Origin of the sequence: Paracoccus sp. SSJ (genome assembly GCF_030234105.1) — a bacterium.
GTDB lineage: Bacteria > Pseudomonadota > Alphaproteobacteria > Rhodobacterales > Rhodobacteraceae > Paracoccus > Paracoccus denitrificans.
In genome coordinates, this window is the sequence record NZ_JASSPE010000006.1 from 165,759 (window position 1) to 221,151 (window position 55,393).

Consider the following 55,393-nt stretch of genomic DNA (forward strand, 5'->3'; position numbering starts at 1 on the left):
AGCGCCCCGGCAAAACCCTGGCGCAGGTCGAGGATCTCTGCGGGCCAGTCGGCATCCGCAAGCGGCGGGCAGGAAGAGGTCATGAAAAGCTCCGGTCAGGGGAAATATTTCGCATAGATCTCGGGCGCACGATCGGCCCAGATGCCGGTGAAGCCGCGATAGCGGGCGATCTGCGCCAGGTCGATCTCGACCCGCAGCACGTCCTCGCCATCATGGTCCAGCGCACCCAGCACGGCGCCGTCGGGCGCCAGCGCGCAGGAGCGCCCGAAAAAGCGCTGCCCGCCATGGCTGCCGCTGCGGTTGCAGCTGAGGAAGAATACGCCGTTCTCGGTCGCGCGCGTATAGGCGCGGTGCAGGAACAGCGCCTCGTCGGGGACCGGCACATCCTCGGCGCCGAACGAGGCCCAGACCGAGGTCACGATCCCCGCGCCCTGCATGGCCATGATGCGGGTGATCTCGGGAAAGCGGATGTCGTAGCAGATCTGCATCCCCAGCCGCGTCTCGCCGAAGGCAAAGCTCTCGATCCGGTCGCCGCGGGTGAAATACAGCTTTTCGTTCTGCCATTGGTGGATCTTGGCATAGCAGCCCAGAACCCCCTGCGGACCGATCAGCAGCGAGCAGTTGCGCATCACGCCCTCGCGCAGCGGATCGCGCAGGCCCATGCCGATGACGACATGGGTGCCGTGCCGCTGCGCCGCCTCGGCCAGCGCGGCGATCTCAGGCCCGTCCGGCGCGGCGCAGGCGCGATGCAGCGCGCCGGCATAATCCGCCGGCGGCAGGGTCATCGCCCCGCCGGGGACCAGCGGCTCGACATAGCCGGTATTGGCGAGTTCGGGAAACAGGATCAACTGCGCGCCGCGTCCCGCCTCGGCGGCGATATGGTCGTGGATGCGGCGCAGGTTCCGGGCGGGGTCCAGCGCCGCCACGTCCATCTGGACCAGGCTCGCGGCGATCATGCCGGCACCTCCAGCCGCCGGCCGGAGGCGAAGTCCCAGTCGCGGCCGGGTGCGGCGGCGATCAGCGCGCGGGTATAGTCGTGGCGCGGATGGGCCAGCACCTCGGCCGCCGGGCCATGCTCGACCACCGAACCGCGCCGCATCACCATCACCTCGTCGCAGATCTGGGCGGCGACGCGCAGGTCGTGGGTGATGAACAGGATGGCCAGATCGCGCTTGGCCTGCAATTCGGCCAGCAGGTCCAGCACCTGCGCCTGAACCGAGACGTCCAGAGCCGAGACCGCCTCGTCCGCCACGATCACCTCGGGGTCCATCATCAGCGCGCGGGCGATGGCGATGCGCTGGCGCTGCCCGCCCGAGAACTGGTGCGGAAAGCGCCGCAGGCTGGCGCGCGGCAAGCCGACGACCTCGATCAGCTCGCCCGCGCGTTCCAGCGCCGAGGCTCGGCTTTCGCCCATGTTCAGCGGCCCCTCGATCATGCTTTCGGCAATGCGCAGCCGCGGGTTCAGCGAGCGGTTGGGGTCCTGGAACACCATCTGCACCCGACGCCGCGCCGGGGCCAGCGCCCTGGCGCCTCGCAAGCGGGCGATGTCCTGGCCGCCGACGCGGATCTCGCCGCCGCTGGGATCCTCCAGCCGCAGCACGCAACGCGCCACCGTGGACTTGCCCGAGCCGCTTTCGCCGACGATGCCCAGCGTGCGGCCCTGCGCCAGCCGAAAGCTGACCCGGTCCACCGCATGGACGCGATGCGGCGCTCGGCCCAGCAATTGCGCCGGCAGCGAGCCGATCTGGAAGACCTTCTCAAGCGCGCTGACCTCGATGGCGGGCGGCCCGGCCGCCTCGGGACGCGGCGCGCGCGGGACCAGCGAGGGCACGGCGCGCAGCAGCGCCTGGGTATAGGGCTGGGTGGGGCGGCTCAGCACCTGCCCGACCGGGCCGGCCTCGACCATCTCGCCATGGCGCATGACGCAGACGCGGTCTGCGATATCGGCCACCACCCCCATGTCGTGGGTGATGAACAGCACGGCGGTATTCTGCTGCTCCTGCAATTCGCGGATCAGGCTCAGGATCTGCTTCTGGGTGGTCACGTCCAGCGCGGTCGTCGGCTCGTCGGCGATCAGCAGCCGGGGCTTCAGCGCCAGCGCCATGGCGATCATCACCCGCTGGCGCTGGCCGCCGGACAGCTGGTGCGGATAGCTGTCATAGATGCGCGGCGGATCGGGCAGGTGCACCGAGGCAAAGACCTCCAGCGCCGCCTGCCGCCGCTCGGCCGGGCTCATCCGGCGGTGAGCGCGATAGACCTCGTCCATCTGCAGGCCGATCTTCAGCACCGGGTTCAGCGCGGTCATCGGCTCCTGAAAGATCATCGCCATGTCCGAGCCGCGCAGCGTCTTGGTCCGCGCCAGCGTCGCGGTCAGGATCTCTTCTCCGTTCAGCCTGACCGAGCCGGCGGTCGCGCGCAGCTCGCCCTGAGGCAGCAGGTCCATCGTCACCAGCGAGGTCACGGACTTGCCCGAGCCGGATTCGCCGACCAGGCAGACCGTCTCGCCCGGCGCGATGTCGAAGCCGATGCCCTTGAGGATCTCGACCGGCTCGCGGCCGCAGGTCGAGACGCGCAGGTCGCGGATCGACAGCACCGGCTGGGCGGCATTGGCGTGATCGGCCATCAATCGGCCCTCCCCTTCATCTTCGGGTCCAGGCGGTCGCGCAGCGCGTCGCCCAGAAGGTTGATCGACAGGATGCACAGCGACAGCACGATGGCCGGCCAGAACACCAGCCAGGGCCGCATGGCGAAGTAAAGCCGCCCCTCGGCCATGATGTTGCCCCAGGTCGGGATCTCGGTGCCGATGCCGACCCCCAGGAAGGACAGCGCCGCCTCGGTCAGGATGGCGGAGGCGTAGATATAGGTCGCCTGCACGATCAGCGGCGCGATGGTCGCCGGCAGCAGGTGGCGCAGGATCAGCCGGGGCGCGGGCGTGCCCAGCAGCTGGGCTGCCTCGACATAGGGTTCGGCCCGCGCCGCCAGCACGCGCGAGCGCACCAGCCGCACCACCTGCGGGATCTCGGGGATCATGATGGCGATGATGACCGTGACCAGCCCCGCCTTGTTCAGTGCGACGATGGCGATGGCCAGCAGGATGCCGGGAATGGCCATCATCCCGTCCATCAGCCGCATCAGCACCGCGTCGAGGCCGCGGAACCAGCCGGCCAGCAGGCCCAGCGGCAGGCCGATCAGGATCGCGCCCGCCGCCACGCCAGCCCCCACCACCAGCGAGACGCGGGCGCCATGGATGATGCGGGAATAAAGGTCGCGGCCGAAGCTGTCGGTGCCCAGCCAATAGGTCTCGGATGCGGGTTGCAGCCGCATGGCGGCATTGATCCGCGTCGGCTCGAAATTCGCCAGCTGCGGGGCAAGGATCGCCATGACAAGGGCGGCGGCAAGGATCGCCAGCGACAGGATGACGGTCCAATGCGGCAGGTTGCCTGCCAGCCGGCGGCGCGGCAGCGCGGGATTCAGGGGCGTCGTCATTGGTAGCGTATCCTCGGATCGGTCAGCGCATAGGAGATGTCGATCAGCAGGTTGATCACGACATAGGTGCCGGCGGTCAGCAGGATGATCGCCTGGATCAGCGGATAATCCCGCGCCAGAACCGCATCGACCACCAGCCGGCCAAGGCCGGGGACGTTGAACACCGTCTCTGTCACCACCACGCCCGAGATCATCATGGCAAAGCCGGTGCCGACCACGGTCAGGATCGGGATGGCGGCATTGCGCAGCGCGTGGCGGAACAGGATCACCCGCTCGGACAGGCCCTTGGCGCGGGCGGTGCGGATGTAATCCTCGCGCAGCACCTCGAGCATGGCGGCCCGCGTCATGCGCGAGACCAGTGCGATATAGATCGAGGAAAGCGCAAGCCCGGGCAGGAAGATGCGGTGCAGGAAGGGCCAGAACCCCTCGGCCAGCGGCCTGTAGCCCTGCACGGGGAACCATTTCAGATGCACGGCGAAGATGCCGATCAGCACATAGCCGATGACGAAGATCGGCACCGAAAAGCCCAGCACCGACAGCGACATGACCAGCCGGTCCACCAGCCCGCCATGGCGGCGCGCGGCGACGACGCCCAGCGGCAGCGAGATCACCACGGTCAGCACCATGGCGACCGTCGCCAGCGCCAGCGTCGGGCCGATGCGCTGGCCGATCATCTCCAGCACCGGGCGCTGCGAGATCAGCGAATGGCCGAAATCGCCGCGCAGCATGTTGCCGATCCAGGTTGTGAACTGCGTGGCCAGCGGCGCATCGAGGCCAAGGCTGTCGCGGATCGCGGCGATCTGCTCGGGGCTGGCCTGATCGCCGGCGATGGCCTGCGCCGGATCGCCCGGCGTCAGCCGCAACAGCATGAACACGATCAGCGCGATCAGGAACATGACGGGCACCGCCATCAGCAGGCGGCGCAGCAGGTAATAGAGCATGGCGACCTCTCGTGAAGCGTCGGGGCGCGGGCAAGGCCCGCGCGCCCGGACCTGCTTAATCGGGCTTCTTCACGCCCCAGAACAGGGTGATCGGACCGGGTTGCAGCTCGGTGATCCCGTCCCGCCAGGCGGCGACCGACTGGAACTCGCCGGCATTGTAGTAGAAGCCCTGGTCATAGGCGATCTGCTGGATCTCGGCGGCGATGCGCTTTTGCTCGTCCAGGTCGGTGGCGACCAGATACTGCTCGCGCAGCGCCTCGATCTCGGGGCTGGCCGGCCAGCCGGACCAGGCGTTGTCGCTGCCCGAGCCATCCAGCAGCGCATGGACCAGCGGGTTCCAGATCCCGGTCACGCCCCAATAGGTAAAGAGCATGTTCCAGCCGCCCTCGGCCACCGGCTGCCAGCCGTTCTTGCGCGATTGCAGCGTGGCCCAGTCCATCGAGGCGACCTCGACCGCAAAGCCGGCCTCGCGCAGCCGCTCGGCGGCGACGATGGGCTGGGTGGACAGGATGGTCAGGTCGGTCGGCTGCATCATCAGCACCGGGGTTCCGTCATAGCCTGCGGCCTTCAGGATCTCCTGCGCCTTGGCCATGCGCTCCTCGGCGCTGCCGGCCAGGTATTCCGAGCCGGCATCCGATGCCAGCGGCACCTCGCAGCCGTAATCCGAGGCGCAGAGCGTGTAGTATTCCGGGTCGCCGATGGCGGTCTGCATCAACTGCTCCTGATCCAGCGCATACATGGCGGCGCGGCGGATCTCGGCATCGTCAAAGGGCGGCAGTCGGTGGTTGAAGCGCCCCGTGACCTGGCTGCCCAGCGGGTTGATGACGCCGTATTCCACCTCGTCGTTCATTTGCAGCAGGGGCAGTAGGTCGATGGTCACCTGCTCGATCAGATCCACATCGCCCGATTGCAGCGCGTTGATCGAGGTCTGCATGTCCGGCATCGCCTTCCACACAACCTTGTCGACATTCACCACCTTGCCGCCGGCGGTCCAGCTGGCCGGCTCGGGGCGCGGCTGGTAATCCTCGTTCCTGACATAGACCGCCTGATCGCCGGGCCGGTATTCCTCGGCGACGAACTTGAACGGGCCCGAGCCGACCATCTCGGCCACCTGCTCGCCCGAGGGCGTCTCGGCCAGGCGCTTGGGCATCATGAAGGGCGGCACCGGCGAGGGCTTGGCCAGCAGGTCCAGCACATGGCCGAAGGGACGGGCCAGCGTCAGCACCAGCACCTTGTCCGAGGTCGTCTCGATCGAGGCGACATATTCCATCATCTTGCGCCCGGCCGGATCGTTCTCGGCCCAGCGTTTCAGCGAGGCGACGCAATCCTCGGCCGTGACCGAGCTGCCGTCATGCCATGTCAGCCCGTCGCGCAGCGTGAAAGTATAGGTCAGCCCGTCGTCCGAAACCTGGTAATCCGCCATCTGCGGCTGCGGCTTGTAATCCGCATCCATGCCCAGAAGCGTGTCGAAGACCATGAAACCATGCGTCCGCACGATCTGCGCCGTGCTCAGATGCGGGTCCAGCGTGCGCAGCGGCGCCTGCATCACCACGTTCAGCACCGTCTCGGCCGAAGCCGGCCCGGCCTGCAGCAAACCCGCCGCCATGGCGGCCCATCCAAGGGCGCGAAGTCCCGAAATCGTCATCATACCTCTCCTGTTTCTGGTTCTTTTGTGATTTCCGGCAGTTCGCACCACGGCCATGCCCGGGTGACGTCCAGCCGGCGATAGGGGATCAGCCGCACATCCGCAGGGCCGAGGTCGGGGGTGTCGACCACGAGGATGCGTTCGGCCAATGGTTCGTAGAAGTCGCGGAAATGCGTCTTGGAGCGCAGCAGGATCACGTCGTAATCCTGCGCCCGCTCGCCGAAGATGGTGAAGGGATCGCCATCCACGGCAAAGGCGAAATGCGACACCACCGAGACCCGGACCCGCCCGATCCGCAACAGCGCCGTCAGCCCCAGGTCGACAAAGCTGCCCTGCTGGTAGCGGCCCGAGACGGTAAAGGATTTCGCTCCGGTCCAGAGCACTTCGGCCGCGGCCTCGACCGGACCGCCGGTTTCGGGCGCGCTCTTGCCGCCCAGCCTGACGGCGATGCGCGCGCCCGCGCCCGCCGCATGGGCCTGCGCCGCCGTCTGCGGGTCCAGCAGAAAGGGCACCATGACCCTGCCCACATCCCGGCCCAGCAATGCGCGCAGCAGATGCGTGGAATCGTTCATCCGGTCGGCATGTTCCAGCAGCACCACCGGCCTGCCCGTCGCGGGATGCGCGGCCAGGTCGGCCATCGCCTGATCGACCGGCATGACCGGCACCGCCCCGGACAGGTCGCGCCGCAGCCCGTGCAGGCGGCGGGCGAAATGCTGCGCCCGCGCCTCGGCCGCCGCCTGTCCCTGCCAGTCGAGGCAGATCACCGACATGCCGGTATTGGCGGCATCGGCATAGGAAAACCCGGCCATGACCGAGATGTCGCAATCGCCCTGCGCCTCGGCGGCCCGCGCTTCGGCCATGACCGTCGCCAGCGGCTGCAACGAGGTGGCCGACATGATCGAGGGGATCACGATCCCCGGCCGCGCCACCGCAAGGCCGGGCCGTCGCCCTTCGCGGATCATGCGCAACAGGGCGCGGGTGGCGCGCTGGCCGGTCTCGCCCATGTCGATATGCGGCGAATGGCGATAGGCGACGGCGATATCGGCACCGCGCAGCATCCGCGCATCGACATTGCCGTGATAATCCAGCGCCACCGCGATGGGCAGATGGGGTTGGGCAGCGCGCAGGCTGTCGATGACATGGCGCTCGACATCCGCATGGCCCTCGGCCCAGCAGGCGCCGTGCAGGAACAGGACGATCCCGTCCAGCCGCCCGGCATCCGCCACGCCCTCCAGCAACTCGCGCGTGTAATGCGCCACCGCCTCGTCGCTGGCGGGGCCGAGCGCGCCCAGCAGCGTATGGAACAGCGGCACGAATTCCGCGCCCTCGGCCTCGCAGATCGCGATGCTGCCGCCGGGCACGGTATTGGTGCCGCGAAACCGCGCCGGGATCTGGGCGCCGCGGGTGCAGACGCGCTGGAACTCGGCCAGCTCGACCCGTTGCGGGACGGCGCTGACCGATTCCAGGTTGAATCCGGCAAAGGCGATGCGCGGCGCCATGGCGGCCCTACCCCGCCGTCGCGGCGGCGATGGCGCCGGCAAGACGGTCGACGATCTGGTCGATTTCCTCGGGCTGGATGATATAGGGCGGCGCCAGCAGGACATGGTCGCCGCGCACCCCGTCGATGGTCCCGCCCATCGGATAGCACAGCAGGCCGCGCGCCATCGCCTCTTTCTTGACGCGCGCATGGATGCGGCGGGCGGGATCGAAGGGCGCCTTGTCGTCCTTGTCGGCGACAAGCTCGATGCCCCGGAACAACCCCCTGCCCCGAATGTCGCCGACATGGGGCGATTGCCCCAGCGCAGCGTCGAGGTCGGATTGCAGGCGCTCTCCCATGGCCTGCACATGCTCCATCATCCCGGGGCGCGACAGGATCTCGACCACCTTGTCGGCGGCAGCGGCAGCGACCGGATGGCCGATATAGGTATGGCCGTGCTGGAACAGGCCGGACCCGTCGGCAAAGGCGCGATAGATGCGCTCGGACAGCATCACCGCGCCGATGGGCTGGTATCCGCCCCCCAGGCCCTTGGCGATGGTGACCAGGTCGGGACGCACGCCCTCGGCCGCGCAGGCGAAGATCGAGCCGGTGCGCCCCATGCCGCACATCACCTCGTCCAGGATCAGCAGCACGCCATGGCGGTCGCAAACCTCGCGGATGCGGCGGAAATAGCCCGACACCGCCGGCACCGCGCCCATCGTGGCGCCGACCACCGGCTCGGCCACGAAAGCGATCACCTGATCCGGGCCGAGCTCGATGATCCTGGCCTCCAGCTCCGCGGCCAGCCGCGCGGCGTAATCCTCGGCCGTCTCGTCCGGGCGCTGGTCGCGATAGGCATAGCAGGGCGAGACGTGATGCGTCTTGGGCAGGATCGGCTGGAACTGCGCGCGGCGCCAGGCATTGCCGCCCGCGGCCAGCGCGCCGATGGTATTGCCGTGATAGCTCTGCCGCCGGGCGATGATATGGCGCCGCTGCGGCTGGCCGATCTCGACGAAATACTGCCGCGCCATCTTCAGCGCCGCCTCGACCGCCTCGGAACCGCCCGAGACCGGATAGACATAGTCCAGCCCCTCGGGGGCCAGCCGCACCAGCCGCTCGGCCAGCGATTCCGCGGCATCGGTGGTGAAGAACGAGGTATGGGCATAGGCGATGCGATCCATCTGGGCGCGCATCGCCTCCAGCACCTCGGCATTGCCGTGGCCCAGGCAACTGACCGCCGCACCCCCCGAGCCGTCGATATAGCTGCGCCCCTCGGCATCGCCGATATGGACGCCCTGCCCCGAGACCGCGCGCGGCAATGCCGCTGCAATCGAGCGGTGAAGAATCCTGGTCATTCGTCTGTCCCGTATCTGCAAGGGAATCGCGGCAATGCCGCCCTGGACGATTCGTGCCAGAATCGATTCCACATTGCAACGATTGTTTTACGAATTCAGTATTCGATACATTCGGATTGTCATTTTGCCGGAAACCCGTTGCTTTCCCGCGATGTTCAGGCAATTTGGTGGCCCAGGAAGCAAAGGTTTGAAACATATGTCTCAGGGCGACGCATTGCGTGACCGGATCATCGGCACCTTCGAGTCCATGCCGCCGCAGTTGCAGCAGGCCGCGCGCCACATACTGGAACATCCCGACGAGGTGGCTCTGGTCTCGATGCGGGAACTGGCGCGCAATGCGGGCGTGCAGCCCTCGACCATGACGCGGCTGGCCAAGTTCCTCGGCTTCGCCGGCTACGAGGATATCCGCGCCCATCACGCCCAGGCGATCCGGTTGCGGGTCGACGGCTTCGCCGCCCAGCAGGAACGGGCCAGCACCAGCGACGAGGGGCTGGCCCAGCAGATGCTGCACAGCCTGTCCCTGCAGATCGCACGGCTTGGCGAGCCCGCCTCGATCGCCCGGCTGGAGGCTGCGGCCGAACGGCTGGCGCGGGCGCGGCGGATCTATGTGCTGGGCCTGCGGTCATGCCATCTGGTGGCCTGGCATTTCCACTATGTCATGACGCTGCTGGGCGAGCGGACCGAGCATCTGGACGGGCCGGCCGGCACGGTGGGCGACGGGCTGATGCGCGCGGGGGCCGAGGATGTGCTGCTGGCGATCTCGATCAACCCCTATGCGCGGCACAGCCTGGAACTGGCCCAGCTCGCGCGGGAAAAGGGCATGGGCGTCGTCGCCATCACCGACAGCGAGGTCTCGCCGCTGAACGGCGTCGCCGACGAGGTGATTCTTTGCGCGACGGAAAGCCCGACCTTCTTTCACACCCTCGCGCCGGCGCTGGCGGTGTCCGAGGTGCTGTGCGGATTGCTGGCGAACCGCGACCGTGCCGCCGCGCTCGAAGCCCTGCAAAAGGCCGACCGCCACCTGCTGGCCCTGAATACCTATTCCAGCGCGATTCCCAGGCGACAATGATCGTGCCGGGGCGGGTCGCACCGCCCGGTCGGCGCTGCCTGGACCCGGAACTGGAAAGGCCCGCCAAAGCGGCGGGCCTTGTTCTTTTACGCTCCGGCTGGCGGACGATCCGCCCCACCAAGAGCGAAGGTCACTCCATGAAGAAGGCGAAGCGGATGACGAACAGCGCGGCGACGATCCAGGTCGCGGCATGCACCTCGCGCGCGCGGCCGGTCGCCAGCTTGATCGCGGCATAGCTGACAAAGCCGAAGGCCAGGCCGTTGGCGATGGAATAGGTAAAGGGCATCATCAGCGCGGTCAGGACCGCCGGCGCGCTTTCGGTGACGTCGCTCCACTGGATTTCCTCGAATTCGCGCACCATCAGGCAGGCGACGTAAAGCAGCGCCGGCGCGGTGGCATAGGCCGGAACCGAGCCCGCCAGCGGCGCGAAGAACACCGCCAGCAGGAACAGCCCCGCGACGACCAGCGCGGTCAGCCCGGTGCGCCCGCCCGCCTGCACGCCCGAGGCGCTTTCGACATAGGCGGTGGTCGAGCTGGTGCCCAGCATCGAGCCTGCCAGGATCGCCGTCGAATCCGCCATCAGCGCCCGGCCGAGGTTCTTGTTGGTATGGGTCGGCCCCTCGGTCAGCAATCCGGCGCGCTTGGCCACGCCGATCAGCGTGCCGGTGGCGTCGAAGACCTCGACCAGCACCATGACCAGGATGACGTGGAAGATGCCCACGGTCAGCGCGCCTGCGACGTCGAGTTGCAGGAAGGTCGGCATGATCGAGGGCGGCATCGAGATCACCCCGCCGAAGGGGCTGGCGCCGATGGCGATGGACACGACCGTGATGACCATGATGCCGATCAGGATCGAGCCGCGCACCTTCAGCGCGTCCAGCGCCGCGATGATGAAGAAGCCGACGATGGCCAGCAGCGTGCCGGTCTGGGTCAGGTCGCCCAGACCCACCAGCGTCGCCGGATTGTCCACCACGATGCCCGAGTTCTTCAGCGCGATCAGCCCCAGGAACATGCCGATGCCGGCGGCGATGGCGCTGCGCATGGATGTCGGAATGCCCGCGATCAGCCAGCGCCGGATGCCTGTCACCGACAGGAACAGGAATATCAGGCCCGAGATGAACACCGCCCCCAGCGCCTGCTGCCAGGTGAACCCCAGCGCGCCGACCACGGTAAAGGCGAAAAAGGCGTTCAGCCCCATGCCCGGCGCCATGCCGATGGGCCAGTTGGCCCACAGCGCCATGATCGCCGATCCCAGCGCCGCGGCAAGGCAGGTCGCGACGAAGACCGCGTTGCGGTCCATGCCGGTCGAGGACAGGATCTCGGGGTTCACGAAGATGATATAGGCCATCGTCAGGAAGGTGGTGATCCCTGCGATCACTTCCGTCCTTACGGTTGTGCCATGGGCCGTCAGGCCGAACTGCTTGTCTAGCACGGTTCCTTCCCCTGGACTGATGCTGGCGCCGCTGGCCGTCAGGCCGGATTGCTTCTCTGGCATGTTTCCTCCCAATTGGCGGCTTGCCCGCCGTGCTGGCCAGAATATGCCCGGTGATCTTCAACGAGAATGCAAGGTATAGCGACAGAGTTTCAATGAGATGTTTATAAACAGTGATTTTCAAGAAAAACTTGGTTCTGTTTATACAAATTCTCGGGTTGCCTGAAAGGCCGGCAGGGTGATGAGTGCTAGACAGCCAGAAATCAGGAAAGGAAGCAAGTGATGCGATACAGCCGCGACATGATCGGTTATGGCGAGCACACGCCCGACCCCAAATGGCCCGGCAACGCCCGGATCGCGGTGCAGATCGTCATCAACTACGAAGAAGGCGGCGAAAACAGCATCGAGCACGGCGACGCTGCCTCGGAAGCCTTCCTGTCCGAGATCATCGGCTGCCAGCCCTGGCCCGGCAAGCGCCACTGGAACATGGAATCGATCTATGACTATGGCGCGCGGGCGGGTTTCTGGCGCCTCCATCGCCTGCTCAAGGATGTGCCGCTGACCATCTACGGCGTCGCCACCGCGCTCGAGCGTGCGCCCGAGCAGGTCGCCGCCATGCAGGCCGCAGGGTGGGAGATTGCCACCCACGGCTATAAATGGATCGACTACCGGGACATCCCGCGCGAGGTCGAGGCCGAGCATATAGCCAAGGCCATCGAGCTGCACACCCGCGTCACCGGCGAACGGCCGCGCGGCTTCTACCAGGGCCGCACCTCGATGAACACGGTCGAGCTGGGCTGCGAGGAAGGCGGATTCGAATACCTGGCCGACACCATCGCCGACGACCTGCCCTATTGGCACGTCCACGACGGCAAGCCGCAGCTGATGGTGCCCTATACGATGGACGCCAACGACATGCGCTTTTCGTCCGGCCAGGGTTTCGGCACCGGGGTCGAGTTCTTCGACTACCTGCGCGACAGCTTCGACGTGCTCTATGCCGAGGGCGAGGCCGGCGCGCCCAAGATGATGTCCATCGGGCTGCATTGCCGCCTTGCCGGCCGTCCGGGCCGCGCCATTGCGGTGCAGAAATTCATCGAACACGCCCGCAAGCACGAGGGTGTCTGGTTCGCCACCCGGCTCGACATCGCGCGGCACTGGGCCAGGACCCATCCCTACCAGCCGAAGCAGCGCCCCTCGCAGATGGAACGCGAGGAGTTCGTCGCGGCCTTCGGCGGCATCTACGAGCATTCGCCCTGGATCGCGGAGCGGGTCTGGGAAGGCGAAATGGGCGCGATCCACGACACCCCCGGCGGGCTTGCCGCACGCATGGCGCAGGTCTTCCGCGCCGCCAGCGACGAGGAACGGCTGGGCGTGCTGCTGGCGCACCCGGACCTGGCGGGCAAGCTGGCCGCTGCCAAGCGCCTGACCGCCGACAGCACCGCCGAACAGGCAAGCGCGGGCCTCGACAGCCTGACCGACGACGAGCGCGCCGAATTCGACCGGCTGAACACGGCTTATGTGGAAAAGCACGGCTTCCCCTTCATCATCGCCGTGCGCGACCACGACAAGCCGGGGATCATGGCCGCCATGCGCCGGCGCATCGACAACGACACCGCGACCGAGCGCGCCGAGGCCGAGCGCCAGGTCAGCCGCATCGGCGCGCTGCGCCTGCAACAGATCCTGGGCGATAACTGAGCCCCTTCCCCGCCCGCGCCGACCCGCGGGCGGGGCGCAAGACATGATCCGGGCCAACAGAGATCCCGGCGCAACGGAGACCTGCCATGACCGCCACCACCCCGACCTATGCCGGGCCTTTCGCCGGCCTGCCGCCGCAGACCGACCTGACGACCGACACCGCCACCTTCACCGAAGCCTATGCCGTCATCCCCGCCAGCACGATGCGCGACATCGTCACCAGCTTCCTGCCGGGCTGGACGGGGATGCGGATGTGGATGATCGCCCGCCCGCTCTCGGGCTTCGCCGAGACTTTCAGCCAGTATATCGTCGAGCTTGCGCCGCAGGGCGGCTCGGACCGGCCCGAGGACGACGCGGGCGTGCAGGCGGCGATCTTCGTCACCGAAGGCACGATCACGGTGACCATCGACGGCAAGGCGCATGAGCTGACCCCCGGCGGCTTTGCCTATATCCCGGCGGGCATGGCATGGTCGGTGAAGAATGGCGCCGAAACCGCGCGCTTTCATTGGTGGCGCAAGCGCTGGCAGGCGGTCGAGGGGTTGTCGAAGCCCGACGTGATCGTCGCCAACGAACGCGACATCGCCCCGATCCCGATGCCCGACACCAACGACAGCTGGGCGACCACCCGCTTCATGGACCCGGACGACCTGCGCCACGACATGCATATCACCATCGTGACCTTCAAGCCCGGCGGCTCGATCCCCTTTGCCGAGACCCATGTGATGGAGCACGGGTTGTTCGTGATCGAGGGCAAGGCGGTCTATCGGCTGAACCGCGACTGGGTCGAGGTCGGCCCGGGGGATTTCATGTGGTTGCGCGCCTTTTGCCCGCAATGCTGCTATGCCGGCGGTCCGGGCAATTTCCGCTATCTGCTCTACAAGGACGTGAACCGCCACGCGCCGATCTGGAAGTAAAGGGGCTCCGCCCCCGCGCGGCGCCCGCCCCTTGATGGGGCGGACGCCGCGCTCCCCCGGGGTATTTGGAAAACGGAAAAAGCCTGCGACGGCCTAGCCGGCGCGGCGAAAGGTCAGGTTGATGCGCGCGGCGCCGGTCAGCGGATGCTCGGCCCGTCTCAGCGTCAGGATGCCGTGCCAGGCCAGCCGCGCCGGCCCGCCCCAGACCACGACATCGCCATGGTCCAGCACATGCTTCGCCACCGGATCGCTGCGCTCGGGACCGCCGAACTGGAACGTCGCCGGCAAGCCCAGCGAGACCGAGACGATGGGCGCATCGAATCCCGCCTCGTCGCGATCCTGGTGCAATCCCATCTTGACCCCCGGCACATAGCGGTTGACCAGGCAGGCATCGGGCCGGAAGCCGGGAAAGCCTGCCCGCGCGGCCGCCTCATCCGCCAGTTGCAGGAAGCGTGCGGGCATCGCCGGCCAGGGGCGCCCGGTCAGCGGATCGCAGGGCTCATAGCGATAGCCGCGCCGGTCGCTGACCCAGCCGAGCGCGCCGCAATTCGTCATCTCGACGCCGATCCGGCGCCCGCCCGGGGTCAGCATGTGGCGGAAGGGCGAAAGGGCGGCGATGCGCTCGACCTCGGCCAGGATCTCGGGGGCCGAGGCAAGGCCGCGCAGGATCATGGCGCCCGGGCCGATGGGCTCGTCGCGACGGGTTCCGAACAGGTCTGGCTCCATGCCGTTCTCCCACGGGATTGTCATGGCGCGGATCTTGACCCGCGCGCCCGGCAATGGCTTTCAGGTCTGGCCACAGCAAAGGACTTTTGCCATGCTCCGCCCCCTTGCCGCAATCGCCCTTGCGCTGCTTTGCGCCCTGCCGCTGGTCTCCGCGCAGGCGCAGGACCACAGCCCGGCCGAGGTCGCGGCGATCAAGGATGCCGTGTTCAACGGCCCCGGCCTGCCGGTGATGGGCAATGCGCAGGGCGATGCGGTACTGGTCGAGTTCTCGGATTACAATTGCGGCTTCTGCCGGAAAAGCGCGCCGCAGGTCATGGCACTGCTGCAATCGGACCCGGGGCTGAGGCTGGTGGTGCATGAGATCCCGATCTTCGGCGAGGGCTCGCGCTTTGCCGCCGAGGCCGCCCTGGCCGCGCAGGCGCAGGGCAAGTATGCCGAGTTCCATCGCGCCCTGATGGCGATGCGCGGCAGAGCCGAGAAACCTTCGGTGCTGCGCGTGGCGCGCGAGGTCGGGCTGGACGTGGCGCGGTTGCAGCGCGACATGCAGTCGCCCGAGATCACCCGGCGGATCGAGCGCTCGCTGGCGCTGGCCGACGAGATCGGGCTGGTCGGCACGCCCAGCTTCATCGCCGGCGACCGGGCGATCTTCGGCTATCTGAGCAAGGACGACCTGGCCGAACTGGTGGCCGAGGCGCGCGCCGCGAAATAGCGCGCGCCTTTCGCATTCAGGTGCGGATATCGACGCCCAGATGCTTGGCGACGGTGAAGATGTCCTTGTCGCCCCGGCCCGACAGGTTCACCACCATGATATGGTCGCGCGGCAGGTCCGGCGCGATCTTGACGACATGGGCCAGCGCGTGGCTGGGCTCCAGCGCCGGGATGATGCCTTCGAGCCGGCAAAGGGTCTGGAAGGCCGCCAGCGCCTCGTCATCGGTCACGCTGACATATTCGGCGCGGCCCTGTTCCTTGAGCCAGGCATGCTCGGGCCCGATGCCAGGATAATCGAGCCCGGCGCTGATCGAATGGCCTTCGAGGATCTGGCCCTCGCCGTCCTGGAGCAGATAGGTGCGATTGCCGTGCAGCACGCCGGGGCGGCCGCCGGTCAGGCTGGCGCAATGCTGCATGCGCTCGTCGACGCCCTTGCCGCCGGCCTCGACGCCGATGATGCGCACCGAGGGCTCGTCGAGGAAGGGATGGAACAGCCCCATGGCGTTCGAGCCGCCGCCGATGGCCGCGACCACGCTGTCGGGCAGCCGTCCCTCGCCTTCCTGCTCGGCCAGTTGCCGGCGGGTCTCGCGGCCGATGATGCATTGGAAATCGCGCACCATGGCCGGATAGGGATGCGGGCCGGCGACGGTGCCGATGCAATAGAAGGTGTCGCGCACATTGGTCACCCAGTCGCGCAGCGCGTCGTTCATCGCATCCTTGAGCGTGCCGCGGCCCGAGGTGACCGGCACCACCTCGGCGCCCAGCAGCCGCATGCGGAAGACGTTCGGCGCCTGGCGCTCGACGTCATGCGCGCCCATGTAGACGATGCATTTCAGCCCGAAGCGGGCGCAGACCGTCGCGGTCGCCACGCCATGCTGGCCGGCGCCGGTTTCGGCGATGATCCGGGTCTTGCCCATGCGGCGCGCCAGCAGGATCTGGCCCAGCACGTTGTTGATCTTGTGGCTGCCGGTATGGTTCAGTTCTTCGCGCTTGAGATAGATCTTGGCACCGCCCAGTTCCTCGGTCAGGCGCGGGGCGAAATAGAGCGGGCTGGGCCGGCCGACGTAATGTTTCCACAGATCGTCCATCTCGGCCCAGAAGGACGCGTCGTCCTTGGCGCGCTCGTATTCGGCCTCGAGGTCGAGGATCAGCGGCATCAGCGTCTCGCTGACGAAGCGGCCGCCGAAGATGCCGAAGCGGCCCTGCTCGTCCGGGCCGGTCATGAAGCTGTTGATGAGGTCTTCGGCCATGGCTCTCCTCGGGCGCGGTCGCAATGAGTATTTGGGGAACAGAGAAGCCCCGTCAGAGGGATTTCTTATATCCGATATGGGAAGGGGTAAAGCCGAGCCTGTCGTAGAAGCGATGCGCCTCGGTACGGCTGCGGTTGGTGGTGAACTGCAAGAGCGTGCAGCCGGCGGTGCGGGCGCGGGCCTCAGCATCGCGGATCAGCGCCTCACCGATGCGGCGGCCGCGCTGGTCGGGACGGACGCGCACCCCCTCGATCTGGGCGCGGCGAGCGGCGGAAAGCGACAGGCCGGCAATGAAGGTGATCTGGTAGCAGGCGATCACCTGCGCGTCGATCAGGCCGACGATCAGGTGGTTCGCGGCCTCGGCCTGCATGGCGTCGTAGGCGGCGAGATAGGGGGCAAGGTAGTCGCCTTCGCGCCCCTGACCCAGCATGTCGTCGCGCAGGAGCGCAAGGATGGCGGGAACCTCGTCGCGCCGGGCCTCGCGAAAGGCGACGGTGGCAGTCACGGGACCGGCAGTCACAGGATCGGCGCCGTGGCGCGGGCGATGAAGCTGCGGATGCGGTCGGGATCCTTGACGCCGGGCGCGCTTTCGACGCCGGAGGAGACATCGACGCCCGGCGCGCGGGTCAGGCGGATCGCCTCATGCACGTTCTCGGGCGTCAGGCCACCGGCAAGCAGCCAGGGCTTGAGGATCTGCCGCCCGGCCAGCAGCCGCCAGTCGAAGGCAAGCCCGTTGCCGCCCGGCAGCACCGCATCCTTGGGCGGTTTCGCGTCGATCAGCAGCATGTCGGCGACCAGCCCGTAATCCCAAAGCGCGTCGAGATCCTGCGGATCGGCCACGCCCACCGCCTTCATCACCGGCAGGCCGGTACGCGCCTTGACCTCGGCCACGCGAGTGGGCGTCTCGGTGCCGTGCAACTGGATCACGTCCAGGGGCACATGTGCCAGCACCGCGTCCAGCGCCGCGTCATCGGGGTTCACGAACAGCCCGACCTTGGCCACGCCCAGCGGCACTTGCGCGGCCAGCTCCGCCGCCGTCCCGGGCGTCACATGGCGGGGGGATTTCGGAAAGAAGACGAAGCCGACATAGCGTGCGCCCGCGTCGACGGCCGCCGCGAGGCCCGCGGCCTCGGTCAGGCCGCAGATCTTGACGGAAACGGCCATGGCATCAACGCGGCGCCGGCAGGGTCGAACCCGTGCCCGCCGGGGCGGCCGTCGGCTTGCGCGGCTCGTCCAGGATCGCCAGCACATCGTCGCGCGGCGCGGCATGGGTGCGGCGCAGATCGCCGACCTCGCGCTGCAACTGCGCCAGATCATGCGCCCGGCGGCTGGATTCGGCGCGCAGATGCGATTCGCGGATCCATTCCCAGACCAGCCCGAGCAGCACGCCGAAGACCATGGCCAGGAACAGCGCGACAAAGGCGGGCATGGTCAACGACCATTGCCCGCCGGCAAAGGGCGCCAGCGCCTCTGGTACCAGGCTGACGGTGACAAGCTGGCGATTCGCCGCCGCCAGCAGCATCAGCACGACAGCCAGAATGACAAAGAAGAAGACCCGGATCGCGCGCATGCCTTGAACCCCGTAAAGATTGTCGCCGGCAATCTGGCCTATTCGTCGAGGCCGTTCAACCGTTCCCGCAACAGCTTGCCGGTCTTGAAGAAGGGCACATGCTTTTCGTCGACGCTGACGGTCTCGCCGGTGCGCGGGTTGCGGCCCTGGCGGGCGTCGCGCTTCTTGACCGAGAAGGCACCGAAGCCGCGCAACTCCACCCGGTCGCCCCGGGCCATGGCGTCGATGATCTCCTCGAAGACGGTGTTCACGATCCGCTCGACATCGCGCTGGAACAGATGCGGGTTTTCTTCGGAGATCTTCTGGATCAGTTCGGATCGGATCATTGCGGTTCCTGAATCTGGTGTTCCAACAATTCCTGCCGCCCGATCATATGTCAGACATCGCGGCATTCAACGACAGAACGCATGTTTGGCGGTTTGGTTGCCGCGCTTTTCAAGACTTTATGGTTCAATCGGCGACGATCCGCAACGAAAAGCGCCCCCGGACGGGCCGGGGGCGCAAAGTTCAGCCTATGGTCGGCTCAGTTGCGGCCTTTGAGCGCAGCGCCCAGGATGTCGCCCAGCGAGGCACCCGAATCCGAGCTGCCATACTGTTCGACGGCCTCTTTTTCTTCGGCGATTTCGCGCGCCTTGATCGACAGGCCCAGACGGCGGGTCTTGGTGTCGATGTTGGTGACGCGGACATCGACGTGATCCCCGACCTGGAAGCGCTCGGGGCGCTGGTCCTGACGGTCGCGGGCCAGGTCCGAACGGCGGATGAAGGACTTCATGCCGTTGTATTCGACCTCGATGCCGCCATCCTCGATCGCCGTCACGGTGACGGTGATGACCGAGCCGCGCTTGACGCCCTCGACGGCCTCGGCCATCGCGTCGTTCTCAAGCGCCTTGATCGAGAGCGAGATGCGCTCTTTCTCGATGTCGACTTCCTGGACGACGGCTTTCACCACATCGCCCTTGCGGAAGTCCTGGATGGCTTCCTCGCCGCGGGTATCCCACGAGATGTCCGACAGGTGGACCATGCCGTCGATATCGCCTTCCAGGCCGACGAACAGACCGAATTCGGTGATGTTCTTGACTTCGCCCTCGATGACGGTGCCGACCGGATGGGTCTCGGCAAAGACTTCCCACGGGTTGCGCATGGTCTGCTTGAGACCCAGCGAGACGCGGCGCTTGGCTTCGTCGATCTCCAGCACCATGACGTCGACTTCCTGCGAGGTCGAGACGATCTTGCCGGGGTGGACGTTCTTCTTGGTCCAGCTCATTTCCGAGACGTGGACCAGGCCCTCGACACCGGCTTCCAGTTCGACGAAGGCGCCGTAGTCGGTGATGTTGGTCACGCGGCCGGTATGGACCGAGCCGATCGGGAACTTGCTGCCCACGGTATCCCACGGATCGGCCTGAAGCTGCTTCATGCCCAGGCTGATGCGGTGGGTGTCCTTGTTGATCTTGACGACCTGGACCTTGACGGTCTCGCCGATCGACAGGATCTCGGACGGGTGGTTGACGCGGCGCCAGGCCATGTCGGTGACGTGCAGCAGGCCGTCAACACCGCCCAGATCGACGAAGGCGCCGTATTCGGTGATGTTCTTGACCACGCCCTCGACGGTCTGGCCTTCCGACAGGTTGGCGATGACCTCGGCGCGCTGCTCGGCGCGGCTCTCTTCCAGGATGGCGCGGCGCGACACGACGATATTGCCGCGGCGGCGATCCATCTTGAGGATCTGGAAGGGCTGCTTCAGGCCCATCAGCGGTCCGGCATCGCGCACGGGGCGCACATCGACCTGCGAACCGGGCAGGAAGGCCACGGCACCGCCCAGATCGACGGTGAAGCCGCCCTTGACGCGGCCGAAGATGGCGCCTTCGACGCGCTCTTCCGCGGCATAGGCTTTCTCCAGGCGGTCCCAGGCCTCTTCGCGGCGGGCTTTCTCGCGCGAGATCGAGGCTTCGCCACGGGCGTTCTCGACGCGGTCGAGATAGACCTCGACCTCATCGCCGATGGCGATGGCGGGGGCTTCGCCGGGATTTGCGAATTCCTTGAGATCGACGCGGCCTTCCATCTTGTAGCCGACATCGATGATGGCCTGGCCCGCCTCGATGGCGATGACCTTGCCCTTGACGACAGAACCCTCTTCGGGCGTGTCGATGGCGAGGCTTTCGTTCAGGAGGGCCTCGAATTCCTCCATGGTCGCTTTAGCGCACATATAGATCCAGTTTCCTTTTCGATCATTTCCGGCCATGCGGTTGGCTCCGCCGGTCTTTTTGTAGGTGTCGGGATAAGCGCAAAGGGTCGCGGCATGCGCCCGACCCTGTCGAAGCGGCCTGTTCTGGCCCCATCCCTTACCCTGACGGGCGCGATATAGCCCTCATCGGCCCTTCTGGCAAGCGCCGAGACCGGGGAAATGCGCCTGAATCTCGCGCTCCAGCAGCGCCACGAGGTCTGCCGCCGGCATCGGACGGACCCGCGGCGCCTCAGCCCCCGCCCATTGCGCCGCGTAATCCGAACCGCCGGCCACCGCATGAAGCCGCTTCGCCGCGTCGTAGGTGATCGGGTAGTCCGGCAGGGCCGGCGCCTCGGCCGCCTCGCCAAGAGCGGTCAGCCGGTTGGCAAGCCCGCGCGCCGGACGGCCCGAAATGACGCGGGTCATCACCGTGTCGCCCGACTTCGCCCCGGCCAGTCGGTTGCGATACGCGTCATTCGCGGCCGATTCAGGGCAGGCGACGAAAGCCGTGCCCATCTGCACCGCCGCCGCCCCCGCGGCGAGGTGCCGCGCCGCATCCGCGCCCTCCATGATGCCGCCGGCCGCGATCACAGGCAGGCCAAGGTCCAGCAATTCGGACAGCAATGCCTGGGTCGGCAGGCGCTCGTCGGGACCGTCTGGGTCGAAGATACCGCGATGCCCGCCTGCCTCGTAGCCCTGTGCGACGATCAGGTCGAGGCCAGCGTCACGGATCGCCAGCGCCTCGGCCCGCGAGGTCGCGGTCGCCGCAAGCACGGCGCCGCCGTCGCGCAGGGCGGCGATACGCTCGGCCGAAGGCAGGCCGAAATGAAAACTGACCAGCGCCGGCTGCGCCGCCAGCACCGCGCGCAGCATGTCGTCATCCTCGACGAAGCTGCGATAGATCTCCTCGATCCGGGCCGGAGGCTCGGCATCGAAGCGGTGGAACTCGGGCGCAAGATAGTCGAGCCAGCCCGCCTCGCGCGCGGCATCGGCCTGCGCGGGACGATGGCAGAACAGGTTGACGCCATAGCGGCCCGAGCCCAGCCGCTCGCGCGTCTCGGCCATCATGGCGGCGGCCTGCGCGGCGTTCGAGGCACCCAGTCCCAGCGAACCCAGCCCCCCTGCCCGGCCGACCTCGGCGGCAAGATGCGGCGTCGCAGTGCCGGCCATCGGCGCCTGGATCACCGGCACGCGCAGGTCGGAAAGCTGGAAGCGCGGGCTCATGCTCCGGCCTCCTTGGCGCAGGCGATGGCGCGCGCCACAGCCTCGTCGATGCTCATCTCGGTGGTGTCGAGCAGCAGCGCATCCTCGGCCGGGCGCATCGGCGCCACGTCGCGGGCGGCGTCGCGGGCGTCCCGCTCGCGCAGTTCGACCAGGATCCGGGCCTCGTCGGCACCCAGTTCCAGCGCCCGGCGGCGGGCGCGCACCGCATCGCTGGCGGTGACATAAAGCTTCAGCTCGGCCTCGGGGCAGATCACCGTGCCGATGTCGCGCCCGTCCAGCACCGCGCCCGGCTCGGAGCGGGCGAAGCGGCGCTGGAATTCGACCAGCGCGGCGCGCACCTCGGGGATCGCGGCGACACGGCTGGCGGCCTGGCCGGCCTCGGCGCTGCGCAGATCGTCGCGGGCCAGGTCCTCGGGGGCAAGCGCGCGGGCGGCCGCGACGGGATCGCCGCCCTTGGCGCCGACGGCGCGATAAAGCAGCCCCGTATCCAGATGGGCAAAGCTGAAATGCCGGGCAAGCGCCCGCGCGATCGTCCCCTTGCCCGAAGCGGCGGGTCCGTCGATAGCGATGGTAAAGGACATGGGACCTCAGGTTCTGGCGGCGACGCCAGAGCCGGGACCCCGCCTGCCGGACCCGAGACCGTTCAGGCCGCAGATCCGCGGGAACCCCGGCGGCATCCGCCGGTCTGCCGCCCGTTCGCGGCTGGATCATGGTGCCGGTTGCAGGAATCGAACCCGCGACCTTCTGATTACAAATCAGCTGCTCTACCAGCTGAGCTAAACCGGCGTTCCTGCAATTCCGATAGCGTCTGACGGGCGCGGGCGCAAGCGCGGGTTGCGCCGTCATGACGCGGCGACCATGCCCGCCGCCGCGACCAGCCGCACGGGATCGAGCCGATAAGACAGCCCGCCCCCCGCCCCGGCATTGCGGGCGCGGGCCGTCAGTTCCGGCGTGGCCGTGACCGCCATGACCAGGATCGGGATGTCCCGCAACCGGCCCTGGCACCGCCTAGACGAAGCCGAAACCGCAGACCCGCCGCATGTTGATGCCTGTCAGGATGACATCGACGGGTGAGGGCCCGAGCATGGCCAGCCCCCTGGGCTCCGTCGCGGGACCGTCGCACCGCCATGCCCGCCGCCGCGAACATCGCGGCCACGCCTGCGCGCAATTCGCGATTGCCGTGCTGGACCAGAACCGTCAGCGCCATGCCCGTTCCCCGTTCCCCGCCCCAGTCGTCCCTTGTGGGCGGCAGCGATCATCAATACCTCCGAATCAAGCAGTTTCGGGCAGGATCGCGCGGAAAGATTAATCTGCGGTTGACGAGAGGCCGAAAGCCGCCGCATTCCGGCGGCAATCTTGCGAAACCGGCGCATTTCCCGTCGCCGGGGCTTGCATTCCGGGCGCGAAGGGACTATCTCGCGCGCACTTCACAGGCGGGGTCGGGCCCCGGAGGGAGACATCCTTCGACGGTCCACCGGTTGGGGCAAGCCCCTGAAAGCCCCGCCAAGGCGCAAACCGGAAAGGACATGGACATGGCGCTTCCCGAATTCTCCATGCGTCAGCTGCTTGAAGCTGGCGTTCATTACGGCCACCAGACCCAGCGCTGGAACCCTCGCATGGCCGAGTTCATCTATGGTGAACGCAACGGCATCCACATCGTCGACCTGACCCAGACCGTGCCGATGCTGGACGCGGCGCTGCAAGTCGTGCGCGACACCGTCGCCAAGGGCGGCCGGGTGCTGTTCGTCGGCACCAAGCGTCAGGCGCAGAAGGCCGTCGCCGACGCGGCCGAGCGTTCGGCGCAGTTCTACATGAACCACCGCTGGCTCGGCGGCACGCTGACCAACTGGAAAACCGTTTCGCAGTCGATCCAGCGCCTGAAGGCCCTGGACGAGACGCTGGGCTCGGGCGCCGAAGGGCTGACCAAGAAAGAGCGCCTGCAAATGGAACGCGAGCAGGCCAAGCTGCAAGCCTCGCTGGGCGGCATCCGCGAAATGGGCGGCCTGCCCGACCTGCTGTTCGTCATCGACGTGAACAAGGAAGACCTGGCCATCGCCGAGGCGAAGAAGCTGGGCATCCCGGTCGTCGCCGTGGTCGATACCAACTGCTCGCCCAAGGGCGTTGACTATGTCATCCCGGGCAACGACGACGCCGCCCGCGCCATCGCGCTTTACTGCGACCTCGTCAGCCGCGCCGCGCTGGACGGCATGACCGCCCAGATGGGCGCCGCCGGCGTGGACCTTGGCGCGCTGGAAGCCAGCGTCGAGGAAGAGCTGACCGGCGAGACCGCTGAAGAAGCCGCCGAAGCCTGATCGGACAGGGCCCGGACCGGGCCGCGACAGGTTTACGGAACATTCATCAGGCGGGGATAAACCCCGCCTGACGCATTGAAAAGCAAGGAGACTCCCGATGGCTATCACCGCTGCTATGGTGAAAGACCTGCGCGAAACCACCGGCGCGGGCATGATGGACGCCAAGAAGGCGCTGACCGAAACCAATGGCGACATGGAAGCCGCCATCGACTGGCTGCGCACCAAGGGTCTGGCCAAGGCCGCCAAGAAATCGGGCCGCGTCGCCGCCGAGGGCCTGGTGGGCGTCGCCGTCCGCGCCGGCCGCGGGGTCGCCGTCGAACTGAACTCGGAAACCGACTTCGTCGCCAAGAACGCCGATTTCCAGCAACTCGTCCGCGATATCACCAATGTCGCGCTGGATGCCGCCACCGATGTCGAGGTGCTGAAGGCCACCCACCTGAACGGCCGCCCGGTCGATGATGTGCTGACCGACGCCATCGCCCGCATCGGCGAAAACATGACGCTGCGCCGGCTGCACGCGCTGGAAGGCGACACCATCGTCTCCTACGTGCATAACGCCGCCGCCGAGGGCATGGGCAAGATCGGCGTGCTGGTCGCGCTGAAGGGCGATGCCGCCAAGGCGCAGGAAATCGGCAAGCAGATCGCCATGCATATCGCCGCGACCAACCCGGCCTCGCTGTCGGAAGCCGATCTGGACCCGGCCCTGGTCGAGCGCGAGAAATCGGTGCTGAGCGAGCAGGCCCGCGAATCGGGCAAGCCCGAGGCGGTGATCGAGAAGATGATCGAGGGCCGGATGAAGAAGTTCTTCGAGGAGGTGACCCTGCTCGGCCAGAAATTCGTCATCAATCCCGACGTGACCGTCGCCCAGGCCGCGCAAGAGGCCGGCGTCGAGGTGACCGGCTATGCCCGCGTCGTGGTCGGCGAAGGCATCGAGAAGAAGGAAGAGGATTTCGCCGCCGAGGTCGCCAAGACCCGCGCCGGCGCCTGATCCGCCCCAACAGCCGAATTGCGAGCGCCGGCCCCTTCGGGCCGGCGTTTCGCATCATGCGCCCCCGCGCGGCCGTAGCGGCTCAGATCGCCCGGCAGACCGAGGGCGCTACGGCCACCCGCCGGATGCCATGGCCGTGCCCGTTTTGCGTTCCCGGCGAGGGAAGGTCGAATGGGCGATTCTCCGGTATTTTGCGCGACTCTGCGGCGGAACCTGAGATCTGCTTGCTGCTGGCGGCCAGCAGGGTTGCCTGGGCTGTAGTCTTTGCCCCCAGCGCCCTGCGCGCCAGCCGCAGATGCTTTTCCACCGTGGCCGGGGTCACCTCCAGGATCTGGGCGATCTCCTGCGTGGTATGCCCGGCCGAGATGCATTCCAGCACCTCGCGCTGCCGCAGCGTCAGGACGCATTCGCGCTCGGCATGAGGCAGGGTCGAGATGCGCAGGTGCATGACCCCGCTCAGCGCCCCGACAAGGCGGCCATGCTGTGCCCAAAGCGCGTCCAGCCGGTCCTGCCGCATCCCGATCGTGCCGCTGACGATCACCCCCGCGCGGATCCGCTCCACATCGTCGCCCATGCCGACCGCATAGCCGGCGACATGGCCGTAGCGGGCGAAAACGTCCATCGCGCGCTCCTCCCGCGGGCTCAGGCGTCCGGCCAGCCGGCACCGCTGCACCCAGTCCCAGCTTTCGCTGCCCCTGTTCTGGATGATCCATCGATGCATCGGCGCGCTTTCGAACAGATCCAGCGAAGCAAGCTCCTGCATCAGATACGGCGAATAGCTGGAAAGAAGCACGCCATCGTCAAGCATCCGCCCACAGGGCGGCTCGAGAATCCGCACCGCACGGTAGGACACATTGGGAAAACCCAGGCTGGCCAGTCGCGCGACATAATGTTGCCAGACCGCCGCCGTCGAACGCGCCGCCAGGATGATCTCGATGTCTTTCAGAAGCTCCATGTCGATCGAACTCTTTCCCCAAATTCCTTAGAATAAATTGCACCGTAGCCAGTGCCATTGAAATATTATTGCCGAGAAGCTGCAAGGATCAATGCACCAAGCGCGTCCTTTTCAGCATGACGCTTGGTCAACAGGATTGACGGATCAGGGAAATCACCTTGATAATATAAGGAAATCATTGGCAGAGCGCCCAAATACCCTGCCTTTGGGGTGATTTTCGTTGCCGACTTGCCGGCTCCGCCCCTTGGTGGTTCGCGGCAAGAAACAGCCATGGGAATTCTTTCGAGAATCACGCGATCAATCATCACATCGCAACGGAAAAAACGCGAGAATGCGTGATACCTGCACCCGGCGGAATATCGGGGCGTCGCACCCGGCCACACGACCCGGTCGCTGCGGCCTCGCGCAAGGCCGAGGATACCTGAAACCGCCCGGTTTCAAGCAGGGCCAGTATTCCGAAGAGAGCGGCGCCGGCATTCATCGCCATGCAACCCGGAGCCTGCGCAATGTTGCCGGGCCGCACACCTGATGATCGGCCCATATTTGCGGGCGCCTTCCCGACCGGCGCGCCTCGCCGTCCCGGGATCGCCGATTGCGGCCAGAACCAGAGACTGGGGCGGCGGGACGGGTTCAGGGGGTGAGAAACTCGACCCCCGGCAAGGCGGCGATCTCGGCCATATCGGCATCATAGGCGGCGGTGATGCGGTCGACCATCTGCTGAGTCCAGCCAGGCAGGTTCAGTTCGACCTCGATCTGCTCGGGCTGGGCGTGTTTCTCCAGCGCGGCGGCAAAGATGCGGCGGCGGCTTGCAACGGTCAGCCGCTCTTCCTGCGCCATCGCCTCGCGGATCATGCGGATGCCGTCGGGATGCAGGATGTCGCCCAGGATCTGCAATCCGGCCTTGAGCGGCACATCGGCCGGCATGGTCGAGATGCTGCGCACCACCTCGGGCCAGATCAGCGAGGTATCTTCATGGCACCAGACCACCAGGCGCCGGCCTGGCAGGGCGGCCAGGATGCGCCGGATCGCCGGGCCCCAGCGCAGCGCCTCGGGGTCGACGCCTGCCATCAACTCGGTATAGCTGCCGCTGCCCTCCTGCGACAGGATGAAGGAAACCAGCGTCGCCGGGTTCTTCAACCCCAGGAAGAACTCGACCTCGGCGCTGGGAAACAGGTTGGCCAGCGCCGCCATCTTCTCGCCGGCGGCGGCATAGAGCCCCTCGGGCGAGATCGCGCGCGACGCCTTGCCCAGAAAGGTCGGGGTGCTGCAGATGACGCGGCGCGGATTGTCCGAGTTCAGGATCGCATCCAGCATCACCTGTTCCATCTCGGGCGTGGCGGGACCGCCCCGCAACGCGCTCAACGCCTCGTTGAAGACCTCGTGATGCCGGTTCGGGGTCACCGGCTCGACCCCGTTGCGCAACAGCCAGTCGCGGTTCTGCAACAGCGTCTTGACCATGCGATAGAGATCCGTGCCATGAACCCCGCAATGAAAGACGACCTGCATACCCACAACTCCTGACTCGTTTCGGCGACACAGTAGCCAGCAATCCGTGCCTCGGAAACCTCATGGTTGAGTCCCCCGCGACACCGCACTGCCGAAGCGGCGGCCCATCCGCCACCGCAGCCCGACAACCGAAGGGGCATCGGCGGCGGCTCCACGGTGGCGCCGAGACGGCGCAACATGCGCAAGACAGGCAGTGCAACCGACAGCGCGGCGTCCTGACCGGGCTTCGCGATGCGCGACAGCCGCACCGGGTACCATCCAATCACCGCAACTCACAACGCCACCCTGCCCCTGCCGGAGATCTTTGCCCGGTAAAGCGCTGCATCCGCGAGTTCGAACAGCTGATGGGGCAGCACGGCTGGCTTGCTGTCGGAAACCGCGATGCCGATGCTTGCCGAAATCCTGCCCGAGCCGGGACCGGCCTCGACGGAACCGATCCTGCCGATGATCCTCTTGCAGATGTTCAGGGAATCCGCCGCCGGCCAGTCGGCAAAGATCAGCGCCAGGAACTCGTCGCCTCCCGCCCGGCAAACCCTGTCGCCGGAACGCACCTCGGAGGCCAGGGCCGAGGCCACCCCGACCAGGACGCGATCCCCCGCGGCATGGCCGAATTCGTCGTTGATATTCTTGAAATGGTCGAGATCCAGATGAACCAGGGCAAAAGGTCTTTTGTCCCTCTGATCGAATGCCCTGGAAAAGGCGATGTCGAATCCACGCCGATTCAGCAATCCGGTCAGTGGATCGGTAATCGACAGAACCTGCGCGCTTTCACGCGCCTCCTCAAGGCCGATATTGACGCGGGACAGTTCGAGCAGCGCGGCACGGTTCGCCTCGTGCAGGAACAGGAATTCCATGGCCAGGTCCGATGGCGGAAAGTCGGAATCGTTCAGCCCGAATCTTTGCACCGCCGAGGAAAGGCATATCCCAAACCCCAGGTTGAGCATGACGCGTTCTGGCGAGACATGGACGCCATGCCCGCGCAGGGAAACATCCCCGTGATGACGCATCTGCAGGAATATCCGCCTGCCGCAGCCCAGATGGGAAAACAGATCCTTGAAAGATATCCGATGACCCAGGTTATCGGCTGGAATGAAAACATCCTCCAGGCGAGCAGCGCCTCGCGACAGCTTGGCAAGCGTCCTTCCCCGGGAAACCATCACGCCGGCACGATCCAGCATGAGGTGCATGGGCATCAACGCCGCCAGATCGCGAATGTCGATCACCGCGTCCTTCAAGGCCGCACCTGCATCGGCGAAAGTTCGAAGCGGCGGCGGCCGGAGTAATCGGGCAGGACGACATCGATCTCGATGCGGTTCCGGGCGACCGAAATGATCACCAGCGAGCCGTAATCATCCGCCATGCCCCTCAGCATGCCGGCCATGACCCGCATCAGGCCCGACTGGTGCGATTCGGCGATTATCCGATAGCGCCCCCGTGCGTCCGACAGCACCGCGAAACCCGGAAGTTCGAGATCGGGGATCACCAGCTTGACGCGCCCCGGCAACTCTCGCAGCGATTCGACGAATTCCTCGAAACTTGCGCCGCCGAATCGCAGCAGCCTGCGGATCTGCTCCTGGCGGCCCAGCCATGCCCCGACATCCTCAAGCAGTTCACCGGCCGATTTGTCCAGCCGCCTCGCCGAGGCGATCACGATGGAACGCGTGACGCCGTCCGGGCTGTTCCCCCAGGTCAGGAAGCCGTCGGGGTGGACATCGGTTTCGGCAGCCACCTCCTGCCATAGCGCATTGCCATAGGTGCTGCGCAGGAACACTTCGATACAACGATTGACGAGACCATGCATTTCCTGAAACCCTGTTCGGATGAGCCGTCGCTGGCGATCAATGCCAAATTCGGCCAGAGCCCGGCTGGTCGACGGAAACCAGGCTCGCCCCCCCTTCCGTCAGGAAGATCGCGGTCGCACCGCGCTTGCCCAGATATTCGGAATCCAGCACCAGGCATTCCTTGCGGGCCTCCGCGCTCATGGAAAGAGGGATGTTCGCGACCAGAATGCCGCCCTCGCGGCAATGGGCGGCTGCATCCTGCGCCGCGCCCTTGCCGGTCAGGTGCCGGATGCGAAGCCGCATGCCAGCCCGGTCGAGATCCGCCCAACGATCAGAAGGTGCACCCTGCCATAGCGGACGCGCGGCGGCGTCGGCCTGATCGGCGGCATCGCCATCGGCCGCAAGCCAGTTCTCGACCGCAAAGCTGCCGCCCCTCGGCTTCGAGGGTATCCTGCCCGCCGGGGTCAGCACCGCCGCCGCATCGCCCTGGGCCGAGATCAGGACGTCCGGGCGCCTGTCACCCACCCAGAGCAGGACGGCCGCCGCCAGCAAGGCCAGGCCCGTGCCGCGCCGCCAGAGCAGCACGGAGCGATGCGCCCCGCCGGGAATCGGCCCCAGCACGGCCATCATGGCGCCGATGCCGATCAGCGGCAGAACGGCGCGCGGCGCGGCAGGAAGCAACGTGACCGCGCCGTCCAGATCCGATATCCATTGCGCCACCGCCAGCATCCAGTCCGTTCCGAGACCCATCAGCCACAGCGCCGGCTGCGCAAGGCCAAGCGGCGCCAGCAGCGCCGCAAAGACGCCGCCGGGCATCACCAGCGTGCCGACGACAGGCACGACCAGCATGTTGGCCAGCAGCCCGTATTGTGACATCCGTCCGAAATGGGCCGCGGCGATCGGCGCCGTCACCATGCCGGCGACGAAGGACGAAACGAACAGCATCAGCACCGGCCTGGTCCACCATGGCAACAGCGGCGCCAGCCTCGCCCACGGCTCCTGCATCAGGATAAGCGCTGCCGTGGCGGCAAAGCTCATCTGGAAGCCTGGCTCGGTCAGCGCCTCGGGGTTCAACACCAGCACGATGACGGCCGCGACAGCGATGGTGCGCAACGACACCGCACGCCGGTCGGCGATGATCGCCAGCAGCATCACCGCCACCATGATGAACGAACGCTCGGTCGCGACGCCGCCGCCCGAAAGCCACAGATACAGCGCCGAGGCGCATAGCGCCCCCGCCGCGGCAAGCTTGTGCACCGGCATCGCCCGGATACCGCCCAGCCCGTGCACGGCCACGCCGGCCAAGCGCAGCGCGGCATAGACGAAACCGGCCAGCATGCTCATGTGCAGGCCCGAGATCGACACGATGTGATAGAGATTCGAATCGCGCATGATCTGGTTGGTCCGCTCGGCAATGCCCGAGCGGTCGCCGGTCATCAGCGCCGCCGCGACCGCCCCGGACTGGCCGCCGATCCGGTCCTGCATGGCCTCGGACAGCGACATGCGGATGCGATGCAGCGCCAGGGTGCCGCCATCGGCAGGCGGCTCCACCGTCATCACCGGCGCGCGCGCATAGCCCACGGCGCCCAGCCGCTGGAACCAGGCCATGCGGCGGAAATCGAACCCTCCCGGCTCGGACGGGCCGGCGGGCGGCCCCAGATGCGCGGTCAGCATGACGCGCTGGCCGGGCACCGGCAGTTCCTGCGAGGTCAGCAGCGATATCCGCACCCGCGCCGGCGTGCGGCCGGGTGCAACCCGGTGCAACCGCACCTGATCGATGAGCAGGCGCATCCGGTCGCGCGACGAGCGGTCGATGCCGATCACCCGCCCCTCGACCGGGCCGTAATAGCGGAAATCCAGCACCGGCGCGGCGACCATATGCGTCCTGGCCCCTGCAAGCACCGCCCCCAGCGCGACCAGGAACAGCACGAATGCGGCAAGCCGCAGCCGATCCGCCCAGAACCAGCCGAGCCTGCCGTCATCGGCCAGCCGCACGGTCCAGGCCGACAGCAGCAGGCAGGCCCCGCCAGCCAGAATCAGCCCCGCATAAAGACCCGGCCCCGGTTCCCGCGGCAGCAGGAACCAGCCTCCGATACCCAGCGAAAGCCAGAACGGCACCCAGGGCAGCAGCCCCGCCCGGACGCTGACGGAAGACCGCGGCGCGGCCGCCGCATGCCGCCTTGCACCGGCTGCAAGCACGGGCGGGCGCATTCGCAAAGCGTTTACCGATTCCGTCACCGAAACTTGTCCTTGCCGTGGCACTTGCTTATCTGTGGCGCCAAGATTGGCATGCCGACCCTTTCGAAAGGATTAACGGACATGGCCAATGACCCCGTTTTCTGAAAGTGACCGGATCGCCGATGACTGATTCCCGCCCCGTCGTGACCCGCTTCGCGCCCTCGCCCACCGGCTACCTGCATATCGGCGGCGCGCGGACGGCGCTCTTCAACTGGCTCTTTGCCCGCGGCCGGAACGGAAAGTTCCTGCTGCGGATCGAGGATACCGACCGCACCCGCTCGACCCCCGAAGCGACCGAGGCGATCCTGCAGGGCCTGCGCTGGCTTGGCCTCGACTGGGACGGCGAGCCCGTCAGCCAGTTCGCCGGACGCGAGCGTCATGCCGAGGTCGCCCGCACCATGCTGGAGAACGGCACGGCCTATAAGTGCTTTTCGACCACCGAGGAGATCGAGGCCTTCCGTGAGCAGGCCAAGGCCGAGGGGCGCTCGACCCTGTTCCTGTCGCCCTGGCGCGACGCCAATCCGGCCGGCCTGCCCGACGCGCCCTATGCGATCCGGCTGAAGGCGCCGCGCGACGGCGAGACCGTGGTGCGCGACGCCGTGCAGGGCGACGTGACCTTCGGCAACGCGCAGCTCGACGACATGGTGCTGCTGCGCTCGGACGGGACGCCGACCTATATGCTGGCGGTGGTGGTGGACGACCACGACATGGGCGTGACCCATGTGATCCGGGGCGACGACCACCTGACCAATGCCGCGCGGCAGATCCAGATCTATCAGGCCATGGGGTGGGATATCCCTGTCTTCGCCCATATCCCGCTGATCCACGGGACGGACGGCAAGAAGCTGTCCAAGCGCCATGGCGCGGTCGGCCTGCACGAATATGCCGCCATGGGCTATCCGGCGGCGGCGATGCGCAACTATCTCGCGCGCCTGGGCTGGAGCCATGGCGACGACGAGTTGTTCGACGATGCGCAGGCCAGGGCCTGGTTCGATCTGGACGGAATCGGCAAGGCCCCCGCGCGGCTGGATTTCAAGAAGCTGGAACATGTCAGCGGCTGGCATATCGCGCGGATGGACGATGCCGAACTCTTGGGCGAGATCGCCGATTTCCGCGCCGCGACCGGGGCGGAACCCCTGTCCGAACGGCAGGTCGCGCGGCTGCGCCCTGCACTCGGGGCGCTGAAAACCAAGGCGAAAACCCTGCCTGCTTTGCTGGAACAGGCGCATTTCGCCCTGATCGACCGGCCTGTGCAGATCGAGGAGAAGGCGGCGGCCGCGCTGGATATTGTATCCCGTAGTATACTGAAAGAATTGACTGCCGCGGTGCAGAATGCTAGCTGGGGGCGCGACGAACTCGAGGCGGCCGCCAAGCAGATAGGCGAGTCGCACGGTCTGGGGCTGGGCAAGGTGGCGGCGCCGCTTCGTGCGGCCCTCGCGGGGCGCAGTTCGACCCCTAGCGTGTTCGATATGATGTTGGCGCTTGGCCGCGACGAAACGCTGGCCCGGATGCAGGATCAAGCGGGCTGAGACTCGCGCCCATCACCCGGCCCGCGGGCCGGAGACAGGTGAAAGGAACTGGGAATGGCAGAAGGAAAAACCGCAAGGCTGCATCTCGAGGGCAAGGACTACGACCTCGCGGTCCTGTCCCCGACCGCGGGACCGGATGTGGTCGATATTCGCAAGCTCTACGGCGACGCGGGTGTCTTCACCTACGACCCCGGCTTCACCTCGACGGCGTCCTGCGATTCGACGATCACCTATATCGACGGTGACAAGGGCGAGCTGTGGTATCGCGGCTATCCGATCGAGCAGCTGGCGGCGCAATCGCATTACCTCGAGGTCTGCTATCTGCTGCTCTATGGCGAGCTGCCGAACCCCGACCAGTTGCTCGACTTCGAGACCCGGGTCACCCGCCACACCATGGTGCACGAGCAGATGCACTATTTCTTCCGCGGCTTCCGCCGCGACAGCCATCCGATGGCGACCATGGTCGGCGTGGTCGGTGCGATGTCGGCCTTCTATCACGACTCGATCGACATCAACGACCCGGTGCAGCGCGAGATCGCCTCGATCCGGCTGATCGCCAAGGTGCCGACCATCGCCGCGATGGCCTATAAGTATTCGCTGGGCCAGCCCTTCGTCTATCCGCGGAACGAGCTGGATTATGCCAGCAATTTCCTGCACATGTGCTTCTCGGTTCCGGCCGAGCCCTATCATGTCGATCCGGCGCTGTCGCGCGCCATGGACCGCATCTTCACCCTGCATGCGGATCACGAGCAGAACGCCTCGACCTCGACCGTTCGCCTGGCGGGTTCCTCGGGCGCGAACCCGTTCGCCTGCATCGCCGCCGGCATCGCCTGCCTCTGGGGCCCGGCGCATGGCGGCGCCAACCAGGCCTGCCTGGAGATGCTGCGCGAGATCGGCTCGGTCGAGCGCATCCCGGAATTCCTCGCCCGCGCCAAGGACAAGAACGATCCGTTCCGCCTGATGGGCTTTGGCCACCGGGTCTACAAGAACTTCGATCCGCGCGCCAAGGTGATGAAGGAATCGGCCGACGAGGTGCTGGACCTCCTGGGCGTCCACAACAACCCGACGCTGCAGGTCGCCAAGGAGCTGGAGCGGATCGCGCTGGAGGACGAGTATTTCGTCTCGAAAAAGCTTTATCCGAACGTCGATTTCTACTCGGGCATCATCCTCGAGGCGATGGGCTTCCCGACCTCGATGTTCACGCCGATCTTCGCACTGTCGCGCACCGTCGGCTGGATCTCGCAGTGGAAGGAGATGATCGCCGATCCGCAGAACAAGATCGGCCGGCCGCGCCAGCTTTACGTCGGCGCCCCCCGGCGCGACTACAAGCCGCTGGACCAGCGCTGAGCGTTCGCGACCAGGATCAGGAGCGGCCCCGGAAAAGCTCCGGGGCCGTTCTGCTGCGCCCCCATCACGTGCTTTGCTCGATCGGTTGGCAGGGGCGCGGCTACTCGCCGGATTTCACCGAGAACATGAACGCCATCGTGCATGGCCGGCTGCGCGCCGATCCGCAGACGCCGGTGGTCTTTACGGTCATGGCCGATTCGATCTGCGGCCCCTGCCCCTCGCGGCGCGGCATGGGCTGCACCGCCGACGAGCGGATCGGCAGGCTGGACAGGCGCCATGCCGCGGCACTGGACATCCGCCCCGGCCAGCGCATGACCTGGGCCGAGGCGCAGGCCCGCGCCGCCACCCGCCTGCAACCCGGGGATCTGGGCCGGATCTGCAACGGCTGCCAATGGCTGGGCCTCGGCATGTGTCAGTCCGCGCTGGCGGAGTTGCAACGACCGGAATGAAGGACGCGCTTCGGCAGCCGGCCCCGCCCTCTGATCCTGCAAGGCAGCCCTGAGGCTGCGCTACGCGACAGGAAAGTCAATGTGACGCACCCCTTTGCAGCCTTGCTCAAGGGGCTTGCGCAGGGCCGCAGCCGATGCGAAATCGACGGCCATGACCGAGCATGACAAAATCGCGCTGATCACCGGCGCCTCGCGCGGCCTCGGCGCCGCTTTGGCCGAAACGCTTGCCGCGCGCGGCTGGCACATCCTGGCCGTCGCCCGCACCACCGGCGCGCTGGAAGAACTGGACGACCGCATCCGCAAGGCCGGCGGCTCGGCCACGCTGGCACCGATGGATGTCGGCCAGCCCGAGGCCATGGTGCAGATGGCGCGGGCCGTGATGGAACGCTGGGGCGGGCTGGATCTTTGGGCGCATGCGGCGATCCATGCCGCACCGCTGTCGCCTGCCGGCCATATCGACGCCAAGGATTTCCAGAAATCGGTCGATCTGAACATCGTCGCCACGCGCGGGCTGATCAACCTGATCGAGCCGCTCTTGCGCGCCCGCAAGGGCACGGCGCTGTTCTTCGACGACAAGCGCGCGGGGCAGAAATTCTTCGGCAGCTATGGCGCGACCAAGGCCGGCCAGATCGCCCTGGCCCAAAGCTGGCGGGCCGAGAACGCCTCTCTCGGGCCCCGCGTCGTCATTGCCGAGCCGGCGCCGATGCCGACGGCCGTGCGCGCGCGCTTTTTCCCGGGCGAGGATCGCGCGAAGCTGACCCCCTGCCAGACCGAGGCCGAGCGAATCCTGGCGGAAATCCTCTAGCGCGCCAGCGCGAAAAGCCGGTCGATGTCCAGATGCGTCTCAAGATGCCCGGCCAGCCGGTCGAGCACCTCATCGACGCCGGCGCCGTAATCCAGCGCCGAGGCAGCGCCGAACTGCCCAAGCCAGGCGGCGCGAAAGCCATCGCCCGAGAAGAGCCCATGCAGATAGGTGCCGGCGACGCGTCCGTCGGGACTGGTGGCACCGTCCGGCTCGGGGATATGGGCAAAGGGACGGGCGCAATCCGGGCCTTCGCTGCGGCCCATGTGAATCTCGTAGCCCTCGACGGGCTGGCCGAGCGCGCGCCCCGCGATCCGCGTCAGCCGCTTTTCGGGCGCCATTCGGGTCTCGATATCCAGCAGGCCCAGGCCGGGCGTGCTGCCGGGGCTACCGTCATGCCCCTCGGGATCGTGGATCACCCGACCCAGCATCTGATAGCCGCCGCAGATACCCAGCACCCGCCCACCGCGCCGCAGATGCGCGGCCAGGTCGATATCCCAGCCCTGTTCGCGCAGAAAGGCCAGGTCGCCCCGGGTGGATTTCGTGCCCGGCAAGATGACCAGATCGGCATCGCCCGGCAGGGCATGGCCCGGCGGCACCATGCTCAACCGCACCGCCGGCTCGGCCGCGAGCGGGTCGAGATCGTCGAAATTGGCGATCCGCGACAGCATCGGGCAGGCGATGTGCAGGCCTCCGCCCCCCGAGGCACGGCGCAGATCCACCGCATCCTCGGCCGGCAGCCGCACGGCATCGGGGAACCATGGCACCAGCCCCAGGTCGGGCCAGCCGGTGCGTTCGACGATGAAGCGACGGCCGGCATCGAACAGCGAGGGATCGCCGCGAAAGCGGTTGATGACGAAACCGCGGATCATCGCCGCGTCCGCCGGATCGATCACCGCCTGCGTCCCGACGATCTGTGCGATCACGCCCCCGCGGTCGATGTCGCCGGCCAGCACCACCGGCACGTCGGCAGCGCGGGCGAAGCCCATGTTGGCGATGTCGCGGGCGCGCAGGTTGACCTCGGCCGGCGAGCCTGCGCCCTCGACCAGCACCAGCTCATGCGTCGTCCGCAGCCGCGCGAAGCTGTCCAGCACCGCTCCCATCAGCCGCGCCTTGAGCGCCCCGTAATCCGCCGCCGCCGCCCGCGTCGCGGCATGGCCCTGCACCACCACCTGGGCGGCGCGGTCGGTCTCGGGCTTCAGCAGCACCGGGTTCATGTGGACCGAAGGCGCCAGCCCCGCCGCCCGCGCCTGCAGCGCCTGCGCCCGGCCGATCTCTCCCCCGTCGGGGGTCACGGCGGCATTGTTCGACATGTTCTGCGGCTTGAAGGGCGCGACGTCGATCCCGCGCCGCCTTGCAGCCCGGCAAAGCCCCGCCACCAGCAGGGATTTCCCCACATTCGACCCCGTCCCCTGGATCATCAGCGCGCCCATGCCCGCACCCCGCTTGCCAATCCGCGCCTTGGTGACTAGATAGGCGCGTCGCTGAATGAAAGGCCCCAGTGGTGGAAAACATCGTTCTTACCGTGCATCTGATCCTCGCCGTGCTTCTGATCGGGGTGGTGCTGCTGCAACGGTCCGAAGGTGGCGGCCTTGGCATGGGCGGTGGCGGAGGCGGCGTCATGACCGGCCGCCAGGCAGCGAACGCGCTGTCGCGCCTGACCTGGATATTTGCCATCGGCTTCATCATCACCTCGATGACCCTGACCCTGATCGCCGCGCAGAACGCCTCCAGCGGCTCGATCGTGGACCAGCTGAACCTTGGCGGCACCGAGCAGGCCCCGGCGACCGGCCTGCCCGGCATCGGCGACTACACCCCGCCGCCCGGCGCGGGCCAGCCCGTGGTTCCGGGCGCCGGCCAGCCGGTCGCGCCGCCGGCCCCCGCAGGCGAAACTCCCGCCCAGACGCCCGCCGCACCCGCCGAGGGCAGTGCCCCCGCGACCGCGCCGGTGACGCCGCCGCCAGCCGAGGCACCGGCGCAGGACGCCCCGGCAGAGGCGCCGGCGACGACCCCGGCACCGGCCAATAACTGACACCACAGCTTGGGGGCGCGACAGGCGCCCCTTACAACAACTTGCGGTCCGTTGCGGCCACGGGACGAATCGGATATGACTCGAGTCCCGTGATGCCGCCCAGATTCGGGCCGCGATCTTCTGTTTGATTACTCACGGGGGCCCCTCGATGGCGCGTTACATCTTCATCACCGGCGGCGTGGTTTCTTCGCTTGGCAAGGGGCTGGCATCGGCGGCGCTGGGGGCGCTGCTGCAGGCGCGCGGCTTTACCGTCCGGCTGCGCAAGCTCGACCCCTATCTGAACGTCGATCCAGGCACGATGAGCCCCTTCGAACATGGCGAGGTCTTCGTCACCGACGACGGCGCCGAGACCGACCTGGACCTTGGCCATTACGAGCGCTTTACCGGGGTTTCGGCGCGCAAGACCGACTCGGTCTCGTCGGGACGGATCTATTCCAACGTGCTGGAAAAGGAACGCCGCGGCGCCTATCTGGGCAAGACCATCCAGGTCATCCCGCACGTCACCAACGAGATCAAGGACTTCCTGGCGGTAGGCGAGGACGAGGTCGATTTCATGCTCTGCGAGATCGGCGGCACCGTGGGCGACATTGAGGGCCTGCCCTTCTTTGAGGCGATCCGGCAATTCGCCCAGGAACGCGCGCGCGGCCAATGCATCTTCGTGCATCTGACGTTGCTGCCCTGGCTTGCCGCCTCGGGCGAGCTGAAGACCAAGCCGACGCAGCATTCGGTCAAGGAGCTGCGCTCGATCGGCATCGCGCCCGATGTCCTGGTCTGCCGCAGCGAACACCCCATCCCGGAAAAAGAGCGCGCCAAGATCGCACTGTTCTGCAATGTCCGCCCCGATGCGGTGATCCCGGCCTATGACCTGAAAACGATCTACGAGGCGCCACTGGCCTATCACCGCGCCGGTCTCGACCAGGCGGTGCTGGACGCCTTCCAGATCAGCCCGGCGCCGCGCCCGGACCTGACCCGCTGGGAGGACGTGATGGACCGGCTGGAGAATGCCGAGGGCCAGGTCCGCATCGCCGTGGTCGGAAAATACACCCAGCTGGAGGACGCCTACAAATCCATCGCCGAGGCACTGACCCATGGCGGCATGGCCAATCGCGTGCGCGTGCGGGCCGATTGGGTGGACAGCGAGAAGCTGGAGGGTGAGGGCGCGCATCTTCTGGACGGCTACAACGGCATCATCGTGCCCGGCGGCTTTGGCGAGCGCGGCACCGAGGGCATGATCGCCGCCGCGAAATATGCGCGCGAAAAGAAGGTGCCCTATCTGGGCATCTGCCTGGGCATGCAGATGGCGGTGATCGAGGGGGCGCGCAACCTGGCAGGCATGCCGGACGCCGGCTCCGAGGAGTTCGACCACGAGGCCGGCAAGACCCGCTTCACCCCGGTCGTCTATCACCTCAAGGAATGGGTGCAGGGCAATTATACCGTGCAGCGCAAGCTGACGGACGACAAGGGCGGCACCATGCGGCTGGGCGCCTATACCGCCGTTCTGGTACCGGGCTCGAAGATCTCGGAGATCTATGACGGCGCGCTGGAGATCGAGGATCGCCACCGCCACCGCTACGAGGTGGATGCGAAATACCGCGATCAGCTGGAGGCGGCGGGGCTCAGCTTTTCGGGCATGTCGCCGGACGGGCGGCTGCCGGAAGTCGTGGAATACCGCGACCACCCCTGGTTTATCGGCGTGCAGTCCCACCCCGAGCTGAAATCCAAGCCCTTCCAGCCGGCGCCGCTGTTTGCCGGCTTCATCCGCGCCGCGATGGACAACGAGCGGCTGGTCTGAGGCACCGCGACGCGCCATAGTGTCGGGACCAGACGAAGGGTTCCGACATGCGCCTTGCCTCGCTTCCGGTCCTGATGCTTTGCGCCGCACCGGCGCTTGCGGATGCACCGCTGTTCATCCTCGACCAGACGCGCCTGCCCTTCGACCTGGGGCCCGGCGCGCCGCGCAATACGCCGGCCAAGACCTCGAACTCGCCGCATGCGGCGGCCAATTCGGCCGCCAGTCCGGCCAACAGCGCCTCGCGCTATGCCAATTCGCCGCGCAACCCGGCCAACGAAAAGCGGGTGATCTTCACCGCGGACGGCACCGTGGTCGGCTATTACGCCCCGAACGGCTCGGGGACGCTGAACCTGTTCACCGTGACCGGCAAGCGCGTCGCCTATCGGCCAAAGGGCAGCAAGAGCCTGTTTTCCAGCGAGGGCCGCTGGTGCGGCACGGTCGCGGATGCCAGCGGCGGCGGCTTCGCCTTCGGCATCATCCGCGACTGCGCCGGGTTGTTCTAGGAGGCGACACGGGATTGTCACATTGCAAGGCTAGATCGCAGGCAAGCGCAGCAGGAGATCCCCATGCAGGACCAGACACCCAAGGATTGGCTTGAAGCCGAGCTTCAGGACACGCTCGACGAGGATTTCGAGATCGAGCTGGAGGATGCGATCCTGTCCCAGGAGATCGCCCGCATCTATCGCCAGACCCATCCCGACCAGATGCCGCGCGCCGACTATTTCCGCGAGCTGCTGCGGCTTCAGGCCGAGCTTATCAAGCTTCAGGACTGGGTGGCCCATCACAAGGAAAAGGTCGTGGTCATCTTCGAGGGCCGCGACAGCGCCGGCAAGGGCGGTGCGATCAAGCGCATCACCCAGCGGCTGAACCCGCGCGTCGCCCGCGTCGTCGCCCTGCCCGCACCCTCGGACCGCGAAAAGACGCAATGGTATTTCCAGCGCTACGTCCCGCACCTGCCTGCGGGCGGCGAGATCGTGCTGTTCGACCGCAGCTGGTACAACCGCGCCGGAGTCGAGCGCGTCATGGGCTTCGCGACCGAGGACCAGGTCCAGCAGTTTTTCGACGACGTGCCGGAATTCGAGCGCATGCTGGTGCGCTCGGGCATCCGGCTGGTGAAATACTGGTTCTCGATCACCGACGAGGAGCAGCAGATGCGCTTCCTGATGCGCATCCACGACCCGCTGAAGCAGTGGAAGCTGTCGCCCATGGACCTGCAAGCCCGCGTCCGCTGGGAGGACTACACCAAGGCCAAGGAAGAGATGTTCGAGCGCACCAACATCCCCGAAGCGCCCTGGTATATCGTGCCCGGCAACGACAAGAAGCGGGCGCGGCTGAACTGCATGGCGCATCTGCTGACGCAGGTCCCCTACGGGCCGGTCCCGCATGACGAGATCACCCTGCCCGACCGGGTCTTCAACCCCGATTACGAGCGCGAAGTGCTGCCGCCCGAGCTTTATGTGCCGCAACGTTACTGAGGCGGGATCGGGCTTGCGGCGGCAGCCCTGCGCGGCATGATCGGCGCGGATCAGCCGCAAGGAGCCACGCGATGCCCAAAGCCTATTGGATCGGCCATGTCACGGTCGACGACCCCGCCGCATACGACGCCTATCGCCAGGCCAATGCCGCCGCCTTCGCCAAATACGGCGCGCGTTTCCTGGTGCGCGGCGGCGCCCAGCAGGTGGTCGAGGGCCAGATCCGGCCCCGCAGCGTGGTGATCGAGTTCGCCGACCTGGAGACCGCCCTCGCCTGCTATCGCAGCCCGGAATATCAGGCGGCACTGGCCTTGCGGCAGCCCTGCTCGATCGCCGATCTGGCCATCGTCGAGGGCTGGGAATCTGCCTGACAAATTTCGCGCGGGATATTGTTGTGGCGCGAAAATACCCTAATATCCCGGCATGTTTCGCAACCTTCTGAGCCGACTTTTCGCCGACCCCCCCGCATCCCCGCATCTCAGCGGGCAGGATGCCGAGGTCGCCGTCGCCTCGCTGCTGGTGCGGCTGGCGCGTGCCGACGACCATTACGGCAAGGCCGAGCAGCAGCGCATCGACCAGGTGCTGGCCCGGCGCCGCGGGCTTGCCGCCGCCGAGGCGGCCGAGCGGCGCGCGGCGGCCGAGATGATCGAGGCCGAGGCACCCGACACCGTCCGCTTCACCCGCACCATCAAGGAGCGCGTGGACCTGCAGGACCGGCAGGACATCGTCGCCGCCCTGTGGGAAGTCGCCTATGCCGACGGCGACCGCAATGCCGACGAGGAATCCCTGGTGCGGCTGGTGGCCGGGCTTCTGGGCGTGAACGACCGCGATTCGGCGCTGGCGCGGCAAAGGGCGCTGGACGATCTGGGACTGTCCGGCAAGTGAACGCGCAACCCCGCCCGAACCCGACCGCGCCGCCCGCCATCCGGGCGATCCCCGCCCCCGCCCAGCCGGCAAAACCCGCGACGAAAGCGTTGCAATCGCCCGGCAAATATCGCCTCATATCCGCATGAGCCAGACAGAACCGACCATCTCCGCCAACCCTGCGGCCCCCGATCCGACCGGCGTGCCGGTGATAGAAATTCGGGATCTGCACAAGGCCTATGGCCCGCTTCAGGTCATCCGGGGCGTCAGCCTGACCGCGCCGCGCGGCCATGTCATCAGCCTGATCGGCTCGTCCGGGTCGGGCAAGTCCACGCTGCTGCGCTGCTGCAACCTGCTCGAGGACAGCCAGCAGGGCGAGATCCTGTTCGAGGGCGAGGCGGTGAAATGGCGCGGCACCGGGCTGGCCCGCGTGCCCGCCGACCGGGCCCAGGTGACGCGGCTGCGCACGAACCTCTCGATGGTGTTCCAGCAGTTCAACCTGTGGTCGCACATGACCATCCTGCAAAACGTCATGGAAGCGCCGGTCCATGTCCTGAAGCGCAACCCGGCACAGGTCGAGGCGCGGGCGCGCGAATTGCTGGCCAAGGTCGGCATCGGCGACAAGGCCGACGCCTGGCCCGCGCAGTTGTCGGGCGGCCAGCAGCAGCGCGCCGCCATCGCCCGCGCGCTTTGCATGGAGCCGCGCGCGCTGCTTCTGGACGAGCCGACCAGCGCGCTGGACCCCGAATTGCAGCAAGAGGTGGTGCGCGTCATCAAGGACCTGGCCGCCGAGCATCGCACCATGCTGCTGGTCACCCATGACATGCGGCTGGCGGCCGATGTCAGCGACCACGTCGTCTTCCTGCATCAGGGCCGGATCGAGGAAGAGGGACCGCCGGCGCAGCTTTTCGGTGCGCCGCGATCCGAGCGGCTGCGCCAGTTCCTGAGCGCAACCATGGCAGAATGAAAGAACCGACAGGAGAGCAAGGACATGAAGAAACTGACGCTTGCCGCCGCAGCCTTCGCGCTGACCGCGGGCATGGGCATGGCGCAGACGGTGCGTATCGCCACCGAGGGCGCTTATCCTCCCTACAACCTCATCAACGACCAGGGCCAGGTGGCCGGCTTCGAGGTCGATCTGGGCAATGAGCTGTGCAAGCGGGCCGAACTGCAATGCACCTGGGTCAAGAACGACTGGGATTCGATCATCCCCAACCTGGTTTCGTCGAACTATGACGCGATCATGGCGGCGATGAGCATCAACGAGGAACGCAAGCAGGTCATCGCCTTCAGCGAGGATTATCTGCCGCCCGCGCCCTCCTCCTACGTCGCGCTCGACGAGGGCGCCAACCTTGAAACGGGTATCGTCGCGGTCCAGACCGGGACGGTCCAGGCGTCCCATGTCGCCGATACGCAGGCCACGATGCTGGAATATCCCAATATCGACCAAGTCTTCGCCGCCGTCCGCAACGGCGAGGCCGACGCGGCCTTCGGCGATCACGAGGTCATGCGCCCCTTCGTCGAGGACAGCGAGGACCTGATCTTCGTCGGCGAACAGGTCCGGCTGGACGAGGGCATCGGCATCGGCGTGCGCCAGTCCGACAACGAGCTGCGCGAAAAGCTGAACGCGGCCATCGGCACGATGAAACAGGACGGCAGCCTGAACGAGCTGATCAAGAAGCATTTCGGCGAGGACGCGCAGACCTACGAGTGATCCGACTGATGCCGTCGCGGCAGGTGCCGCGGCGGCCAAACCGGCGGCATGATGTTTTCCTATTGCACCGACCCCTCTGCCCTGCAGGGCCTTGCCTGGTTGTCATGCTATCTGACGACCGGCAACCACATGCTGTTCTATGCCAGCTTCGGCACGGTGATGCTGCTTCTGGCCATCACCGCGCCGGTGGCGCTGCTTTTCGGCTTCGGCGGGGCGATGGCCTCGCGCTCGCGCATCGCCGGGGTGCGCTGGTTCGGCCGCATCTACACCTCGATGGTGCGCGGCGTGCCCGATATCATCTTCTTTCTTTTCGTGCCCATCGCGCTGGACCAGGGCTTCGAGTGGCTGCGCTCGCGCGTCTATTGCGACCCGTCCGTGCCCGTGCGGCAGGGCAATGAGTTCATCGTCTGCGCGGCCGCCAAGCTGCCGCTTTCGACCTCGCCGGAATGGGTGCATCAAGCCTATGGCATCTTCCTGGCGGTGATCGCCTTTGCCGTGGTCTTCGGCGCCTTCGCGGCCAATGTGCTTTACGGCGCCATGAACGCGGTGCCTCGGGCGCAGCTGGAAACCGCCGAGGCCTACGGCATGAGCCCGCGCCAGGTGAGCCGGCGTGTCCTGATCCCGCAGATGTGGACCTATGCCCTGCCCGGCCTCGCCAATCTGTGGATGATCCTGATCAAGGCCACCCCGCTGCTGTTCGTGCTGGGGGTCGAGGACATCGTCTATTGGGCGCGCGAACTCGGCAGCGCCAAGACGCGCGCCTATGCCTATCCGCATCCCGATTGGCGGCTTTACTATTTCCTGGCCATCCTGGTCTTCTACCTGCTGATGACCTGGGGCTCGGAACGGTTCTTCGACCGCATCCGGGCCCGGCTCTCGGCCGGTCAGGCCACCGCCGCCGGAGAGGCGATGCGAAAGACCGCGACATGAGCCAGTGCCTGCAAACCATCCAGGACTACGGGCTGCGCGCCCTGGGCATCGGCGAGCGGCTGCTGCCGCGCAGCGAATTCACCTTGTGCGAGCAGGTTACGCTGATCGGCTCGGGCCTGCTCTGGAACGTCTATTTCGCGGCGCTGGCGGTGTTTCTCGGCTTTTTCCTGGCCAATCTGCTGGCCGTGGCCAAGGCCAGCGCCAATCGCTGGGCCCGCAAGCCGGCGGAATGGTTCATCTTCCTGTTTCGCGGCAGCCCGCTCTTCATCCAGTTCTTCCTGGCCTATGAGCTGTTGGTGCAATTGCCGCGTGCCGGCATCGACATCCTCGGCATCACCGTGCAGACCAGCTGGATGACCCGGGCCTGGGCCGGCGCGCTTCTGGTGCTGGTGCTGAACACCGCCGCCTATTCGGCCGAAATCTTCTACGGCGCGCTGCGCAACCTGCCCAAGGGCGAGCTCGAGGCAGCCGACGCCTATGGCATGGCCGGCTGGACGCGCTATCGTCGCGTGGTCTGGCCGACCGCGATGCGGCTGGCCTGGCCCGCCTATACCAACGAGGCGATCTTCCTGTTCCACGCCACCACGCTGGTGTTCTTTTCCGGCTTCCCGGCCTATCAGCAGCGGGGCGACGCGCTCTATTACGCCAATTATTTCGCCGACAAGACCTTCAACCCCTTCATCGCCTATCCGATCGTGGCGGGCTATTTCGTGCTGCTGACGATCTGCCTGATCGCGCTGTTCGGCATGGTGAACCGCCGGCTGAACCGCCACCTTCCCGGCGCGGCGAAAAAGATCCGTTACAGGCCCAATCTCATCAGGTGATCCATGGACTGGCTGCACGAGCATCCCGACGTCAAGACCATCCGCATCGCTGCCGCCGACCTCAACGGGGTGGCGCGCGGCAAGCGGGTTCCGGCACGTTTCGCCGACAAGATCCTGACCGAAGGCACGAAATTCCCGTTCTCGGTGCTGAACATGGACATCTGGGGCGAGGATGTCGAGGACAGCCCGCTGGTCTTTCAGGCCGGCGACCCCGACGGGCTGCTTCTGCCGACCGAACGCGGCTTCATGCCCATGCCCTGGCTGGAGGCACCGACCGGCCTCTTGCCGATCTGGATGTTCCACCTGGACGGCCGCCCCTATGAGGGCGATCCGCGCCAGGCGCTGGCCCGGGTGGTCGAACGCTACAAGGTCGCGGGCCTGACCCCGGTGGTGGCGACCGAACTGGAATTCTTCCTGATCGACGATTCGGGCGGGCAGCTGCGCGTGCCGCCCAGCCCGCGCTCGGGCAAGCGCCGCACGGGGGCGGAAACGCTGTCCCTGCGCGCGCTCGACGCCTTCGACCGCTTCTTCACCGCGCTCTATGACGCCTGCGAGGCGATGGACATTCCCGCCGATACCGCCATCTCGGAAGCCGCGCCCGGCCAGTTCGAGATCAACCTGATGCACCAGGCCGATCCGCTGAAGGCCGCCGACGACGCCTGGCTGTTCAAGCTGCTGGTCAAGGGACTGGCCCGGCGCTACGGCTTTGCCGGCTCGTTCATGGCCAAGCCCTACGAGGCATGGAACGGCTCGGGGATGCACATGCATTTCTCGGTTCTGGACGAACAGGGCCGCAACGTCTTCGACAATGGCGGCGAGGAAGGGTCCGAGGTGCTGCGCCATGCCGTGGCCGGCTGCCTTGCCGCCATGCCCGGCTCGACCCTGCTGTTTGCGCCGCATGAGAACAGCTATGACCGGCTGGTGCCGAACGCCCATGCGCCGACCGGCATCGGCTGGGCCTATGAGAACCGCACCTCGGCCATTCGCATCCCCTCCTCCGGCCCGAAAGCGCGCCGGATCGAGCATCGCGTGGCCGGCGGCGACGTGAACCCCTATCTGACGGTCGCCGCGGTGCTGGGCGCGGCGCTGAACGGCATCGAGGACAAGGTCGAGCCGCCGCCGCCGATCCAGGGCAATGCCTATGAGCTGGGGCTGGAACAGCTTCCAGGCAGTTGGGGCGCAGCCATCGACGCCTTCGAGACCTCGCCCCAGATCAAGCGCATCTTCCCCGCGCATCTGATCGAGAATTTCGTTATGACCAAGCGGCAGGAACTGCACTACATGGCCGAGCTTTCCGACGAGGAAACCGTCGAGCTTTACCTCGACACGGTCTGACCATTGCCGCTGGCGGCATTGTCACTGGCGGCTCAGGCCGCCAGCACCCCGGCCAGCGAGTTCGGCGCGCTATGGGTGATGCGCACGCGCACCAGATCGCCGACCTTGGCGGCCGGCGCCTCGACAAAGACCGCGTGCAGATAGTCCGACTTACCGACCATCTGCCCCGGATTGCGGCCGGGCTTCTCGAACAGCACGCCCAGCTCGCGCCCGACCATGCCCTCCTGCGCCGCCTTCTGCTGGCTGGTCAGCAACGCCTGCAATTCCTGCAGGCGCGCATCGGCCACGGCACCCTCGATCTCCGGCCGCTCATAGGCCGGGGTGCCGGGACGCGGCGAATACTTGAAGCTGAAGGCGGTGCCGAAATTCACCGCCCGCACCAGCTCCAGCGTGCCCTGGTGGTCCTGGTCGGTCTCGCCCGGGAAGCCGACGATGAAATCGCTGGTCAGCATGATGTCGGGCCGCGCCTCGCGGATACGCTCGATCAGCCGCAGGTATTGGTCGACCGTGTGGCGGCGGTTCATCGCCCTGAGGATGCGGTCGGAACCCGATTGCACCGGCAGGTGCAGATAGGGCATCAGCTTCGGCTCGTCGCGATGCGCCGCGATCAGGTCGTCCGCCATGTCGTTCGGATGGCTGGTGGTATAGCGGATGCGGTCCAGCCCGTCGATTTCCGCGATCGCCCGGATCAGCCGGCCGAAACCCCATTCGGACCCCTCCGGCCCCTCGCCATGCCAGCCGTTGACATTCTGGCCCAAAAGCGTGATCTCGCGCACGCCGCGCGCGACCAGATCGCGCGCCTCGGCCAGGATGCGCGAGACCGGGCGCGACACCTCGGCCCCCCGCGTATAGGGCACGACGCAAAAGGCGCAGAACTTGTCGCACCCCTCCTGCACGGTCAGGAAAGCCGCCGGGGCGCGCCTGGTGGCGGCGGGCTTCGGCAGATGCTCGAACTTGTCCTCGGCCGGAAATTCGGTATCGACGCCCCTGCCCGCGCGCGCCATGGCCGGCAGCCGGTGATAGGCCTGCGGCCCCACCACCAGGTCGACGATGGGCATGCGGCGCTGGATCTCCTCGCCCTCGGCCTGGGCCACGCAGCCGGCGACGCCGATCTTCAGGTCCGGCCTTTCCGCCTTCAGGGGCTTCAGCCGCCCCAGGTCGGAATAAAGCTTCTCGGCCGCTTTTTCCCGGATATGGCAGGTGTTCAGCAGCACCATGTCGGCGTCCGACTGGTTCTCGGTCAGGACATAGCCCTCGGCGCCCATGGCCTCGGCCATGCGCTGGCTGTCATAGACGTTCATCTGGCAGCCATAGGTCTTGATGAAGAGCTTCTTCACCGCCGGGGCGGGTTTGCTGGCTTGGTCACTCATGCCGTGCTGTCCTTGGGATCGACGCCTGATACAGGAAAACGCCCGGCTTGGAAAGGCCAGCCGCCATAACGCCCGGCGCCCGGCTTCTTCGTTCCCCAAATACTCGAATCCGGCCTCAAAGCCGGTAGATGGCCGAGAATTTCTCTTCCAGATAGTCCAGAAGCGGCCCCTCGCCGATATCGGCCCCGGTCGCCCGCTCGATCAGGTCGCGCTGCGGGTAAAGCCCGCCATGGCGCTGCATGTTCTCGCGCAGCCATTCGACCGCCGGGTCCGCCTCGCCGCGTGCCAAAGCCTCGTCCAGGTCCGGCACCGCGGCACGCAGCGCGGCATGCAGGCAGCCGGCATAGACGTTCCCCAGCGCATAGGTCGGGAAATAGCCGAACAGCCCCACCGCCCAATGCACGTCCTGCAGGACGCCATTGGCCGGCCGGTCCACCGCAACGCCGAAATCGCGCAGGAAGCGGGCGTTCCAGGCCTCGACCAGATCCTCGACATCCAGCCGCCCAGCGATCAGGTCGCGCTCCAGGTCGAAGCGCAGCATGATATGCAGGTTGTATTGCACCTCGTCCGCCTCGGTGCGGATGAAGCCGGGGGTGACGCGGTTCACGGTGCCGTAGAAGGCATCGGCATCGGGCACCGACAGCCCGCCGAAGGCATCCGACATGCGCTGGTAAAGCCAGCCGGTAAAGGCGCGGCCGCGGCCCAGCTGGTTCTCGTAGATCCGGCTCTGGCTTTCGTGCGCGCCCATCGAGACGCCGCGCCCCAGCGGCGTGAAGGCATAGTCGCTGTCGATGCCCAACTCATAGCTGGAATGCCCGACCTCGTGGATGGTCGAATAGAGGCAGTTGAAGGGATCGGCCTCGACCACCCGCGTGGTGATGCGGCTGTCCTGCCAGCGCCCCGAGCTGAACGGGTGGACGGCGATATCCATGCGCCCGCGCGTCCAGTCATAGCCGAAGGCCGTGGCACAAGTCCGTGCCAGGCGCAGCTGCGTCTCCTGCGGGAAATGGCCGGTCAGCGGCTGCGGCTGGAAGGCGGCGCCCAGCACGTCCTCGCGCAGCGCCACCAGCCGCGGGCGCATGGCGTCGAACAGCGTCGCGATCTCGGCCTGGGTCGTGCCGGGCTCGTAATCGTCCAGGAGCGCGTCGTAAAGGTCGCCGCCATCGGCCAGCGCCGCCGCCTCCTCGCGCTTCAGCATCAGGATGTCGTTCAGCGCCGGCAGGAAGTCCTCGGGCGCGTCCTTGGCGCGCGCATCGGCCCAGATGCCCTGCGCCAGCGAGGTCTGCCGCGCCAGTTCCGTCGCCAGCCGCGAAGGAATGCGCGAGGCGCGGCGATAGTCGCGCGCGATCAGCTCGATGACGCGGGCATCCTCGTCGTCCTCGGGCTCGGCCTGGTCCAGCCATTCGCCCAGGCGCGGATCGGTGCGGCGCTCGTGCAGCACCGATTCCATCGCCGCCATTTCCTCGGCGCGCTGCTCGACGGCACCCCGCGGCATCACGGTTTCCTGGTCCCAGGCCAGCCGTTCGGCGACCGAGGACAGCGCCTCGGTCTGGCGCTGGAAGGCGAGAAGATCGTCGAAAGCGCTCATCGGACAGTTCCCCGGACCGAAGTTTCATAAGGATAGCGCGCATGGTGCCGCGCGCGCAGGATCAGAGTGAACAGTGCCACGGCTCCGATCTGATGCGCCAGTGCCAAAGGCAGCGGCGAGGCATGCAGCACGTTCATGATGCCAAGCGCCACCTGCACGGCCAGCGCGACCAGCATCGCGACATAGGCGCCGCGCGTCACCGGATGCGGCGAACGGCGGGCGCGCATGAACACCACCACCGCAAAGACCGCCAGCAGATAGCCGGTCATGCGGTGGATGAACTGCACCAGCGCCGGGTTTTCGAAGAAGTTGCGCCAGCCCAGCGTCGCGTCCCAGATCTCGGCCGGGATCCATTCGCCGCCCATGGTCGGCCAGCCGGTATACATGCGCCCCGCATCGATCCCCGCGACCAGCGCCCCCAGCAGGATCTGGACGAAGGCCAGGTGCATCAGCCCGGTGGTCATCGAGAAAAGCTTGGCCTCGCCGGCCCGGCGGGCGCGCAAAAGCGCCGCCTCGGACCGCGACAGCGCCAGCACATACCAGGCGATCAGGCCAAGAATGGCAAAGGCCAGCCCCAGATGCGTCGCCAGCCGATAGGAGGCCACGCGCACCATCTCGCCCGACAGTCCCGAATGCACCATCCACCAGCCGATCGCGCCCTGCGCGCCCCCCAGCGCGCCCAGCAACAGCAGCCGCGGCGTCCAGCCGGTGGGAATGCGCCTGGTCGCCAGGAAGAAGACGAAGCCCGCCGCCCAGACCAGCCCCACCAGCCGCCCCAGCAGCCGATGCGACCATTCCCACCAGTAGATCCGCTTGAAGCTCGCCAGGTCCATGTCGGAATTGACCAGCTCGAACTGCGGGATCTGCCGGTATTTGTCGAACTCGGCCTGCCAGGTGGCGGCATCCATCGGCGGGATCGCCCCGGTCACCGGCTTCCATTCGGTGATCGACAGGCCCGAGCCGGTCAGCCGCGTCGCGCCGCCAAGCGCGATCATCGCCGCGACCATGACGAACAGCACGACCAGCCAGAGGCGGATCGCGCCGCGCGCGCCCTTGTGGCCGGCATCGATCATGCCGCCGGAGGGCGTCGTGCCGGGCGGGGTCGTCTCGGTGACTTCCTGAAAGACGGGACGTCTTGCCATGTCAGCTTCCTTCTCGATCGGGCGCGACATTGGCCCGCGCGCGCCCGGAAATCAATCAGCCGCGGCGGATCAGTTGCCGCAGCATGCCGTGGAAGATGCGCGTATCGGCGCGGGTCAGCGGCAGTCGCGACCACAGGTTGCGCAGCGTCAGCTTCATCGCCGGCGCCTTTTCGGGCGGAAAGAAGAAACCGGCCTCGGCCAGCCGCTCCTCCCAGTGATCGGCGAGCTTCTCGATCTCCAGCCGCGTCGCGGGCGCCTCGCCATCCGGGCGGCGGCCATGCGGGGCGGGCTGGGGCGGCAGGCTGTCCTGCGCCCATTCATAGCCGGTCAGCAGCACCGCCTGCGCCAGGTTCAGCGAGGGGAAATCCGGGTTCACCGGCACGGTGATGATGGCATTGGCCCGCGCCACGTCCTCGTTCTCCAGGCCCGCGCGCTCGGGACCGAAGATCACAGCAACCCGGCCGCCCTGCGCCACCCGGTCGCGGGCATCGGCCATGGCCGTGGCAGGGGTCAGGACGGGCTTGGTCAGTTCGCGCCCCCGCGCGGTGGTGGCATAGGCGTAATCCACGTCCGCCATGGCCTCGGCCAGCGTCGCAAAGACCCGTGCCCGGTCCAGCACGCGCCCGGCTGCACCCGAGGCCATGGCCACGGCCCTGGGATTGGGCCAGCCGTCGCGCGGCGCCACCAGCCGCATGTCCGTCAGGCCGAAATTCAGCATGGCGCGCGCGGCCGCACCGATGTTTTCGCCCATCTGCGGGCGCATGAGAATGATCGCCGGTTCCATGCGCGCGGCCATATCCTTCCGCGCACCCACTGGCAAGGCGCGCGGCGCTGCGCTATCTGCTTGCGGAACACGAGGATGACAGCGCCATGACAGACCAGCCCAATTCGCCGCAACTCTACCTGATCACGCCGGTCGGAGCAGCCGCCTCGACGCTGGGGCCGATGCTGGCCGAGGTCATGGACCGCTTTCCCGTCGCCTGCCTGCGCATCCCCGGCGCCGGCACCGAGGACGAACTGGGCCGCATCGCCGACCTGGCGCGCGAGATCGCCCATGCCCGCGACGTGGCGGTGGTGATCGAGGACCATGTCCAGCTGGCTCAGCGCCACGGGCTCGACGGCGTGCACCTGACCAACGGCGCGCGTGGCGTGCGCCACGCCCGCAAGGAACTGGGCCAGGACGCCATCGTCGGCACCTTCTGCGGCGCCTCGCGCCACGACGGCATGAATGCGGCCGAGGCCGGGGCGGATTACGTCAGCTTCGGCCCCTGCGGCGCCACCGCGCTCGGCCATGGCGAGATCGCGCCGCTGGAGCTGTTCCAATGGTGGTCCGAGGTGATCGAGATTCCCGTCATCGCCGAGGGTGCCCTGACCCCGGCGCTGATCGGCCAACTGGCGCCCGTCGCCGATTTCATCGCCCTCGGCGCCGAGATCTGGTCGGAACCGGACCCGGCCGAGGCCCTGGGGATTCTCTGGCGCTGACCTGCCTGGCGGCACGGCCGGATGGGTATTTGAGAAACGGAAAGCCGCAGGTTGCGCGCAGTTTCCCGACCCGAGCGCACGGCCCCTGCCGCTTTCCGTTTTCCAAATACCCATGCAACGCCGCAATCCAGGTCGCCGCCTGCCTCTTGCGCACCGCCATGCCGCAGCCTAAAGCCTTGCCATGACCCAACATCAGCGCCTTCTCATCATCGATTTCGGCTCCCAGGTCACGCAGCTGATTGCGCGCCGCCTGCGCGAGTTGAACGTCTATTGCGAAATCCACCCGTTCAACGCGGTCGACGACGCCTTCCTGAAAGACTTCGCCCCGCAGGCCGTGATCCTGTCGGGCGGTCCCGCCTCGGTCACCCAGGCGGATTCGCCGCGCGCGCCGCAGAGCCTCTTCGACATGCAGGTGCCGGTCTTCGGCATCTGCTATGGCCAGCAGGTGATGATGGAGCAGTTGGGCGGCCGCGTCGAATCGGGCCATCACGCCGAATACGGCCGCGCCTTCATCGCGCCCGCCGAGGGGCACAAGGGCGATGGCATCTTCGCCGGCCTGTTCGATACCGGCCGCGAGGAAGTCTGGATGAGCCATGGCGACCGCGTCACCCGGCTTGCGCCGGGCTTCGAGGTGATCGGCACCTCGCCCAATGCCCCCTTCGCCATGATCGCGGACGAGGCACGCAAGTTCTTTGCCGTGCAATTCCATCCCGAGGTCCATCACACCCCGAACGGCCGCCGGATGCTGGAGAATTTTGTCCGCATGGCGGGCTTTGCCGGCGACTGGACCATGGCATCCTATCGCCAGGAGGCGATCCGCAAGATTCGCGAGCAGGTCGGGACCAAGCGGGTGATCTGCGGGCTGTCGGGCGGCGTCGACAGTTCGGTCGCCGCCGTGCTGATCCACGAGGCGATCGGCGACCAGTTGACCTGCGTCTTCGTCGATCACGGGCTTTTGCGGCTGAACGAGGCCGAGGAAGTCGTGACCATGTTCCGCGACAACTACAACATCCCGCTGATCCATGCCGACGAGAACGAATTGTTCCTGTCGGCGCTGGAGGGCGTCAGCGACCCCGAGGTCAAGCGCAAGACCATCGGCAAGCTCTTCATCGACGTGTTCCAGAAATACGCGAGCGAAATCGAGGGCGCGGAATTCCTGGCCCAGGGCACGCTTTACCCGGACGTGATCGAATCGGTCAGCTTCTCGGGCGGCCCCTCGGTCACGATCAAGAGCCACCACAATGTCGGCGGCCTGCCCGAGAAGATGGGGCTGAAGCTGGTCGAACCGCTGCGCGAGCTTTTCAAGGACGAGGTCCGCGCCCTGGGCCGCGAGCTTGGCCTGCCCGAGAAATTCATCGGCCGCCATCCCTTTCCCGGCCCCGGGTTGGCGATCCGCTGCCCGGGCGAGATCACCCGCGACAAGCTGGAGATCCTGCGCAAGGCCGATGCGGTCTTCATCGACCAGATCCGCAAGCACGGGCTTTATGACGAGATCTGGCAGGCCTTCGTCGCCATCCTGCCGGTGCGCACCGTGGGCGTGATGGGCGACGGGCGCACCTACGATTATGCCTGCGCGTTGCGCGCCGTGACCTCGGTCGATGGCATGACGGCGGATTACTATCCCTTCAGCCACGAGTTCCTGGGCGAGACCGCGACGCGGATCATCAACGAGGTCAAGGGCATCAACCGCTGCACCTATGACATCACCTCGAAGCCGCCGGGCACGATCGAGTGGGAATGATCCCGCGTCTGGCACGGCAAGGCACCTGAAGGCATAAAAAGCAGCTAAGCCTGCGTAATCGCGGGCTTTTTTGTATTTGTGTCTGGCACGATCTGGCAACAGGAGGAAGCGCCAAGCACCGTTTGAGCATGGCATTAAAGCTGGTATTATGGTTTGGCGATGCCATGATTGATGCCGATACCATGCTGCGTTATTTTGTGTGCTCATGGTATCAGCGTTTTACAAGTTACTGTTTTATAAATAAAAAATACGATAAATTCGAGGTTTTTTCAGCATGGTATCGGAAATGAAGAAGGATAAGGTACATGCTGACCGATACCAAGCTGCGCAATCTCAAGCCCAGGGACAAGCTCTACAAAGTGAATATCGCCGCTAATGGTTTCGGCCCCGGGAACGCTGCCGGTTCCCGCCGGCCCGTCATTGCGGCAACCGTTCACAACAAGGATCCTGCCATGAGTTGCGCCTGCGGACAGAACCACAACCACGCACCCCCGCTCGTTCTGGGCGGCGAGGAGATCCCCCTTGAGAGGCCGCTGGTTTCGTTGAGCGGACGGCTGATCTGCAAGGACGCGGCGCAGATGCTGCTGGCGCTGGACCTTCTGACCGAACATGCCGAACTGAGCCGGGCCGAACCCGGCAACCTGCGCTTCGACCTCGCCCAGGCCGAGGATCCGCTGGTCTGGGAACTGAACGAGCTTTACGCCGACGAGGCGGCCTTCCAGGCGCATCGCGACCGGCTGAAGGACAGCCGCTGGGGCCGCGAAAGCCATGGCATCCAGCGCGACTTCACCCGCAGCGAGCCGATGCCGCGCCTCCGCGCCGAGATGGCGCATGACCGCGCCGCCGTCTCGGAGCTGCTGGCATGCGCCTTCGACGGGCCGGCCGAGGCGCGGCTGGTCGAGGCACTGCGTGCCGATGACGACCTGGCGCTGTCGCTGGTGGCCGAGGCCGAGGGCACGGTGATCGGCCATGTCGCGCTGTCGCCGCTCAAGGCCGAGGGGCCGGCGCTGGCGCTGGCGCCGCTGGCGGTGCATCCCGCCGTGCAATCGCGCGGCATCGGCGAGGCGCTGACCCGCGCCGCCCTGGCGGCGTTCGACGACCATACCATCGTGGTTCTGGGCGATCCCGCCTATTACGGCCGCTTCGGCTTCGCTCCCGCCGATCTGGATTCGCCCTATGCCGGGCCGCATCTCATGGCGCTGGGGCCTGAGCTGCCCGCAGGCAGCCGCATCGCCCATGCCCAGGCATTCGCCGGGCTCTGACGCGCCTCAGCCCTCGCTCTCCGGCGGCGCCTCCTGTTGCGGCAGCCGGAGCCGCACGCGCTTGACCCGGCGCGGATCGGCGTCGACGATCTCGAACTCGGCGCCGCTTTCATGCGGGATCACCTCGCCGCGCACCGGCACCCGGCCGGTCAGCATGAAGATCAGGCCGCCCAGCGTGTCGATCTCTTCCTCTTCCTCGTCGGTGGCAAGGCGCAGGCCGGTCTG

Annotated in this window: 56 protein-coding genes and 1 tRNA gene (2 of these 57 only partly in view); 25 read left to right on the forward strand and 32 right to left on the reverse strand. The window is 67.0% G+C overall.

Translation table 11 applies throughout. The features are described from left to right. The 8 genes in view from QPR87_RS08780 to QPR87_RS08815 are tightly spaced (at most 55 nt apart) and all read right to left on the reverse strand, a layout consistent with a single transcriptional unit that may run on beyond the window. On the reverse strand, window positions 1-83 hold the 5' portion of the coding sequence (locus tag QPR87_RS08780) for a carboxymuconolactone decarboxylase family protein (RefSeq protein ID WP_104490900.1). The gene continues 463 nt to the left of window position 1, outside the view; 83 of the gene's 546 nt are visible here — the first part of the coding sequence; the start codon lies at window positions 81-83; the stop codon falls past the left edge of the window. Between the two features lie 12 nt (window positions 84-95). After that, on the reverse strand, window positions 96-956 hold the full coding sequence (locus QPR87_RS08785; RefSeq protein WP_104490899.1) for a carbon-nitrogen hydrolase family protein: 861 nt from the start codon (window positions 954-956) through the stop codon (window positions 96-98). Further along, entirely contained in the window at window positions 953-2,623 is a 1,671-nt protein-coding gene (locus tag QPR87_RS08790) for an ABC transporter ATP-binding protein (protein ID WP_285049293.1), read from the reverse strand. The genes QPR87_RS08785 and QPR87_RS08790 overlap by 4 nt, the downstream gene beginning before the upstream one ends. Then, complete coding sequence (locus QPR87_RS08795; protein WP_285049187.1) at window positions 2,623-3,486, reverse strand: ABC transporter permease; 864 nt, start codon at window positions 3,484-3,486, stop codon at window positions 2,623-2,625. Before QPR87_RS08795 ends, QPR87_RS08790 begins: the two co-directional genes overlap by 1 nt. Next, window positions 3,483-4,427: an ABC transporter permease gene (locus tag QPR87_RS08800; protein WP_104490897.1), complete on the reverse strand. Its 945-nt coding sequence runs from the start codon at window positions 4,425-4,427 to the stop codon at window positions 3,483-3,485. The genes QPR87_RS08795 and QPR87_RS08800 overlap by 4 nt, the downstream gene beginning before the upstream one ends. A gap of 55 nt (window positions 4,428-4,482) precedes the next feature. Continuing rightward, window positions 4,483-6,072 (reverse strand): ABC transporter substrate-binding protein, encoded by a 1,590-nt coding sequence (locus QPR87_RS08805; protein WP_285049190.1) that lies wholly within the window; start codon window positions 6,070-6,072, stop codon window positions 4,483-4,485. Next, the gene (locus QPR87_RS08810) at window positions 6,072-7,571 is read right to left on the reverse strand and encodes a M81 family metallopeptidase (protein ID WP_285049192.1); all 1,500 of its coding nucleotides are present in this window, start codon (window positions 7,569-7,571) and stop codon (window positions 6,072-6,074) included. Before QPR87_RS08810 ends, QPR87_RS08805 begins: the two co-directional genes overlap by 1 nt. A gap of 7 nt (window positions 7,572-7,578) precedes the next feature. After that, on the reverse strand, window positions 7,579-8,904 hold the full coding sequence (locus QPR87_RS08815) for an aspartate aminotransferase family protein (protein ID WP_285049194.1): 1,326 nt from the start codon (window positions 8,902-8,904) through the stop codon (window positions 7,579-7,581). Window positions 8,905-9,100: 196 nt separating this feature from the next. Between QPR87_RS08815 and QPR87_RS08820 the strand changes: the two genes are divergently transcribed. Next, window positions 9,101-9,973, forward strand: coding sequence for a MurR/RpiR family transcriptional regulator (locus QPR87_RS08820; protein WP_104490894.1), 873 nt, complete (start codon window positions 9,101-9,103; stop codon window positions 9,971-9,973). A gap of 130 nt (window positions 9,974-10,103) precedes the next feature. Here QPR87_RS08820 and QPR87_RS08825 read toward each other — a convergent pair whose 3' ends face one another. Continuing rightward, entirely contained in the window at window positions 10,104-11,468 is a 1,365-nt protein-coding gene (locus QPR87_RS08825) for an NCS2 family permease (protein ID WP_285049196.1), read from the reverse strand. 219 nt (window positions 11,469-11,687) lie between these two features. Here QPR87_RS08825 and puuE point away from each other — a divergent pair, with 219 nt between their 5' ends. Both puuE and QPR87_RS08835 read left to right on the forward strand, forming a co-directional pair. Next, the gene (gene puuE, locus QPR87_RS08830; RefSeq protein WP_104490893.1) at window positions 11,688-13,100 is read left to right on the forward strand and encodes an allantoinase PuuE; all 1,413 of its coding nucleotides are present in this window, start codon (window positions 11,688-11,690) and stop codon (window positions 13,098-13,100) included. Between the two features lie 86 nt (window positions 13,101-13,186). Next, the gene (locus tag QPR87_RS08835; protein ID WP_104490892.1) at window positions 13,187-14,014 is read left to right on the forward strand and encodes a bifunctional allantoicase/(S)-ureidoglycine aminohydrolase; all 828 of its coding nucleotides are present in this window, start codon (window positions 13,187-13,189) and stop codon (window positions 14,012-14,014) included. 93 nt (window positions 14,015-14,107) lie between these two features. Here QPR87_RS08835 and alkB read toward each other — a convergent pair whose 3' ends face one another. Next, a complete protein-coding gene (gene alkB, locus QPR87_RS08840; RefSeq protein WP_011750028.1) occupies window positions 14,108-14,764 on the reverse strand; it encodes a DNA oxidative demethylase AlkB in 657 nt (218 codons plus the stop codon). 67 nt (window positions 14,765-14,831) lie between these two features. Here alkB and QPR87_RS08845 point away from each other — a divergent pair, with 67 nt between their 5' ends. Continuing rightward, window positions 14,832-15,449: a DsbA family protein gene (locus tag QPR87_RS08845; protein ID WP_285049199.1), complete on the forward strand. Its 618-nt coding sequence runs from the start codon at window positions 14,832-14,834 to the stop codon at window positions 15,447-15,449. Window positions 15,450-15,465: 16 nt separating this feature from the next. On the opposite strand, the gene trpB is transcribed toward QPR87_RS08845, so the two are convergent. From trpB to QPR87_RS08895, 10 genes are all read right to left on the reverse strand, one after another. Next, entirely contained in the window at window positions 15,466-16,698 is a 1,233-nt protein-coding gene (trpB, locus tag QPR87_RS08850) for a tryptophan synthase subunit beta (protein ID WP_011750026.1), read from the reverse strand. A 52-nt stretch (window positions 16,699-16,750) separates the two neighbouring features. After that, entirely contained in the window at window positions 16,751-17,203 is a 453-nt protein-coding gene (locus QPR87_RS08855; protein WP_285049295.1) for a GNAT family N-acetyltransferase, read from the reverse strand. A gap of 11 nt (window positions 17,204-17,214) precedes the next feature. Continuing rightward, on the reverse strand, window positions 17,215-17,862 hold the full coding sequence (locus QPR87_RS08860) for a phosphoribosylanthranilate isomerase (protein WP_285049202.1): 648 nt from the start codon (window positions 17,860-17,862) through the stop codon (window positions 17,215-17,217). 4 nt (window positions 17,863-17,866) lie between these two features. Then, a complete protein-coding gene (locus QPR87_RS08865; protein WP_285049204.1) occupies window positions 17,867-18,268 on the reverse strand; it encodes a LapA family protein in 402 nt (133 codons plus the stop codon). Between the two features lie 38 nt (window positions 18,269-18,306). Further along, a complete protein-coding gene (ihfB, locus tag QPR87_RS08870) occupies window positions 18,307-18,594 on the reverse strand; it encodes an integration host factor subunit beta (RefSeq protein WP_011750022.1) in 288 nt (95 codons plus the stop codon). A 197-nt stretch (window positions 18,595-18,791) separates the two neighbouring features. Beyond that, window positions 18,792-20,471 (reverse strand): 30S ribosomal protein S1, encoded by a 1,680-nt coding sequence (gene rpsA / locus QPR87_RS08875; protein ID WP_104490890.1) that lies wholly within the window; start codon window positions 20,469-20,471, stop codon window positions 18,792-18,794. 162 nt (window positions 20,472-20,633) lie between these two features. After that, window positions 20,634-21,713: an NAD(P)H-dependent flavin oxidoreductase gene (locus tag QPR87_RS08880; protein ID WP_285049208.1), complete on the reverse strand. Its 1,080-nt coding sequence runs from the start codon at window positions 21,711-21,713 to the stop codon at window positions 20,634-20,636. Next, on the reverse strand, window positions 21,710-22,294 hold the full coding sequence (locus tag QPR87_RS08885; RefSeq protein WP_285049209.1) for a (d)CMP kinase: 585 nt from the start codon (window positions 22,292-22,294) through the stop codon (window positions 21,710-21,712). The genes QPR87_RS08880 and QPR87_RS08885 overlap by 4 nt, the downstream gene beginning before the upstream one ends. A 129-nt stretch (window positions 22,295-22,423) precedes the next feature. Next, window positions 22,424-22,499 (reverse strand) — tRNA-Thr (locus QPR87_RS08890). 56 nt (window positions 22,500-22,555) lie between these two features. Continuing rightward, the gene (locus QPR87_RS08895) at window positions 22,556-22,705 is read right to left on the reverse strand and encodes a hypothetical protein (protein WP_285049211.1); all 150 of its coding nucleotides are present in this window, start codon (window positions 22,703-22,705) and stop codon (window positions 22,556-22,558) included. A 534-nt stretch (window positions 22,706-23,239) separates the two neighbouring features. Between QPR87_RS08895 and rpsB the strand changes: the two genes are divergently transcribed. Next, complete coding sequence (gene rpsB / locus QPR87_RS08900; protein WP_011749962.1) at window positions 23,240-24,025, forward strand: 30S ribosomal protein S2; 786 nt, start codon at window positions 23,240-23,242, stop codon at window positions 24,023-24,025. Between the two features lie 97 nt (window positions 24,026-24,122). Next, window positions 24,123-25,013, forward strand: coding sequence for a translation elongation factor Ts (gene tsf / locus QPR87_RS08905; protein ID WP_011749961.1), 891 nt, complete (start codon window positions 24,123-24,125; stop codon window positions 25,011-25,013). Window positions 25,014-25,095: 82 nt separating this feature from the next. Here tsf and QPR87_RS08910 read toward each other — a convergent pair whose 3' ends face one another. From QPR87_RS08910 to QPR87_RS08925, 4 genes are all read right to left on the reverse strand, one after another. After that, a complete protein-coding gene (locus QPR87_RS08910; protein ID WP_285049215.1) occupies window positions 25,096-25,968 on the reverse strand; it encodes a LuxR family transcriptional regulator in 873 nt (290 codons plus the stop codon). A gap of 65 nt (window positions 25,969-26,033) precedes the next feature. Continuing rightward, a complete protein-coding gene (locus QPR87_RS08915) occupies window positions 26,034-26,273 on the reverse strand; it encodes a hypothetical protein (protein ID WP_231000546.1) in 240 nt (79 codons plus the stop codon). A gap of 325 nt (window positions 26,274-26,598) precedes the next feature. Continuing rightward, window positions 26,599-27,474, reverse strand: coding sequence for a hypothetical protein (locus QPR87_RS08920; protein WP_285049218.1), 876 nt, complete (start codon window positions 27,472-27,474; stop codon window positions 26,599-26,601). 272 nt (window positions 27,475-27,746) lie between these two features. Continuing rightward, on the reverse strand, window positions 27,747-28,328 hold the full coding sequence (locus QPR87_RS08925; RefSeq protein WP_254777242.1) for a GGDEF domain-containing protein: 582 nt from the start codon (window positions 28,326-28,328) through the stop codon (window positions 27,747-27,749). 141 nt (window positions 28,329-28,469) lie between these two features. On the opposite strand from QPR87_RS08925, the gene QPR87_RS08930 reads away from it, so the two are divergent. Then, window positions 28,470-28,757 carry a hypothetical protein gene (locus QPR87_RS08930; protein WP_285049222.1) on the forward strand — a complete coding sequence of 96 codons (288 nt, stop codon included), beginning with the start codon at window positions 28,470-28,472 and terminating at the stop codon, window positions 28,755-28,757. Here the strand turns inward: QPR87_RS08930 and QPR87_RS08935 are convergent. Both QPR87_RS08935 and QPR87_RS08940 read right to left on the reverse strand, forming a co-directional pair. Further along, window positions 28,706-29,275 carry a heme NO-binding domain-containing protein gene (locus QPR87_RS08935; RefSeq protein WP_285049224.1) on the reverse strand — a complete coding sequence of 190 codons (570 nt, stop codon included), beginning with the start codon at window positions 29,273-29,275 and terminating at the stop codon, window positions 28,706-28,708. The genes QPR87_RS08930 and QPR87_RS08935 overlap by 52 nt on opposite strands. Before the next feature lie 37 nt (window positions 29,276-29,312). Continuing rightward, a complete protein-coding gene (locus QPR87_RS08940) occupies window positions 29,313-31,466 on the reverse strand; it encodes a ComEC/Rec2 family competence protein (protein WP_285049226.1) in 2,154 nt (717 codons plus the stop codon). A gap of 149 nt (window positions 31,467-31,615) precedes the next feature. On the opposite strand from QPR87_RS08940, the gene gltX reads away from it, so the two are divergent. The 4 genes from gltX (at window position 31,616) to QPR87_RS08960 (ending at window position 35,623) form a co-directional block, all read left to right on the forward strand. Further along, a complete protein-coding gene (gene gltX / locus QPR87_RS08945; RefSeq protein ID WP_285049228.1) occupies window positions 31,616-33,022 on the forward strand; it encodes a glutamate--tRNA ligase in 1,407 nt (468 codons plus the stop codon). A gap of 54 nt (window positions 33,023-33,076) precedes the next feature. Beyond that, the gene (gene gltA, locus QPR87_RS08950; RefSeq protein ID WP_011749952.1) at window positions 33,077-34,369 is read left to right on the forward strand and encodes a citrate synthase; all 1,293 of its coding nucleotides are present in this window, start codon (window positions 33,077-33,079) and stop codon (window positions 34,367-34,369) included. 68 nt (window positions 34,370-34,437) lie between these two features. Continuing rightward, window positions 34,438-34,818, forward strand: coding sequence for a DUF1284 domain-containing protein (locus QPR87_RS08955; RefSeq protein ID WP_011749951.1), 381 nt, complete (start codon window positions 34,438-34,440; stop codon window positions 34,816-34,818). Between the two features lie 151 nt (window positions 34,819-34,969). After that, entirely contained in the window at window positions 34,970-35,623 is a 654-nt protein-coding gene (locus tag QPR87_RS08960; protein ID WP_285049232.1) for an SDR family NAD(P)-dependent oxidoreductase, read from the forward strand. Here the strand turns inward: QPR87_RS08960 and QPR87_RS08965 are convergent. Further along, window positions 35,620-37,053, reverse strand: coding sequence for a cobyric acid synthase (locus QPR87_RS08965; RefSeq protein ID WP_285049234.1), 1,434 nt, complete (start codon window positions 37,051-37,053; stop codon window positions 35,620-35,622). The two genes, QPR87_RS08960 and QPR87_RS08965, sit on opposite strands and share 4 nt — an antisense overlap. A gap of 71 nt (window positions 37,054-37,124) precedes the next feature. Here QPR87_RS08965 and secG point away from each other — a divergent pair, with 71 nt between their 5' ends. The 11 genes from secG (at window position 37,125) to QPR87_RS09020 (ending at window position 46,583) form a co-directional block, all read left to right on the forward strand. Next, a complete protein-coding gene (secG, locus tag QPR87_RS08970; protein ID WP_285049236.1) occupies window positions 37,125-37,652 on the forward strand; it encodes a preprotein translocase subunit SecG in 528 nt (175 codons plus the stop codon). Window positions 37,653-37,800: 148 nt separating this feature from the next. Further along, window positions 37,801-39,444 carry a CTP synthase gene (gene pyrG / locus QPR87_RS08975; protein WP_104490883.1) on the forward strand — a complete coding sequence of 548 codons (1,644 nt, stop codon included), beginning with the start codon at window positions 37,801-37,803 and terminating at the stop codon, window positions 39,442-39,444. Between the two features lie 47 nt (window positions 39,445-39,491). Further along, window positions 39,492-39,947 (forward strand): hypothetical protein, encoded by a 456-nt coding sequence (locus QPR87_RS08980; RefSeq protein ID WP_285049238.1) that lies wholly within the window; start codon window positions 39,492-39,494, stop codon window positions 39,945-39,947. Between the two features lie 63 nt (window positions 39,948-40,010). Beyond that, window positions 40,011-40,919: a polyphosphate kinase 2 gene (ppk2, locus tag QPR87_RS08985; RefSeq protein ID WP_104490881.1), complete on the forward strand. Its 909-nt coding sequence runs from the start codon at window positions 40,011-40,013 to the stop codon at window positions 40,917-40,919. A gap of 71 nt (window positions 40,920-40,990) precedes the next feature. Further along, complete coding sequence (locus tag QPR87_RS08990) at window positions 40,991-41,287, forward strand: DUF1330 domain-containing protein (protein ID WP_011749944.1); 297 nt, start codon at window positions 40,991-40,993, stop codon at window positions 41,285-41,287. A gap of 52 nt (window positions 41,288-41,339) precedes the next feature. Continuing rightward, on the forward strand, window positions 41,340-41,801 hold the full coding sequence (locus tag QPR87_RS08995; RefSeq protein WP_285049243.1) for a tellurite resistance TerB family protein: 462 nt from the start codon (window positions 41,340-41,342) through the stop codon (window positions 41,799-41,801). Between the two features lie 124 nt (window positions 41,802-41,925). Next, on the forward strand, window positions 41,926-42,747 hold the full coding sequence (locus tag QPR87_RS09000) for an ABC transporter ATP-binding protein (protein ID WP_011749942.1): 822 nt from the start codon (window positions 41,926-41,928) through the stop codon (window positions 42,745-42,747). A 24-nt stretch (window positions 42,748-42,771) separates the two neighbouring features. Then, on the forward strand, window positions 42,772-43,494 hold the full coding sequence (locus QPR87_RS09005) for a transporter substrate-binding domain-containing protein (RefSeq protein WP_011749941.1): 723 nt from the start codon (window positions 42,772-42,774) through the stop codon (window positions 43,492-43,494). Window positions 43,495-43,545: 51 nt separating this feature from the next. Then, window positions 43,546-44,424: an ABC transporter permease gene (locus tag QPR87_RS09010; RefSeq protein WP_041530607.1), complete on the forward strand. Its 879-nt coding sequence runs from the start codon at window positions 43,546-43,548 to the stop codon at window positions 44,422-44,424. After that, a complete protein-coding gene (locus tag QPR87_RS09015; RefSeq protein WP_231000537.1) occupies window positions 44,421-45,248 on the forward strand; it encodes an ABC transporter permease in 828 nt (275 codons plus the stop codon). Before QPR87_RS09010 ends, QPR87_RS09015 begins: the two co-directional genes overlap by 4 nt. A gap of 3 nt (window positions 45,249-45,251) precedes the next feature. Continuing rightward, window positions 45,252-46,583 (forward strand): glutamine synthetase family protein, encoded by a 1,332-nt coding sequence (locus QPR87_RS09020; protein ID WP_285049246.1) that lies wholly within the window; start codon window positions 45,252-45,254, stop codon window positions 46,581-46,583. Window positions 46,584-46,615: 32 nt separating this feature from the next. On the opposite strand, the gene miaB is transcribed toward QPR87_RS09020, so the two are convergent. The 4 genes from miaB to QPR87_RS09040 form a co-directional block, all read right to left on the reverse strand. Then, window positions 46,616-47,953 (reverse strand): tRNA (N6-isopentenyl adenosine(37)-C2)-methylthiotransferase MiaB, encoded by a 1,338-nt coding sequence (miaB, locus tag QPR87_RS09025; protein ID WP_285049247.1) that lies wholly within the window; start codon window positions 47,951-47,953, stop codon window positions 46,616-46,618. A gap of 115 nt (window positions 47,954-48,068) precedes the next feature. After that, window positions 48,069-49,541 (reverse strand): carboxypeptidase M32, encoded by a 1,473-nt coding sequence (locus tag QPR87_RS09030; RefSeq protein ID WP_104490877.1) that lies wholly within the window; start codon window positions 49,539-49,541, stop codon window positions 48,069-48,071. Then, a complete protein-coding gene (ctaA, locus tag QPR87_RS09035) occupies window positions 49,538-50,683 on the reverse strand; it encodes a heme A synthase (RefSeq protein WP_285049248.1) in 1,146 nt (381 codons plus the stop codon). Before ctaA ends, QPR87_RS09030 begins: the two co-directional genes overlap by 4 nt. 55 nt (window positions 50,684-50,738) lie before the next feature. Next, complete coding sequence (locus tag QPR87_RS09040) at window positions 50,739-51,479, reverse strand: RNA methyltransferase (protein WP_011749934.1); 741 nt, start codon at window positions 51,477-51,479, stop codon at window positions 50,739-50,741. A 74-nt stretch (window positions 51,480-51,553) separates the two neighbouring features. Between QPR87_RS09040 and QPR87_RS09045 the strand changes: the two genes are divergently transcribed. The 3 genes from QPR87_RS09045 (at window position 51,554) to QPR87_RS09055 (ending at window position 55,168) form a co-directional block, all read left to right on the forward strand. Then, on the forward strand, window positions 51,554-52,165 hold the full coding sequence (locus QPR87_RS09045) for a thiamine phosphate synthase (RefSeq protein WP_011749933.1): 612 nt from the start codon (window positions 51,554-51,556) through the stop codon (window positions 52,163-52,165). 181 nt (window positions 52,166-52,346) lie between these two features. Further along, window positions 52,347-53,906 carry a glutamine-hydrolyzing GMP synthase gene (gene guaA, locus QPR87_RS09050; protein WP_104490874.1) on the forward strand — a complete coding sequence of 520 codons (1,560 nt, stop codon included), beginning with the start codon at window positions 52,347-52,349 and terminating at the stop codon, window positions 53,904-53,906. Between the two features lie 305 nt (window positions 53,907-54,211). Continuing rightward, window positions 54,212-55,168 carry a GNAT family N-acetyltransferase gene (locus QPR87_RS09055; protein ID WP_285049251.1) on the forward strand — a complete coding sequence of 319 codons (957 nt, stop codon included), beginning with the start codon at window positions 54,212-54,214 and terminating at the stop codon, window positions 55,166-55,168. Window positions 55,169-55,174: 6 nt separating this feature from the next. Here QPR87_RS09055 and QPR87_RS09060 read toward each other — a convergent pair whose 3' ends face one another. Then, window positions 55,175-55,393 carry the 3' portion of a CBS domain-containing protein gene (locus QPR87_RS09060; protein ID WP_104493656.1) on the reverse strand. It continues 711 nt past the right edge of the window, so 219 of the gene's 930 nt are visible here — the last part of the coding sequence; the start codon falls outside the window, past its right edge — the gene reads right to left on this strand; the stop codon is at window positions 55,175-55,177.

Bases quoted from the DNA above. Each gene is read 5' to 3' on its own strand.
- QPR87_RS08965 (WP_285049234.1), bottom strand. From the start codon at position 37,053: ATGGGCGCGCTGATGATCCAGGGGACGGGGTCGAATGTGGGGAAATCC.
- puuE (WP_104490893.1), top strand. From the start codon at position 11,688: ATGCGATACAGCCGCGACATGATCGGTTATGGCGAGCACACGCCCGAC.
- QPR87_RS09005 (WP_011749941.1), top strand. From the start codon at position 42,772: ATGAAGAAACTGACGCTTGCCGCCGCAGCCTTCGCGCTGACCGCGGGC.
- QPR87_RS09055 (WP_285049251.1), top strand. From the start codon at position 54,212: ATGCTGACCGATACCAAGCTGCGCAATCTCAAGCCCAGGGACAAGCTC.
- QPR87_RS09015 (WP_231000537.1), top strand. From the start codon at position 44,421: ATGAGCCAGTGCCTGCAAACCATCCAGGACTACGGGCTGCGCGCCCTG.
- ihfB (WP_011750022.1), bottom strand. From the start codon at position 18,594: ATGATCCGATCCGAACTGATCCAGAAGATCTCCGAAGAAAACCCGCAT.
- QPR87_RS08990 (WP_011749944.1), top strand. From the start codon at position 40,991: ATGCCCAAAGCCTATTGGATCGGCCATGTCACGGTCGACGACCCCGCC.
- QPR87_RS09000 (WP_011749942.1), top strand. From the start codon at position 41,926: ATGAGCCAGACAGAACCGACCATCTCCGCCAACCCTGCGGCCCCCGAT.
- QPR87_RS08960 (WP_285049232.1), top strand. From the start codon at position 34,970: ATGACCGAGCATGACAAAATCGCGCTGATCACCGGCGCCTCGCGCGGC.
- gltA (WP_011749952.1), top strand. From the start codon at position 33,077: ATGGCAGAAGGAAAAACCGCAAGGCTGCATCTCGAGGGCAAGGACTAC.
- guaA (WP_104490874.1), top strand. From the start codon at position 52,347: ATGACCCAACATCAGCGCCTTCTCATCATCGATTTCGGCTCCCAGGTC.
- QPR87_RS08845 (WP_285049199.1), top strand. From the start codon at position 14,832: ATGCTCCGCCCCCTTGCCGCAATCGCCCTTGCGCTGCTTTGCGCCCTG.
- gltX (WP_285049228.1), top strand. From the start codon at position 31,616: ATGACTGATTCCCGCCCCGTCGTGACCCGCTTCGCGCCCTCGCCCACC.
- QPR87_RS08865 (WP_285049204.1), bottom strand. From the start codon at position 18,268: ATGCGCGCGATCCGGGTCTTCTTCTTTGTCATTCTGGCTGTCGTGCTG.
- QPR87_RS08995 (WP_285049243.1), top strand. From the start codon at position 41,340: ATGTTTCGCAACCTTCTGAGCCGACTTTTCGCCGACCCCCCCGCATCC.
- pyrG (WP_104490883.1), top strand. From the start codon at position 37,801: ATGGCGCGTTACATCTTCATCACCGGCGGCGTGGTTTCTTCGCTTGGC.
- QPR87_RS08790 (WP_285049293.1), bottom strand. From the start codon at position 2,623: ATGGCCGATCACGCCAATGCCGCCCAGCCGGTGCTGTCGATCCGCGAC.
- QPR87_RS08800 (WP_104490897.1), bottom strand. From the start codon at position 4,427: ATGCTCTATTACCTGCTGCGCCGCCTGCTGATGGCGGTGCCCGTCATG.
- tsf (WP_011749961.1), top strand. From the start codon at position 24,123: ATGGCTATCACCGCTGCTATGGTGAAAGACCTGCGCGAAACCACCGGC.
- ctaA (WP_285049248.1), bottom strand. From the start codon at position 50,683: ATGGCAAGACGTCCCGTCTTTCAGGAAGTCACCGAGACGACCCCGCCC.
- QPR87_RS08825 (WP_285049196.1), bottom strand. From the start codon at position 11,468: ATGCCAGAGAAGCAATCCGGCCTGACGGCCAGCGGCGCCAGCATCAGT.
- QPR87_RS08910 (WP_285049215.1), bottom strand. From the start codon at position 25,968: ATGGAGCTTCTGAAAGACATCGAGATCATCCTGGCGGCGCGTTCGACG.
- QPR87_RS08835 (WP_104490892.1), top strand. From the start codon at position 13,187: ATGACCGCCACCACCCCGACCTATGCCGGGCCTTTCGCCGGCCTGCCG.
- QPR87_RS08805 (WP_285049190.1), bottom strand. From the start codon at position 6,072: ATGACGATTTCGGGACTTCGCGCCCTTGGATGGGCCGCCATGGCGGCG.
- QPR87_RS09045 (WP_011749933.1), top strand. From the start codon at position 51,554: ATGACAGACCAGCCCAATTCGCCGCAACTCTACCTGATCACGCCGGTC.
- rpsB (WP_011749962.1), top strand. From the start codon at position 23,240: ATGGACATGGCGCTTCCCGAATTCTCCATGCGTCAGCTGCTTGAAGCT.
- QPR87_RS09030 (WP_104490877.1), bottom strand. From the start codon at position 49,541: ATGAGCGCTTTCGACGATCTTCTCGCCTTCCAGCGCCAGACCGAGGCG.
- QPR87_RS08915 (WP_231000546.1), bottom strand. From the start codon at position 26,273: ATGATTGATCGCGTGATTCTCGAAAGAATTCCCATGGCTGTTTCTTGC.
- rpsA (WP_104490890.1), bottom strand. From the start codon at position 20,471: ATGTGCGCTAAAGCGACCATGGAGGAATTCGAGGCCCTCCTGAACGAA.
- QPR87_RS08885 (WP_285049209.1), bottom strand. From the start codon at position 22,294: ATGTCCTTTACCATCGCTATCGACGGACCCGCCGCTTCGGGCAAGGGG.
- QPR87_RS08810 (WP_285049192.1), bottom strand. From the start codon at position 7,571: ATGGCGCCGCGCATCGCCTTTGCCGGATTCAACCTGGAATCGGTCAGC.
- QPR87_RS08935 (WP_285049224.1), bottom strand. From the start codon at position 29,275: ATGCATGGTCTCGTCAATCGTTGTATCGAAGTGTTCCTGCGCAGCACC.
- QPR87_RS08920 (WP_285049218.1), bottom strand. From the start codon at position 27,474: ATGCAGGTCGTCTTTCATTGCGGGGTTCATGGCACGGATCTCTATCGC.
- alkB (WP_011750028.1), bottom strand. From the start codon at position 14,764: ATGACAATCCCGTGGGAGAACGGCATGGAGCCAGACCTGTTCGGAACC.
- QPR87_RS09040 (WP_011749934.1), bottom strand. From the start codon at position 51,479: ATGGCCGCGCGCATGGAACCGGCGATCATTCTCATGCGCCCGCAGATG.
- QPR87_RS08925 (WP_254777242.1), bottom strand. From the start codon at position 28,328: ATGGAATTCCTGTTCCTGCACGAGGCGAACCGTGCCGCGCTGCTCGAA.
- QPR87_RS08980 (WP_285049238.1), top strand. From the start codon at position 39,492: ATGCGCCTTGCCTCGCTTCCGGTCCTGATGCTTTGCGCCGCACCGGCG.
- ppk2 (WP_104490881.1), top strand. From the start codon at position 40,011: ATGCAGGACCAGACACCCAAGGATTGGCTTGAAGCCGAGCTTCAGGAC.
- QPR87_RS08795 (WP_285049187.1), bottom strand. From the start codon at position 3,486: ATGACGACGCCCCTGAATCCCGCGCTGCCGCGCCGCCGGCTGGCAGGC.
- miaB (WP_285049247.1), bottom strand. From the start codon at position 47,953: ATGAGTGACCAAGCCAGCAAACCCGCCCCGGCGGTGAAGAAGCTCTTC.
- QPR87_RS08880 (WP_285049208.1), bottom strand. From the start codon at position 21,713: ATGAGCCCGCGCTTCCAGCTTTCCGACCTGCGCGTGCCGGTGATCCAG.
- QPR87_RS09020 (WP_285049246.1), top strand. From the start codon at position 45,252: ATGGACTGGCTGCACGAGCATCCCGACGTCAAGACCATCCGCATCGCT.
- QPR87_RS08940 (WP_285049226.1), bottom strand. From the start codon at position 31,466: ATGCGCCCGCCCGTGCTTGCAGCCGGTGCAAGGCGGCATGCGGCGGCC.
- trpB (WP_011750026.1), bottom strand. From the start codon at position 16,698: ATGGCCGAAGACCTCATCAACAGCTTCATGACCGGCCCGGACGAGCAG.
- QPR87_RS08820 (WP_104490894.1), top strand. From the start codon at position 9,101: ATGTCTCAGGGCGACGCATTGCGTGACCGGATCATCGGCACCTTCGAG.
- QPR87_RS09010 (WP_041530607.1), top strand. From the start codon at position 43,546: ATGTTTTCCTATTGCACCGACCCCTCTGCCCTGCAGGGCCTTGCCTGG.
- QPR87_RS08785 (WP_104490899.1), bottom strand. From the start codon at position 956: ATGATCGCCGCGAGCCTGGTCCAGATGGACGTGGCGGCGCTGGACCCC.
- QPR87_RS08815 (WP_285049194.1), bottom strand. From the start codon at position 8,904: ATGACCAGGATTCTTCACCGCTCGATTGCAGCGGCATTGCCGCGCGCG.
- QPR87_RS08860 (WP_285049202.1), bottom strand. From the start codon at position 17,862: ATGGCCGTTTCCGTCAAGATCTGCGGCCTGACCGAGGCCGCGGGCCTC.